General features: G+C 64.7%; 41 protein-coding genes. 17 read left to right on the forward strand and 24 right to left on the reverse strand.

Going from position 1 to position 45288, the window contains the following annotated elements; all coding sequences use genetic code 11:
- The 10 genes from ACH2AT_RS04310 to ACH2AT_RS04355 form a co-directional block, all read right to left on the reverse strand.
- Positions 1–671, reverse strand: a 671-nt coding sequence (locus ACH2AT_RS04310; protein WP_394963958.1) for an ABC transporter ATP-binding protein, incomplete at its 3' end; no start/stop codon positions are given.
- A gap of 19 nt (positions 672–690) precedes the next feature.
- The gene (locus tag ACH2AT_RS04315) at positions 691–1563 is read right to left on the reverse strand and encodes an ABC transporter permease (RefSeq protein WP_394963959.1); all 873 of its coding nucleotides are present in this window, start codon (positions 1561–1563) and stop codon (positions 691–693) included.
- A 98-nt stretch (positions 1564–1661) separates the two neighbouring features.
- On the reverse strand, positions 1662–2720 hold the full coding sequence (locus ACH2AT_RS04320; RefSeq protein WP_394963961.1) for a glycosyltransferase: 1059 nt from the start codon (positions 2718–2720) through the stop codon (positions 1662–1664).
- Between the two features lie 66 nt (positions 2721–2786).
- Positions 2787–3851, reverse strand: coding sequence for a glycosyltransferase family 2 protein (locus ACH2AT_RS04325; protein ID WP_394963963.1), 1065 nt, complete (start codon positions 3849–3851; stop codon positions 2787–2789).
- A gap of 18 nt (positions 3852–3869) precedes the next feature.
- Positions 3870–6080: a glycosyltransferase gene (locus ACH2AT_RS04330; RefSeq protein WP_394963965.1), complete on the reverse strand. Its 2211-nt coding sequence runs from the start codon at positions 6078–6080 to the stop codon at positions 3870–3872.
- On the reverse strand, positions 6077–7090 hold the full coding sequence (locus ACH2AT_RS04335) for a glycosyltransferase family 2 protein (RefSeq protein ID WP_394963967.1): 1014 nt from the start codon (positions 7088–7090) through the stop codon (positions 6077–6079). The genes ACH2AT_RS04330 and ACH2AT_RS04335 overlap by 4 nt, the downstream gene beginning before the upstream one ends.
- A gap of 21 nt (positions 7091–7111) precedes the next feature.
- Positions 7112–8107, reverse strand: coding sequence for a glycosyltransferase family 2 protein (locus ACH2AT_RS04340; protein WP_394963969.1), 996 nt, complete (start codon positions 8105–8107; stop codon positions 7112–7114).
- Positions 8108–8131: 24 nt separating this feature from the next.
- Complete coding sequence (locus ACH2AT_RS04345) at positions 8132–9133, reverse strand: glycosyltransferase family 2 protein (RefSeq protein ID WP_394963971.1); 1002 nt, start codon at positions 9131–9133, stop codon at positions 8132–8134.
- Entirely contained in the window at positions 9130–10083 is a 954-nt protein-coding gene (locus ACH2AT_RS04350; RefSeq protein WP_394963972.1) for a glycosyltransferase family 2 protein, read from the reverse strand. Before ACH2AT_RS04350 ends, ACH2AT_RS04345 begins: the two co-directional genes overlap by 4 nt.
- A gap of 24 nt (positions 10084–10107) precedes the next feature.
- The gene (locus ACH2AT_RS04355; RefSeq protein WP_394963974.1) at positions 10108–11355 is read right to left on the reverse strand and encodes a glycosyltransferase family 4 protein; all 1248 of its coding nucleotides are present in this window, start codon (positions 11353–11355) and stop codon (positions 10108–10110) included.
- A 188-nt stretch (positions 11356–11543) separates the two neighbouring features.
- Here ACH2AT_RS04355 and ACH2AT_RS04360 point away from each other — a divergent pair, with 188 nt between their 5' ends.
- The 4 genes from ACH2AT_RS04360 (at position 11544) to ACH2AT_RS04375 (ending at position 15900) form a co-directional block, all read left to right on the forward strand.
- Positions 11544–12368, forward strand: a complete 825-nt coding sequence (locus ACH2AT_RS04360; protein WP_394963976.1) for a DUF4422 domain-containing protein — start codon at positions 11544–11546, stop codon at positions 12366–12368.
- Between the two features lie 108 nt (positions 12369–12476).
- Positions 12477–12956: a MarR family winged helix-turn-helix transcriptional regulator gene (locus tag ACH2AT_RS04365; RefSeq protein WP_394963978.1), complete on the forward strand. Its 480-nt coding sequence runs from the start codon at positions 12477–12479 to the stop codon at positions 12954–12956.
- Between the two features lie 355 nt (positions 12957–13311).
- Positions 13312–14643: an APC family permease gene (locus ACH2AT_RS04370; protein ID WP_394963980.1), complete on the forward strand. Its 1332-nt coding sequence runs from the start codon at positions 13312–13314 to the stop codon at positions 14641–14643.
- Positions 14644–14706: 63 nt separating this feature from the next.
- Positions 14707–15900 carry a MalY/PatB family protein gene (locus ACH2AT_RS04375; protein WP_394963982.1) on the forward strand — a complete coding sequence of 398 codons (1194 nt, stop codon included), beginning with the start codon at positions 14707–14709 and terminating at the stop codon, positions 15898–15900.
- A gap of 55 nt (positions 15901–15955) precedes the next feature.
- On the opposite strand, the gene ACH2AT_RS04380 is transcribed toward ACH2AT_RS04375, so the two are convergent.
- From ACH2AT_RS04380 to ACH2AT_RS04405, 6 genes are all read right to left on the reverse strand, one after another.
- Entirely contained in the window at positions 15956–16888 is a 933-nt protein-coding gene (locus ACH2AT_RS04380) for a DUF3658 domain-containing protein (RefSeq protein ID WP_394963983.1), read from the reverse strand.
- 12 nt (positions 16889–16900) lie between these two features.
- Positions 16901–17629: a hypothetical protein gene (locus ACH2AT_RS04385; protein WP_394963985.1), complete on the reverse strand. Its 729-nt coding sequence runs from the start codon at positions 17627–17629 to the stop codon at positions 16901–16903.
- Between the two features lie 7 nt (positions 17630–17636).
- Positions 17637–18290, reverse strand: coding sequence for a hypothetical protein (locus ACH2AT_RS04390; RefSeq protein ID WP_394963986.1), 654 nt, complete (start codon positions 18288–18290; stop codon positions 17637–17639).
- A gap of 13 nt (positions 18291–18303) precedes the next feature.
- The gene (locus ACH2AT_RS04395; protein WP_394963987.1) at positions 18304–19197 is read right to left on the reverse strand and encodes an ABC transporter ATP-binding protein; all 894 of its coding nucleotides are present in this window, start codon (positions 19195–19197) and stop codon (positions 18304–18306) included.
- Positions 19194–19580 (reverse strand): GntR family transcriptional regulator, encoded by a 387-nt coding sequence (locus tag ACH2AT_RS04400; protein ID WP_394963988.1) that lies wholly within the window; start codon positions 19578–19580, stop codon positions 19194–19196. The genes ACH2AT_RS04395 and ACH2AT_RS04400 overlap by 4 nt, the downstream gene beginning before the upstream one ends.
- A gap of 175 nt (positions 19581–19755) precedes the next feature.
- Positions 19756–20958, reverse strand: coding sequence for an acetate/propionate family kinase (locus ACH2AT_RS04405; RefSeq protein WP_394963989.1), 1203 nt, complete (start codon positions 20956–20958; stop codon positions 19756–19758).
- 115 nt (positions 20959–21073) lie between these two features.
- Here ACH2AT_RS04405 and ACH2AT_RS04410 point away from each other — a divergent pair, with 115 nt between their 5' ends.
- The 4 genes from ACH2AT_RS04410 to ACH2AT_RS04425 all read left to right on the forward strand — a co-directional run bounded on the left by ACH2AT_RS04410 (position 21074) and on the right by ACH2AT_RS04425 (position 25750).
- Positions 21074–22255 carry a nucleotidyltransferase family protein gene (locus ACH2AT_RS04410; RefSeq protein ID WP_394963990.1) on the forward strand — a complete coding sequence of 394 codons (1182 nt, stop codon included), beginning with the start codon at positions 21074–21076 and terminating at the stop codon, positions 22253–22255.
- A 203-nt stretch (positions 22256–22458) separates the two neighbouring features.
- Entirely contained in the window at positions 22459–24237 is a 1779-nt protein-coding gene (locus ACH2AT_RS04415; protein ID WP_394963991.1) for a phosphoenolpyruvate carboxykinase (GTP), read from the forward strand.
- Between the two features lie 89 nt (positions 24238–24326).
- The gene (locus ACH2AT_RS04420; RefSeq protein ID WP_394963992.1) at positions 24327–25013 is read left to right on the forward strand and encodes a YoaK family protein; all 687 of its coding nucleotides are present in this window, start codon (positions 24327–24329) and stop codon (positions 25011–25013) included.
- Positions 25014–25123: 110 nt separating this feature from the next.
- Entirely contained in the window at positions 25124–25750 is a 627-nt protein-coding gene (locus tag ACH2AT_RS04425) for a DedA family protein (protein WP_394963993.1), read from the forward strand.
- Positions 25751–25771: 21 nt separating this feature from the next.
- On the opposite strand, the gene ACH2AT_RS04430 is transcribed toward ACH2AT_RS04425, so the two are convergent.
- The gene (locus tag ACH2AT_RS04430; protein ID WP_394963994.1) at positions 25772–27559 is read right to left on the reverse strand and encodes an aminopeptidase P family N-terminal domain-containing protein; all 1788 of its coding nucleotides are present in this window, start codon (positions 27557–27559) and stop codon (positions 25772–25774) included.
- A 221-nt stretch (positions 27560–27780) separates the two neighbouring features.
- Here ACH2AT_RS04430 and ACH2AT_RS04435 point away from each other — a divergent pair, with 221 nt between their 5' ends.
- The 4 genes from ACH2AT_RS04435 to ACH2AT_RS04450 all read left to right on the forward strand — a co-directional run bounded on the left by ACH2AT_RS04435 (position 27781) and on the right by ACH2AT_RS04450 (position 31020).
- Entirely contained in the window at positions 27781–28902 is a 1122-nt protein-coding gene (locus ACH2AT_RS04435; protein ID WP_394963995.1) for a CobW family GTP-binding protein, read from the forward strand.
- Positions 28903–28915: 13 nt separating this feature from the next.
- Positions 28916–29875 carry an outer membrane insertion C- signal gene (locus ACH2AT_RS04440; RefSeq protein ID WP_394963996.1) on the forward strand — a complete coding sequence of 320 codons (960 nt, stop codon included), beginning with the start codon at positions 28916–28918 and terminating at the stop codon, positions 29873–29875.
- 302 nt (positions 29876–30177) lie between these two features.
- Entirely contained in the window at positions 30178–30540 is a 363-nt protein-coding gene (locus ACH2AT_RS04445) for a BlaI/MecI/CopY family transcriptional regulator (RefSeq protein ID WP_394963997.1), read from the forward strand.
- A 153-nt stretch (positions 30541–30693) separates the two neighbouring features.
- Positions 30694–31020 (forward strand): hypothetical protein, encoded by a 327-nt coding sequence (locus tag ACH2AT_RS04450; protein WP_394963998.1) that lies wholly within the window; start codon positions 30694–30696, stop codon positions 31018–31020.
- A 51-nt stretch (positions 31021–31071) separates the two neighbouring features.
- On the opposite strand, the gene ACH2AT_RS04455 is transcribed toward ACH2AT_RS04450, so the two are convergent.
- Entirely contained in the window at positions 31072–31710 is a 639-nt protein-coding gene (locus ACH2AT_RS04455) for an orotate phosphoribosyltransferase (protein ID WP_394963999.1), read from the reverse strand.
- 168 nt (positions 31711–31878) lie between these two features.
- Positions 31879–33432, reverse strand: coding sequence for a ribonuclease Y (gene rny / locus ACH2AT_RS04460; protein ID WP_394964000.1), 1554 nt, complete (start codon positions 33430–33432; stop codon positions 31879–31881).
- Between the two features lie 577 nt (positions 33433–34009).
- Between rny and thrS the strand changes: the two genes are divergently transcribed.
- Together thrS and ACH2AT_RS04470 are read left to right on the forward strand one after the other, a co-directional pair.
- On the forward strand, positions 34010–35911 hold the full coding sequence (gene thrS, locus ACH2AT_RS04465; RefSeq protein ID WP_394964001.1) for a threonine--tRNA ligase: 1902 nt from the start codon (positions 34010–34012) through the stop codon (positions 35909–35911).
- Positions 35912–36040: 129 nt separating this feature from the next.
- Positions 36041–37645, forward strand: coding sequence for an MBL fold metallo-hydrolase RNA specificity domain-containing protein (locus ACH2AT_RS04470; protein WP_394964002.1), 1605 nt, complete (start codon positions 36041–36043; stop codon positions 37643–37645).
- 73 nt (positions 37646–37718) lie between these two features.
- On the opposite strand, the gene hemW is transcribed toward ACH2AT_RS04470, so the two are convergent.
- Positions 37719–38792 carry a radical SAM family heme chaperone HemW gene (hemW, locus tag ACH2AT_RS04475; RefSeq protein ID WP_394964003.1) on the reverse strand — a complete coding sequence of 358 codons (1074 nt, stop codon included), beginning with the start codon at positions 38790–38792 and terminating at the stop codon, positions 37719–37721.
- Between the two features lie 112 nt (positions 38793–38904).
- On the opposite strand from hemW, the gene ACH2AT_RS04480 reads away from it, so the two are divergent.
- The gene (locus tag ACH2AT_RS04480) at positions 38905–39654 is read left to right on the forward strand and encodes a Bax inhibitor-1/YccA family protein (protein ID WP_394964004.1); all 750 of its coding nucleotides are present in this window, start codon (positions 38905–38907) and stop codon (positions 39652–39654) included.
- 53 nt (positions 39655–39707) lie between these two features.
- Here the strand turns inward: ACH2AT_RS04480 and lepA are convergent, their stop codons facing one another.
- From lepA to ACH2AT_RS04500, 4 genes are read right to left on the reverse strand one after another with little or no spacing between them, the layout of a single operon-like run.
- The gene (lepA, locus tag ACH2AT_RS04485; RefSeq protein WP_394964005.1) at positions 39708–41513 is read right to left on the reverse strand and encodes a translation elongation factor 4; all 1806 of its coding nucleotides are present in this window, start codon (positions 41511–41513) and stop codon (positions 39708–39710) included.
- A 54-nt stretch (positions 41514–41567) separates the two neighbouring features.
- Entirely contained in the window at positions 41568–42107 is a 540-nt protein-coding gene (locus ACH2AT_RS04490; RefSeq protein WP_394964006.1) for a cysteine hydrolase family protein, read from the reverse strand.
- Between the two features lie 19 nt (positions 42108–42126).
- Complete coding sequence (alr, locus tag ACH2AT_RS04495; protein ID WP_394964007.1) at positions 42127–43311, reverse strand: alanine racemase; 1185 nt, start codon at positions 43309–43311, stop codon at positions 42127–42129.
- 46 nt (positions 43312–43357) lie between these two features.
- Positions 43358–44107, reverse strand: a complete 750-nt coding sequence (locus ACH2AT_RS04500; RefSeq protein WP_394964008.1) for a tRNA 2-thiocytidine biosynthesis TtcA family protein — start codon at positions 44105–44107, stop codon at positions 43358–43360.
- 326 nt (positions 44108–44433) lie between these two features.
- Between ACH2AT_RS04500 and rplM the strand changes: the two genes are divergently transcribed.
- Both rplM and rpsI read left to right on the forward strand, forming a co-directional pair.
- The gene (rplM, locus tag ACH2AT_RS04505) at positions 44434–44862 is read left to right on the forward strand and encodes a 50S ribosomal protein L13 (protein ID WP_177521983.1); all 429 of its coding nucleotides are present in this window, start codon (positions 44434–44436) and stop codon (positions 44860–44862) included.
- Positions 44863–44878: 16 nt separating this feature from the next.
- A complete protein-coding gene (rpsI, locus tag ACH2AT_RS04510) occupies positions 44879–45277 on the forward strand; it encodes a 30S ribosomal protein S9 (RefSeq protein WP_177521982.1) in 399 nt (132 codons plus the stop codon).
- Positions 45278–45288 lie beyond the last annotated feature (11 nt).

Below are 45288 nucleotides of genomic sequence, written 5' to 3' on the forward strand. Positions count from 1 at the left end.
GTGCGGCCCTCCTGGCCGGCCACGTCGCTCATCTTGCCCAGGCACTTCTGCTGGAACTTCATGTCGCCCACCGCCAGCACCTCGTCCATCACCATGATCTCCGAATCCAGATGGGCGGCCACCGCGAAGGCCAGCTTGACGAACATGCCGCTGGAATAGCGCTTCCCCGCGGCGTCGATGAACTCGCCGCACTCGGAGAATGCGATGCTCTGGTCCAGCTTCGCGTCCACCTCGGCCTTGGTCATGCCCAGGATGGAGCCGTTCATGTAGATGTTTTCCCGGCCGGTCATCTCGCCGTTGAAGCCGGTGCCCACCTCCAGCATGCTGGCCACCCGGCCCTTGATCTTCATCTCGCCCGCCGAGGGGGCGGTGATGCGGCTGAGCAGCTTTAACAGGGTGGATTTGCCCGCGCCGTTGCGGCCGATGATGCCCAGGGCCTCGCCCTTGAATACCGTCAGGTCCACCCCGTTCAGCGCCATGAAGGTCTGGCCGAACAGGCGGGTGTCGGTGCCGATGGGCAGATTGGGGTCCTCTTTGCCCCGCACCCGGGCCCACCAGCTTTGCAGGTCGGCGGTGAGGGTGCCGCCGCCGATCTGGCCCAGGCGGTACTGTTTTTTCAGCCCGGTGATCTCGATCACCGGCTCGCGGGCGGTTTGTGTCTGCATCGTCATTGTCTCGTTTCCTCCCGCGTCACACCGTGTCCATAAAGGTTTTTTCCACCCGGCTGAACAGCACCACGCCGGCCACCAGGGTCACCAGGGCCACCGCGGCGCTGTACAAAAGCCAGGCGGGGCTGACCTCGCCGCAGCCCAGCAGGGCGTAGCGGAACACCTGCACCGGCTCGGTCATGGGGTTCAGGCGCATCAGCACCAGCAGCCGGGGGCTGTTCCCGGCGATCTCGCTCATGGAATAGACCACCGGCGTGGCGTACATCCAAAGCTGCACGCCGAAGCTCACCACGATGGCCAGGTCCCGGTATTTGGTGGTCAGGCTGGACACGATGATGCCCACGCCCAGGCCCATCACCATCACCAGCAGCAGCACCGCCGGCAGCGCCAGCACCCACAGGTTCATCTGCACGGCGCCGTAGGCCTGGCCGAAGAAGTAGAACCACACCCAGAAAACGAAGAACATCACCATCTGAATGACCAGGTTCACCAGCGAGATGAGCACCTGGGAGATGGGCATGGTCAGCCGGGGGAAGTACACCTTGCCGAACAGCCCCGCGTTGGTCACAAAGGTGTTGGCCGTGCCGGTGATGCAGGAAGCAAAAAAGGACCAGATGGCGTTGCCCGCCATGTAGAACAGAAAGCTGGGCACGCCCGACTCGGCCAGGCCCGCGATGCCGCCGAACACCACCGTGAAGATGACGGTGGTGAGCAGCGGGTTGATGAGGATCCAGGCGGGGCCGAGGATGGTCTGTTTGTAAAGGGTGGCAAAGCTGCGCTTGACGAACATGACCACCAGGTCCCGATACTGCCACAGCTCCTTCAGGTCAATGTCGAACCAGCCGGTGCGGGGCTTGATGATGGTGGTCCACTGCTGCTGGGATGTGTTATCCATGGAAAAACTCCTTTGCGCTGCGGCGAAGGGCCGCACAGTGTTAACATCTTATTATACCATGAAACGGCCCTTGAGGGATAGAAAAGACGAAAATTCTGTCAGAAAACCTCCCGCCAGCTTTTTCCCAAAAGCGGGCGGCCCAGGCGGTAGGCCCGCCAAAACCAGCGCCGGTCCCCCTCAAAAGAGCGGGCGATAAAGGCCACCAGCCAAAGCTGCCCCCAGCGGAAAGGCAGGTAGTAGGGGGAGTAGACCCGCTCTTCGCCCATGTGGCGCAGAATGGCCGCAAAGCGCCTGTCCTGCAAAAGCCCGGCTTTCAGCGCGACGCGCTTTTCGGGCGGAGTGGACAGAACGCCATAGGCCAGAGTGTGCAGGCACTGATACCACAAAAAGCCCATCTCGGCGGGGGGCACATGATAGCGGCAGAGAAAATCCTCCGACAGGTCGCTAAACATGGCCAAATGGCTGGGCAGAAAAGGCTGGGGCCGGTTGCTCACGCTGGCGTCGTTGTGCATTTCGTAATAGTAAAGGGGCTGGGGAATATAGCGGATGCCCGCCGCCGGATGAGCGGCAAACCACGCCCGCCAGAAGGCCAACACAAAGGGCAGGTCGTCGGTGCCGTCCCGAATGGCCTCGTCAAAACGCAGGCCGTTTTCGCGCAGAAAGTCCACCGGGAAGGCCTTGGTCCACACATAGTGCACCGTGCCGGTGCAGTAAAGCTTGCCGAACCGGGGCTGGGTATAGCGGGTGGGCAGGGCCTTGGCTGCGTCGGCGCACATCTCCTCCCACACGTCGTGGTGCCGCCAGCTCACCAGGTCGTCGCCGGCGTCTTTCAGCGCCGCGGCGATGGCAGCCAGGGCGCAGGGACCCAGGCGGTCATCCTGGTCGAGAAACAGCAGATACCGCCCTTTCGCGGCGGCGATCCCCGCGTTGCGCGCGCCGGTGACGCCGGCATTTTTCTGGTGCAGCACCCGGATGCGCCCGTCCGCTTCCGCCAGCCGGTCGCAGACTTCGCCGCTCTCGTCGGGGCTGCCGTCATCGATGAGCAGGTGCTCATAGTCGGCAAAGCCCTGGGCCCGCACGCTGGCGGCGCAGCCGGGCACAAAGTCTGCCCCCTTGTACACTGGGGTCAGGATGGTGAAAAAGGGCCGCTGGGCCATGGGCGGCACGCTCCTTTCGAAAACTTGATCATGGCACGCCCGGCGGGCGGTGCGAAACCCGGCGGATCAGCCGGTGGGGATGAGGGGCTTCCAGCCCCGGCACAGGGTGTAAAGCCCCAGCCAGTGGAATTTCCAATAAAGGGCCATGGGCGGAACAAGGCGGCTTTGGTCCAGCGCCACCGCCAGGGCCGTTGCATGAAAGCGCAGGGGCAGATACCGCGCTTCGTAAAGGCGGTTCTGTTTAAAAAAATCCATCAGGCGGCGGTACTCGCCGCTTTTGTAAAAGCGGGCCATGGCCCGCCGCCGCTCCTTTGCCGGGGTGCACCACGCGCCGTAGAGCAGGGTGTTGAGGTACTCCATCACGATCTTAGCCAGGTCTTGGGGCGGCGTGTGGTACTGCTGCAAACAGTCGGCGAGCAGCCGGTCAAAGGCTTCGTAATGGCTGGGGGCAAGGCGGCTACGGTCGCTTTTGCTCAGGCTGGCGGCGTTGCCGTTTTCATAATAGTAAAGGGGTCGGTTGATAAACAGGCACTCCGCCTTTGAATCCCGCTCAAAAAAGGCCCGCAGGTAGTCGGTGACGAAGGGCCGGTCTTCATAGCAGCGCATGGCCACGTCAAAGCGCAAGGCCGCCTTTTCCACCAGCGCGGCGCTGAACAGCTTGCCCCAGGGCGCTGCCAGGGGCGTGTCGGCATACATGCGCCCAAAGTCCTGAGCACGGTAGCGCACCTCGGGAGGCTGGCGCTGTTCTTTGCCCAGGCAGTCCCATTCCTCGGTGAAGGCGAACACCATAAAAACACCCGGTTCGGCAAGCTGCCGGGCCAGCAGGGTCTCCACCGCGTCGGGGGCCAGGGCGTCGTCCGCGTCGGCAAAAAGCAGCCAGGGGGCCCGGGCGGCCTCGATGCCGGCGTTGCGGGCGGCGGAGGCGCCGCCGTTCTTCTGGTGGATCACCTGGAAACGCCCGTCCTTTGCGGCCCACTCGTCGCAGATGACCGGCGAGCCGTCGGTGGAGCCATCGTCCACCAGGATGCACTCAAAGTCCGCAAAGGTCTGGCCGGCGATGCTGCCGAGGCAGCGGCGGAGATATTTTTCGGCGTTGTACACCGGCACGATGATGCTGACCAATGGTTCCATGGCGGAATGCTCCTTTGCTTATTCCCGGCGGCCCCAGCTTTGCAGCGCCGCCAGCAGGGTGCGGTAGTAGGTTTCGGGCGCGTAGCGCCCGGCGGCCTTCCGCCCGGCTTTTGCCATGGCGGCGGCGCGGGCAGGGTCGGCCTTCAGCGCCAGAATGGCCTCGGCGATGGTGTTTTCCAGCGGCGGCACGCCCGCCACGCCGCGCAGCTGCCCGTCCTCCCACACCTCGCTCTGGGGCAGGATGACCGCCCCGCTGCCCTCGAGATATTCCGGCAGGCCGCCGGAGGCGGTGGCGATGACCGGGCAGCCGCAGGCCATGGCCTCGATGGCGGTGATGCCCGCCGGCTCCTGCCAGAGGGCGGGGAAGCAGGCCGCGCTTGCCATGCGGTAATAGGCGGGCAGTTCGGGGTTCGGCACAAAACCGGCAAACTTCACCCGGCCGCCCAGCGCCTCGGCTCGGCTTTGCAGCCCGTCGGCGTAGCCCGAGCGGGCTTTGGCCCCGAAGAAGGGGCTGCCCACTACCAGCAGCTTCACCTGCTCATCGGGGATGTTCGCCATGGCTGCCAGCAGCTGGTGCACGCCCTTTTCCGGGCTGGTGCGCCCGCAGAAGAGCACCACAAAATCCCCTTTGCCAAAGCCCAGCTTCTCCCGCAGGGCCGTGGCCTCGCCCGCTTTTGCCTTGGGGCAGAAAAGGTCAAGATCGGCGCAGTTGGGCACAAGGGCGGCGCTTTCGGGCCCTTCGCCGCTGCCCGCAAGCCAGGCCCTGCGCACGAACTGGCTGATGCAGAGGGCGCGGGGGCATATCTCGTCCAGCGCCGCGCTGCCCGGCGTCTCGCCGTGGAGATGTGCTACGAAGCGCCCCCGTCCCAGCGCGCGGCTGGCCTGCCGCCAGCCGGTAAGGTCGCCCCCCTCGGCCAGATACCAGTCGGCGTCCAGCCGCTTCAAAAAGGGGAGGGGCTTCGCGTACCAGCGGTTCCAGTGGATGGGTTTGCCCACAAGGGCCGAAAGGCGCACCGCCAGCCGGTGGCCGAGGTCTTGAGCCGGGGGCATTTGATAATAAAACAATGTGTCCGCGAAGCGGGCGGATTCGCCGGCGGCTTCTTCGTCCCACTGGCACAGCACTGCCAGCTCCATCTCTTTGAACCGGGCATTCTGGCGGGCCAGATGCTCCGCCAGGGTCTCCACCGCGCCGCCCTTCACGGCGGGCACCGGCAGGCCGGGAGGCAGCAGCAGCGCCACCCGCATCTTGTCCGTTTTCGGGGGCAGGGGCAGCGCCCGCTTTGCCCACCGGCGGCAGCTGAGTTTTTCCCGGGCGGAAAGGCCGGGGCAGTTTTTCAGAAGGGGCAGCAGGGTGGCCATCTGGGCCTGGGCCTCCTGCCAGCGGGCGGCCAGCGGCCAGGTGAGGGCGTTCTCCCCGCACTGCGCGCAGAGGGCAAGATACCGCCGCCATGCCCCCGGCAGGGCCAGCGCCGCCAGGTCGGGACGGGAATGGGCGGTGAAAAAGCGGCAGCGGGCCGCCGCCGCGTCCACTCCGTCGAAGGCGGAGGGGCGCAGCCCGGTGCGGCAGATGCTGCCCTGGCGCAGCCGGTAGAAATAGAGCACGTCGGCAAGGCAGACGACCTTCTTCGCCTGCCAGAAGAGCAGATGGGCCACCGCGTCGTCCTCGTGGATGCGCCCGGCGGGGTAGCGCAGGTCTTGCCACAATCTGCGGCGGTAGAGCTTGTTCCAGGCCACGGTGTAGTAGGTGGAGGCGGGGCCGAAGAACTCCGCCAGCAGGTCTTTGCCGCCGAACACGCCCGCGGCGGCGGGCAGGGTGAGCGCCCGCTCGCCCAGCGGAGCCAGCCCCTCGTCCACGTCCTCCACGGCGCACAGAGCCATGTCCGCCCCGGCTTCTTCCAGGGCGGCGTGCAGCTTTTCCAGATAGTCCGCCGCCACCACGTCGTCGGAATCCACAAAGGCGATGGCCTCGCCTTTGGCGATGTCCAGCCCGGCGTTGCGGGCGGCGGAAAGGCCGCCGTTTTGCTGGTGGATGACCTTCACCCGGCCGTCCTTCGCGGCGTATCCGTCGCAGAGGGCCCCGCAGCCGTCGGGGCTGCCATCGTCCACAAAAATCAGCTCAAAATCGGTGAAGGTCTGGCCCAGCAGGCTCTCGGCGCAGGCGGGCAGGCAGTCCTCCACCTTGTACACCGGCACGATGACGCTGATGGCCGGGCGTTTTTCTTCGCTCATGCGCCCGCCTCCTTCCCCCTGCGCAGGCTGCCCCGGGCCGCCGCCAGACGGTAGCAGCCTTCCGGGCTCAGCACGAACAGCGCCGCCCGCAGCTTTTCGGCGGCGGGCACATAGGGGCAGCGCAGAATGGCGGAAAGCAGCCCGTTCAGTTTTTTCTTGTGCTTTGCAAAGCCGGCTTTCAGCGCGGGCGAGAGGGGCCCGGCCTCGCGGGCGTGGACATAAAAGAGATAGAACACCTGCCAGTAGCGGGCCACCGCACGGCGGTATAGGTCCGCCCGGCCGGGCTTTTGGGCGAAGAAGTCCACCCAGCCGCCGTAAAGGCGCAGGTCGTCCAGCTTTTTTGCCGAGAAGGCGGCGCTGGTCATGTTGCCGGTGCGCACCCGGTAGAGATAGAGGGGCTTATTGGTGGCAACAATGCGCCGGCCGTCGTAAATTTTGTCCATGATATTCGCGTCGTCGCCGAAGAACATGGTCTCGTCGTGGCGCACGCCCTCAAAAAGCCGCGCGTCGTAGAGCTTGTTCCAGGTGACCATGCAGTACATGCCGCCGTCCCGCAGAACGTCGTAGAACTGGTTCAGTGCGTCGCCCTCGCCCAGCAGGTCCTCGGCGATGGTCACGCCCTGGCCCAGGCGGCTTCCTTCCTCGTCGATGCACTCGGCGCCGCAGGCCGCCAGGGGGCAGCGGCTTTCCTGCACCATGTTGTAGAGGGTTTCCAGAAAGTCCGGCTCCAGCAGATCGTCGGAATCCACATAGCTGATGTAGCGGCCCTTCGCCGCGTCCAGCCCCGCGTTGGCGGCGCTGGCGGGGCCGCCGTTGGGCTTGTGCACCACCCGGATGCGCCCGTCGGTTTTTGCCAGTTCGTCGCACACCTCGCCGCAGCCGTTGGGGCTGCCGTCCTCCACCAGGATGAGCTCGAAATCGGTGAAGGTCTGGGCCAGGATGCTTTTCACGGTGAGGGGAAGATAGTCCTTCGCGTCGTAGACGCTGGTGATGATGCTGATGGTGGGCATGAACGCGCCTCCTGAAAGGGGTTATTTTGCGCCCCGCAGCCGCAGGGGCAGGCAGGCGAGGGCGGGGCTTTTGCGGCGGGCGGCAAGACGGAGATACTTGCCGTAAAGGCCGGGGATGCTTTCCAGCCCTTCCAGCAGGGCGGGGTACCAGACCGGGCTTTCAAACAGGGCCGCCAGCGCCGCCTGACGCTTTTCCAGCGGGTAGGATTTGGTGCGGTCCAAAAGCAGGGTGTAAAAACTCAGCGCGTCGTGGGGGCGCTGGCTCTTGATGAGGGGGGCGGCCAGTTCCGGGTGGCCGGCGGCGGCAACGAAGGCCTCCATCTGGTCCAGCACCCGCTGGCTGGTGACGAGGTTGTCCAGCGTGGCGGCGTGGGTCAGGGTGGCAGGATGCACCCAGTATTCGTAGAAACTCTCTCCCAGATGCGCCATCTGGCCGATATGAGGCCAGAAGGCGAAATTGAAGGCGACGTCCTCCCCGGTGCGAAGGGCAGTGTCGAAAGAAAGGCCCGCCTGACGCACCGTTTCCAGCCTGTAGGCCTTGTTGCACAAAGAGAAGAACTGGTTTGCCTGATAGTAGCCCACGAAATGCTCCCAGAAGCCCTCGAGGCCGCACTGGAAAGCGGGGTAGACCGCCGGGGTGCTTTTTTCGCCCTCCCGCCACTCAAAACCGTAGCTGATGAGGTCGGGGGAGGAGGCGGCGGCCCGGGCGATGGCGGCAAAAGCGCCGGGCTTCAGGATGTCGTCCGCGTCCACAAAGGTGAGGTAGCGCCCGGCGGCGGCGGCAAAGCCGGCATTGCGGGCGGCGGCGGCCCCGCCGTTGGGGCGGCTGAGCAGCTTCACCCGGTCGTCCTTGCGGGAGAATCCGCCGCAGATCGCGGGGGAGGAATCGGTGGAGCCGTCGTCCACCAAAATCAGTTCGAAATAGGGGTAATCCTGGCTGAGGATGCTCTCCACCGCCGCCTCAAGATATTGTCCGGCGTTGTAGACGGGCATCACGCAGCTGATGACAGCGGGCATGAAAAAAGCCTCCTCAGAAAAGTTTCAGCTTCCGGCGCGCAGAGAACGCACAAAGGCCAGCGCCCCGGCAAGGCGCAGCCGCACGCACGCCCCGTAGACAAGGCGGGCGGGGCCGGTGTAGCAGCGCTGCACCCAGGAAGCCACCGCGCCGCGGCAGTGGGCGGGCGCCAGCAGCCGGGCAAACAGGCGGCGGCATTCCCCGAAGGGCAGCGCCCCCCTGCGCCCCAGCAGCATGGCGCACTGGGCGGCGGCAACGCCCCCCTGGCGCTTCAGGAGCACCTGCCGGGTCTCATCCTCCGACGCGCCGAAATGGGCCAGAAAGGCCGCCAGGGCCGGGCGGGTGTACTCCTCCGCGTCCAGCAGGTCGGTGCGCAGCCGGCGGGAGAGGCTGCCCTCCGCCCGGTTGTCACAGACGTAATAGGCCGCGGGGATAAAATAGGCCGGGCCGCAGTGCTCCAGCGCCGAAAGGCAGAAGAGAAGGTCCTCGTTGACCTTCAGCGCCTCGTCAAAGCGCACGCCGGAAAGGGCGGCGCGGCGGAAAATTTTGTTGTAGAGCGCGGCGAACAGGCCGGTGTCCACGAGATAATAGCTGAAATTCCCGGCAAGGCACGCCAGTGATTCCATCCGCCCGGCGGGCAGGGCCTCGTTCACCTCGCCCCAAAGGGTGTCCACCCCGAAAAAGCAGACGTCCGCCCCTTCTTCCAAGAGGGGCAGAACCGCGTCGTACAGGCCGGGGTTCAGCCAGTCGTCCGCGTCCACGAACTGAAGATATTTTCCGGACGCGGCATCGAGCCCGGCGTTGCGGGCGGCGCTGGGGCCGCCGTTTTTCTGGTGGATGACCCGCACGCGGGCATCTTCTGCCGCCAGCCGGTCACACAGGGCGGGGGAATCGTCAGAAGAGCCGTCGTCCACCAAAATCAGCTCGGCGGCTGCCGGGGCCTGGTCAAGGACGCTGGCCGCGCACTTTTCCAGCGTGGCGGCGGCGTTGTACACCGGCACGATGACGCTCAGCAGCACTTCGCTCATCCCTTGGCCTCCTTATTGCAAAAGAGCTTGTTCCAAACAAGGCCAAAGCAGCGCCCCGTAAAGTAAACGGGCAGGGCGAGCTTTGCCCCGGCGGGCAGACGGCCCATTTCTTTCAGGAAGGGGCCCAGGCCGCCGTATTTGATGCGGTCGATGAGGGGGAAGAAGGTGCCCGCCAAAAGGCACCGGGTGAAGGAATAGCGGCGGCCGAAATAGCTGCGGCTCGCCAGCACCACGTCCAGAAAATCGGCGTATTTTTTCACGGCGCCGGCCCGGGTGTTGTAGTTCTTGTGCTCGGCGCCAGGCCCGCCCACCCGGTAGGCGCTCATGGCCTCGTCCATCACGAACACCCGCCCGCCGTCCAGATACAGCATGCACAAGGCAAAATCCGCGATGCTGCGGTTGGCGGTGACATAGGCCTCCCGGGCCGGGTCGGGCGTGCGGAAGATGTTGCGCACCATGCAGGCGGTGCAGGAATAGGTGATCCCCCGCAAAAACAGGGGCATGGTGGCGTCGGCGTTCAGGATGCGCTTATCCTTCGGCAGGGTGCCGTAGGTGCGCCCGGCGTCGTCGGTGAGCAGCAGGGTGTGGCTCACCGCGAGATACTCCGGGTGGCTTCGCAGAAAATCCGCCTGCTTTTGCAGCTTGCGCTCGTCCCGCCACCAGTCGTCCCCTTCCAGGGTGCAGACGAACTCGCCCTTTGCGGCGCAAAGCCCCTCGTACCAGTTGCGGCTGATGCCCACGTTTTCCCCGCGCAGGTTCAGCCGGATGCGCTGGGGGTACTTCGCGGCGTATTCTTCCAGAATGGCCCGGGTGCCGTCGGAGCCGCAGTCTTCGGTGATGTAAATTTCAAAATCGAAATCCGTCTTTTGGGCCAGCACGCTGTCGATGGCCTTGCGGATGTAGTGCTCCTGGTTGTAGGTGGTGATGACGACCGTCACCAAAGGGGCCATGGGGTCCGCCTCCTTTTCTTGGGATCAGCCGCCGGGGCAAAGGCGGCGGTAAAGGTCCAGCAGGGCGGCGGCCACGGCCTTCGGGTCGTGAACGGCCAGGGCGCGCGCCCGGGCGGCGGCGGCTTTTTCCTCCGCCATGGCCGGGTCGGCCCAGAGGGCGGCCACCGCCTTTGCCATTTCGCCGGGGGCGGCGGGGTCGAACAGCTCGCCCTCCGCTTCGCTCAGCATGCTGGGCACGCCCCCCACCGCCGCGGCGGCGCAGGGCACCCCGGTGAGCATGGCCTCGCCCAGGGAGTTGGGGCTGTTCTCGATGCTGGAACAAAGCAGGTAGGTCTCCGCCAGCAAGAACTGCTGGCGCATGCCCTCGGCGTTCAGAACGCCGGTGTAGTGGATGCGCCCCTCGACGCCGAGCCGGCGGGCAAGGCTGGCCAGATAGCCGGGGTATTCCGCCAGCCAGTGCACCAGGGGCCGCAGCAGGGGGCCTTTGTCCGGCGGGGGCCAGCCCGCCACGAAAAGCTGGGCGTCCGGCCATTGCTTTGCCAGCTGGGCCAGCGCCTCGATGGCCCGGTGCAGCCCTTTCAGGGGGATGTTGCCCTGGCTGACGAACAGCCGGTGGGGCTGGGCGGCCTGCCGCTGCCAGCCGCCGGGATAGAACACCGGGCGCATGATCTCCGGCAGGTGGTGGTACTCCGCGCGGGGGGCGATGGCGGCGCAGTAGGCCCTGTCCCAGCCGGTGCGGCCCAGGATGTGCCGCGCCTTTGCCAGCACCGCCCGCTCCCGTTCGCCCCGGGCCAGCAGGCGCTCCTTCTGGGCCAGAACGGTCAGCCCGCCGGTGCGCTTTGCCAGCGCCTCTTTTAGCGGCTGGCGGCGCAGAAAGCGGGGCGGCAGGCCGTCGGCCATGTGTTCGCCGCAGGGCCCGGCCAGGCCCTGGATATACACCAGCACCTTTTCCGGGTCAAAGCATTCCAGCACCCAGGCGGCGTGGTCGTTCTCGGTGCCGAACAGCTGGATGAGGCCGGGCGCTTCCTCCGCCAGCGCCCTTTCCAGCGCCGGGCGGTCCCCGGCGGGCAGGCCGAGATAGGAAACGCCGTCGATCTTTTCCCGGCGGGGGGCGGAAAGCTGGGGCGAAAAGCTGCACAGGATCAGGTCCAGCCCTTCTTTGGGCAGGGCGGCCAGCAGGCTCACCGCCCAGCTGCCGCTGGCCTGGGGGGCAAGGCCCAGCCGGCGGGAAAAGGCGGGCGGCAGAAAATCCAGGACCCACATCACCTTCATCGCATTTCCCTCCGCTGTTTTTGTTTGGCCGCGCGGCCCACACTTATACAGACTAAAGTATAACAAAAAACGGGGCTTCTTGCAACAAAGGGGGGCGGGCGCTTTGCCGTTGCAAAGCCCCGGCGCGCTGTGGTACAATAAGCGGGAGACCAACCGCCCGCATGCCGGGCTGCAAAGGAGGACGCACCATGGGCGAAACGGCGATCCTGATCGCGGCCCACAAGCCCTTTGACCCGCCCGCGCTGGAGGGCTACCTGCCGGTGCAGGTGGGCGCGGCGCTGGCCCAGAAGGACCTGGGCTTTCAGCGGGACGACGAAGGGGAGAACATCTCGGTGAAAAACCCCCAGTACTGCGAGCTCACCGCCCAGTATTGGGCCTGGAAAAACCTGACCGGGCCCCGGGTGATGGGCCTTGTGCACTACCGGCGGTATTTTGTGAAGGACATGTACGCCCCCGACGTGATGAGCCAGATCCTCACCGCCGCCGAGGCCGCCGCCCTTTTGGAGAAATACGCCGTCATCCTGCCAAAACCCGTTTACAAACTGGTCTGCAACGGCACGCTCTATCACAATAAGCCCCGGGAAGGGCAGGACAAGCCCCTGCTGCTGCTGGAGGACATCGTTGCCCGCCGCTGCCCGGAATACATGCCCTCCTTTGAAAAATTCGTCTACGGCCGCCGGGCCAGCTTCGGCAATATGCTCGTTGCAAAGCGGGAAACCTTCTGCGCCTACAGCGCCTGGATGTTCCCTTTGCTGGAGGAGTTCGAGCGCCTGGGCGAAGCGCAGGGCATCCTGGACCCGCGCATGTGCGGCTTTGTCTCGGAGTATCTGCTCTGCATCTGGGCCGACCACAACTTTGCGCCGGAGAAAATTTATTTCATGGACGTGGCCAACACCGAGGCGGACCGGCGGGCGCTGGGCTACCGGGCGCGCAAAGCCCTGGTGAAAACAGGGCTGTTCGAGCCGGTGAGCCGCGCGGCCTTCGCGGTGTATTACAGAATCAAAGGCAGCTGAAAAAGGTCCGTCCCGCAAAGCACTTGCGCAGGATGAAAAAAGAGCGTAAGATTAAAAACCGCGCGATGTGAAATCAGCGCAGAACTGCCAGAAAAGCGAGGAAACGGAATGGAGCGCGTGGAACTGATCCGGGCCCTGATGGAGGAAAAGCGCCGCGGCATGGAGGCCTATGAGCGGTATCTGAACGAAAAGCACCTTTATGCCCCCGGCATGATGCTCTACATGCGGGAGGCGCACTTTCTCACTGCGGTCGGCCCCGGCGGCGAGCCCACCGTTTCGGAGCTGGCCGCCCGTCTGGGCGTGACCCATGGGGCGGTGTCGCAGCTGGCCGGCCGCCTTGAAAAAAAGGGGCTGGTGCAGCGCACCGCGAACCCCAAAGACCGTCGCCAGTCCATCGTGCGGCTCACCGACGCCGGCAAGGAATTGTGCCGCCGCCACCAGGCTGCCGACCAGCGCAACTACGGTTACATCAGCCAGTGGCTGGACGGCTTTTCCGACGAAGAAGTCAGCCTTGTGCTGCGCTACGAAGCCCGCATGCGCGATTTGTTCGAGACGGTGAACAAGGACATTGGCGAGCGATTGTTGTGAAAATACACAAATACTCTTGCAAAAGACCTCTGTTTTGCCAAATTGACAAAGCAGAGGTCTTCTTTTTATAATTTATGTTAGCAGCTAACAAGTTTTCCGACATGGCAAACCTGCCTTTTTCCATCGCCGGAAGGCCCGGCGGTTTCTTTTTGGGCAAATAGGTTAGCAGCTAACAAAAAGGGCCCCTGCCGACGGGAGCGCCGGCTTTTTGAAACACATTTGCGTTAGCATGTAACGAATTGAAAGGAAGGTGCAGGCCAAAATCGCCCCGGGCAGGGCACAGGGCCCGGCGGGGCGGCGGGGAAACGATCGCATCTCAACGCTGCAACGACCTGAATCAAGGAGGAATCAAACCATGTCTCAAACTGAAACCGGCGCCCAGAACAAAAAACTCACGCGCACCGACCTGTTCTCCATGGCCATCGGCCAGATCATCGGCGTGGGCATCATGACCATGACCGGCATCGCCATCGGCTTCACCGGCCGGTCGGTGAATCTGGCTTATCTGCTGGCGGGCGTGCTGACCATCGTGTCCGCCATTCCCCAGATCTACATCGGCGGCACCGCCAATTTCCCCGGCGGCCAGTATTCCCAGATCGCCGTGCTGGCGGGCCAGAAGCTGGCCGGCATCTACACCTTCGTGAACCTGGCCATGTCGCTGGCCATCTCCATGTACACCCTGTCCTTCGCCGACTACTTCCTGGCCCTGGTGCCCGGCGTGAACGTGAAGCTGCTGAGCTTCATCGTGCTCACCGCCCTGTTCGGCATGCACCTGTTCGGCATCAAGCAGGCGGCGCGCCTGCAGAACATCCTGTGCGTGGTGCTGGCGGTGGCCATCGGCGCCTATGTGGCGTTCGGCATCGGCCACATCCAGCCGGACTACATGGCTCCTGACCAGTTCATGACCGGCGGGATCACCGGCTTTCTGCTGGCCTCCGTGTATCTGAACTTCGCCTGCGGCGGCGCGACCTATGTGGTGAATTACAGCTCCCAAGCCAAGAACCCCACCAAGGACATTCCCTTCGTCATCATCGTTTCCACCGGCGCCATCGTGGTGCTGTATGCTGTGATGAGCACCATCGCCGCCGGCGTGCTGCCGGTGAGCGAGGTGGCGAACCAGCCCCTGAGCGTGTCCGCCGCTGTGTTCATGCCCGGCCCGGTCCACACCTTCTTCGTGGTGGGCGGCGCCATCTTCGCGCTGCTGACCACCCTGAACTTCTCCATCGGCATGATGACCTATCCCGCCCTGCGCGCCTGCAAGGACGGCTGGCTGCCCAAGGGCCTGGCCACCTGCAACAAGAAGTTCGGCACCCCCCACTGGATCCTGCTGGCCTTCTACCTCATCGGCCTGGTGCCCATCCTCGTGGGCCTGGACCTGACCACCGTGGCCAACAGCACCGTGATCCTGACCACCGCGATCCGCGGCGTCATCGCCTACTCGGCGCTGCGCCTGCCCAAGATCATGCCGGAACTGTGGGGCCAGTCCAAGTTCCATGTGAGCGGCACGGTGCTGAAGGTGGTCTGCGGCCTGACCCTGGTCATCACCGTCATCTCCATCGTGCTGCTGCTGGTGAGCACCGCGCCGGTGCAGATCCTGGGCAACTGCTGCATCCTGGCTTTGGCCGTGGTGCTGGCCTTCGCCCGTAACCGCCATGTCAAGCTGGAGGCAAACTACACCGCGAAATAAGCCTGCCGGCGGCTGTGCCGGCAGGCCCCCGCCGCCGGCGGGGGAACGAAGGAGGAAAGACCCATGACATACGATTTTGACCGTAAAGTGGACCGCAAGAGCACCAACGACATGAAATGGCACGCCAAGGCGGTGAGCATGTATCTGCACCGGGAGATCCCCGAGACCATGATCCCCATGTGGCTGGCGGACACCGAGTTCGCCTGCCCGCCCTGCATCGTGAAAGCGGTCGAGGCGCGGGCCGCCAAGGAGATCTTTGGCTACTGCGCCCCCATGGAGAGCTACTACGCCGCCGTGTGCGGCTGGCAGAAGCGCCGCCACAACTGGGATGTGTCCCCCGCGTGGGTGACCCAGCTGCCCTCGGTGGTGGCGGGCATCAACATCGCCATCCGCGCCTTCAGCCAGCCGGGCGACGGCGTCATCATCCAGCAGCCGGTGTACGACCCCTTTGCCACCATCGTGCAGCAGGCGGGCCGCACCGTGGTGAACAACGCGCTGGTGGAGACCGAGCACGGCTTTGAGATGAACTTCGACGAGCTGGCCCGGCTTGCGGCGAAGCCTGAGAACAAGATCATGGTGCTGTGCAGCCCCCACAACCCGGTGGGCCGGGTGTGGAAGGAGGAGGAGCTGCGCCGCGTGGCGGACATCTGCGCCGCCAACGACGTGCTGCTGGTGTGCGACGAGATCCACAGCGACATCGTCTACACCGGCCACCGGCACATCCCCATCCTGGCGCTGGACGAAAAGTACAGCCAGAAGTGCATCCTGCTCAACGCCCCCGGCAAGACCTTCAACGTGGCGGGCCTCAAGTCCAGCTACTCCATCATCCCCAGCGAGGAGCTGCGCAAGGCCTTCAACGCCATGCAGGTGGCCATGTCGCTGGATGTGAAAAACACCTTCGGCCTGGAGGGCACCATCGCGGCCTACACCGGTGAGGGCGAGGAGTGGATGGAGCAGGAGCTGGCCTATCTGGAGCAGAACATGGCCTTTGCATCGGAATTTGTGGAAAAGAACATGCCCGGCGCAAAGCTGCCCAAGCCGGAAGGCACCTTCCTGGGCTGGCTGGACCTGCGGGGCCTGGGCCTTTCGGACGAGGAACTGTTCCGGCGCATCGTGCTGGAGGCGGCGGTCATCTGCGTGCCCGGCGGCTGGTTCGGCCCCGGCGGAGAGGGCCACATCCGCCTGAACGCGGGCTGCCCCCGCGCCATGCTGCAGGAGGCGCTGGAGCGCATCCGCGACGTGCTTTACAAGAAATAAGAAAACGAAGGGGAGCCCCCATGCCTTTTGCATGGGGGCTCCTTTTTTGCGTATTTCAAAGGCCGGCCTTGCGCAGCACCCGGTCGTAGACCGGGCGGCCGGGGCGCGGGCCCTCGATTTCTTCCAAAAGACCTTTCTGCACCAGCGCCTCGATGCGTCTGGCGGCAAAGCCATCGCTCACGCCGGGGCGCAATGTGCACAGCAGCCGCCCGATGGCCTCGGCCTCCCGGAACTCTTGCGGCTGGGCGCGCAGGACCTCCAGCACGAAGCAGTCGTAAAAATCCTCCGGAACGCTCACAAGGCGGCCGTTCACCACCACCCGCAGGGGGGCGTTCTGCGCCGCCAGCAGCGCCCACTCCTGGGCCAGGGCGTTCAGCGCCGGGGCGGGCAGGGGAGTGGGGTCGGCCAGCGCGGCCCAGTGCCAGGGCTCCACTTCGCCCCAGCCGTCGTACCGCACCGCGGTGCCGTCCGGCCGTGCTTCAAACTCCGGCAGCCGCACCCGTTCCACTCGCAGCTTGTCAAAGCCCAGAGGCCGCAGCCAGGCCGCCAGAGAACGGATGCCGCAGGCAGCGTCCGCACCGGGGCTCTGCCACACCCGCACCACTTCGCCGCAGGCGGCCCGGCGGCGCAGGGTTTCCAGCGCCCCGCGGGCTTCGGCCAGCATCTTTTCGGCCACCTCCGCGTTCTCGGCGCTGTCCATGGCCCAAAGACCCGCCAGCTCCGCCTTGCGTTTTTCGCCCGGTTCCGCCTCGGAAATATCCCCCACGCTCAAAGCCAGGGGCAGGCAGACCACGTCGGCGGGCCTGCCCTCCATAGGCAGGGCTCCGGCGGCCCGCTGCCTTTGGCGGGCGGACTCCCGCTTTGCGGCAAGGCGGCCCAGAGGCCCGCCCGCGCCGCCGATGACGGCCACCGCCGCCGCGCCCCCCGGGCCGGAGAGCGCCACCCGCAGGCTGCCTTTTTCCGAGGTGGAAAAGACCACATGCACCATGCTTTTGCCTCCTTACCAGCGCACCACCGCGTGAAGCAGCGACCACACCGCCCACACAAGGCCCGCGGCCGCCAGCACCGCCGCGCCCGCGACCAGGCCGAAGCTCCATTGGCCGACGAGATAGGCGTTTTTGCCCAGCAGCTGCGGCCCGAAGCACGCGGCCATCCACAGGCCCCACAGCGCCCAGGCGCCTTTGGGGCCAAAACGCTGGACCAGCGCCCCGCAGAAAAGGCCCGCCGCCAGCGCCGCCGCCCACAGCAGCGGGTACCACCACCAGGCCAGCACGAAGTCCTCGATCTGAAGCAGGGCGGCCTGGGCGGGCCCGCTGCCCTCAGGCAGCGGCATGCCCAGACCCAGCTTCCAGCCTTCAAAGCCCGCCAGTTTCGCCCAGAGGCCGGGCAGCAGAAAGCGTTCCGCCAGCGCCAGAAGGGCGGCCAGGCTCATGGCGAAGGCGCCTTCCAGGGCCAGCAGCGCCACCACCAGCCCCAGGCTCTGCCGCCGGGTGCGGCCAAAGCGCAGAGCGGTGTCGAACATCACCGACGAGTTGGTGAAACTCATGATGAACAGGGAGAAGGCCCCCACGATGGGCAGCACGATACCCGCCAGAAAGATGCCGGTGTCCGGCTTCATAAAGGCCATCACGCAGAGGATGACCACCTCGCCCAGCAAAAACAGCCCGCCGGTGACCGCGGCGTAAAGGGAGAAATCCTCGGCGTTCATCTTCAGAAATTTTTTAAACATGGCCCTGTCACCTCACCACATAGCCTTTGAGATAGCGATACAAGAATGCGTCCGCCACTGCGGCGGCCAGGCCCAGCGCCAGGGGCAGCAGCCAGGGCAGGCTGCCCCACCCTTCGCCGGAGAAGGCGCCGCCGGTGATGACCAGCCAGAAAGTGCCCGCCAGCAAGAGCAGCACCGCCAGAACGATGAGCAGGCCCCCGAGAAGGCGGCTGCGGATCATCATCACGCCGCTGAGCACCCCCAGCACCGCAGCGGCGGCCCCTGCCGCCAGAAAGGCAGGGCTGGTGTTGAGCATCAGCGCCGTGGCCGCCCCCTCCCTGGGCCAGCCGCACCACACAGGCAGGGCGGAAAACAGGGCCGAGATGGCCCAGCCGCCCACGGCATAGACCGCCAGCATCCCCTGGATCGCAGCGAACAGGGCGTTGCGGGTAGCCCCGAAGTTGAGGGCCAGGGTGAGGATGCCGGTCATGGAAAAGGCCATCATGAACAGGATGAACAGCGCCAGGGCGGGGAAGCTGTCGAAGTAGGTGGAAAAAAGGTTTGAGTTCCCCGCCGGCACGCCGGTGACGAAGGCCCCGGCCACGATGACCGCCGCGGCGGCGGCGAAAATGGCGAGATTCATAAGGGAAAAACGAAGCAGGAACCGAAAACAGCGCGCCATGCCGCCACCCCCCTCATTCCACCGGCTCGTGGCCGCACAGCGCCACGAACACGTTCTGCAGGTTCATGGGAGAAACGTCCACGTCGCCTGCGCCTTCCAGATCGGCGGCCCGGCGGCCGGCGGTGTCCCGCACGGCGGCGGTCTTGCGGCGGCCCATGGCGCGCTGGTGCACCACCGTCATCCCTTCGCACACCCGGTCCACCTCCTCGGCCGCGCCGGACACATAGCGGAACTGGTCCACCAGTTCTTCCGTCTCCGCGTTTTCGATGATGCTCCCGCCGTCCAGAATGAGCACCCGCTCGAACACCGACGCGGCCTCCTCAATGATGTGGGTGGAGATGATGAAGGTGCGGCCGGTGCGGGCGTAGTCCTCCAGCAGCAGCTGATAAAACCGCTCCCGGGCCACCACGTCCAGGCCCGCCACCGGCTCGTCAAGAATGGTGATGGGCGCGTTGCTGGCCAGGGCGATGAGGATGGTCACCATCGAAAGCTGCCCCTTGGAGAGCTGGCTCACCCGCTTTTTCTCCTCCACACCGAATTCTTTCAGCAGCCGCCGGGCGTATTCCTCATCCCAACGGGGATAGAAGGTGGCCCCGGCCTGCAGGTAGTGGCGGACTTTCAGATTGTTCTGACCGTAGAACAAAGTGGTCTGGAGCTCCCGGGAAAAGCACAGGTCCTCCAGGGCCCTGGGGTTTTCCCACACCGGCTCGCCGTTATAGGTCACTTCGCCCGAATCGTGGGTGTTCTGGGCGGTGAGGATGCCCAGAAGGGTGGTCTTGCCCGCGCCGTTGCGCCCGATGAGCCCGTAGATTTTGCCCGGCTCGATGGTGATGTCCAGATTTTTCAGCACCTGTTTGTCCTTGTAGGATTTGCACAGGCCCTTCGCCTGCAAAATTCCGCTCGTCATGCCTTCTCTCCTCCTTCATGTTCGATGGCCTCTTTCACCATCGCCAAAAGTTCTTCCTTGCCAAGGCCCAGGGACCTGGCCTCCCGCAGAAGGGGCAGCACATACTCCTCGCCCAGGGCCTTGCGGCGCTTTTCCTTCACCGCGGCGGTGGCGCCGGGGGAAACGAACATGCCGATGCCCCGCCGCTTGTAGAGCACGCCCTCCGCCACCAGCAGGTTGATGCCCTTGGCCGCCGTGGCCGGGTTGATGTTATATTCCCTGGCCAGCTCGTTGGTGGAGGGCACCTGCTCCTCCTCCCGGTAAACGCCCCGGAGGATGTCGTCCTCCAGCATCTGCGCGATCTGCAGATAGATCAGCGACTGGTCGTTCAAACTTCCATGCACGCAGTTCACCTCCGCCCACTGTTCGTTTGTTAATTACTTGTGTAACTAACCATAGCACCTTCGGGCCGCTTTGTCAAGAGCCGGGATGGAAAAATGTGCGCCGGCAGGGCAAAAACGCAAAAAAAGGGCCGCCCCGGCACCATGCCGGGGCGGCCCTTGAAAAACCGGGAATGATTTACTTCGCGGTCACCAGCGCCAGCGTGTCGCGGGCGATCATCAGCTCCTCGTTGGTGCAGACCATCAGCACCTTCACGCGGCTGCCGGCGGCGGACAGGTCGATGATGTCGGCGCCGCGCTGCTTGTTCTTCTCCTCGTCCAGCTTGATGCCCAAAAACTCCATGTTCTTGCACACCTGCTCGCGCACATAGCCGTCGTTCTCGCCGATGCCGCCGGTGAACACGACGCAGTCCAGCCCGCCCATCGCGGCGGCGTAGGCGCCCACGTACTTCTTGATCTGGTAGTTCAGCATATCGCTGGCCAGCTTGGCCCGCTCGTTGCCCGCGGCGGCGGCGGCCTCCACGTCCCGCTTGTCGCTGGACACGCCGGACACGCCCAGCAGGCCGCACTTCTTGTTCAGGTAGTCGGCCATCTCCTGGCCGTGGATGCCCAGCTTCTGCTCCATGTAGGTCACCACGCTGGGGTCAACGTCGCCGCAGCGGGTGCCCATCAGCACGCCGGCCAGCGGGGTCAGGCCCATGCTGGTGTCCACGCACTTGCCGCCGTCCACGGCGGTGATGCTGCTGCCGTTGCCCAGGTGGCAGGTGACCATCTTCAGCTCGGCGGGGTCCTTGCCCAGGAACTTGGCGGCGGCCATGCTCACATAGCGGTGGCTGGTGCCGTGGGCGCCGTAGCGGCGGATGGCGTACTTCTCGTACATCTCGTAGGGCACGCCGTACATATAAGCCTTGGGAGGCATGGTCTGGTGGAAGGTGGTGTCGAAAACCACCACGTTGGGCACATCGGCGCCGAACACCTTCTTGGCGCTGCGCAGGCCCTGCACGTGGGCCAGGTTATGCACCGGGGCCAGGGGGGCGATCTCCTCGATCTTGTCAATGATGGCGTCGGTGACGATCTCGCTTTTGGTGAAGAACTCGGCGCCCTGCACGATGCGGTGGCCGATGGCCCCGATCTCGCTCTTGTCCGCCACCACGGCGCCCTCGCCGGTGGTCATCATCTCCACCACTTTCATAAAGGCCTCGGTGTGGGTGGGGAAGGGCACCTCCTCGCTCCACTTGCCGCCGTGGGCCTGATGGGTGATCTTGCTGCCCTCGATGCCGATGCGCTCGCAAAGGCCCTTGCAGAGCACGCTCTCGTCGGCCATGTCGATGAGCTGATACTTCAGCGAGGACGAACCGCAGTTGATAACCAGGATTTTCATTGATGCTTCCTCCCAAAACTGTTTCTGGCGGCTCCTGCCGCCCGGATTTACATTGTCCATTCACTATTATATAATGGGAAAAACCGCTTTTCAAGGCAAAAAGGGGGCCAAACCCATGAAAAACGCCGGCATCATCGCCGAATATGACCCGTTCCACGCCGGCCACGCCTGGCAGATCGCCGAGGCGCGCCGCCGGGGCGCCGAAGCGGTGGCCGTCTGCATGAGCGGCGACGTCACCCAGCGGGGCGGCGCGGCGCTGCTGCCGCCCTCGGTGCGGGCCGCAGCGGCCCTTGGCTGCGGGGCCGACCTGGTGCTGTGCCTGCCGAACCCCTATGCCTGCCTTTCCGCCGAGGGCTTTGCCGCCGCCGGGGCGGCTGTTTTGAGCGCGCTGCCCGCGGTGGACACCCTGGTGTTCGGGGCGGAAACGCCGGACACGGCGGCCCTCGAGCGCACTGCCGGGGCCCTGCGCTCGAAAGGCTTTTCCGCCGCCCTGGCCCGCAGCCTTGCGGGGGGCGCGCCCTTTGCCGCCGCCCGGGCCGCCGCCGCCGAAGAAGAATGCCCCGGGGCGGGGGCGGTGCTGGCGGGCCCCAACAACAACCTGGGCGTGGAGTACTGCAAGGCCCTGGCCGCCCAGGGCAGCCATATTTCGCCCCTGGCCCTGCCCCGCAAGGGCGCGGCCCACGGCGAGGCGGAGCCCGGCGCCGGGGGCTTTGCCAGCGCCTCCAGCCTGCGAGGCCTCTGGGCGAAAGGGGGCGCGGCGGCGCTGGAGGGCTATGTGCCCGCGGCGGCGCTGGCCCTTTATAAAGAGGCCGAAGCCGCCGGGCAAGACCTGGACGAACGGGCTTGGGGCCTGGCTCTGCTCTCCCGCCTGCGGGGGATGGACGCCGCCGCCTTTGCCCGCACCCGGGGCACCGCCGAAGGGCTGGAGCATCTTCTGGAAAACGCCGTGCGCGCCGCCGCAGACCTGCCGGGCCTTTACGACGCCATGAAGTCCAAGCGCTATGCCCACGCCCGGCTGCGCCGCTATGTGCTGGCGGCGGCCCTGGGCTACACCGGCGAACTGCCCGCCCTGCCGCCCTATGTCCACGTGCTGGCGGCAAACCGGCGGGGCCTGGCCCTTCTGCGGGGGGCAAAAAAGCCCGCCGGGGCCTCCCTGGCCCGCCTTTCGCGGGAAAACGAGGCCTGCCGTGCGGCGGCCGCCGCTCACGCCGCCGCCGCGGACCTTGCGGCCCTCTGCCGCCGCGCCCCCGGCCCCATGGGCGGCTGTTACACCGAAAAACCGCTGCTGGTTGGTTGAAAGGAGCAGAAATCGTCAAAAATTAGACAAAGTTTTGAGCGAAACAGAAAACTTTTGCACTTTCGGTTTTTTAACAAAAATTCCATTGCCGTTTTTTGGGCGCGGAAGTATAATGGCTACAATGGGTGCAACTGGCAAACTTTTTTCAGCGCCCCTGGCGCGGGGTTTGCCCCCGAACATGAAGAGAGGATTGGTGAAAGCGTATGACAACGAACAAACACGTTCTGACCTGGCTGGACGAGATGGTCGCCCTGGTGAAGCCCGACAAGGTCGTGTGGATCGACGGCAGCGAGGAGCAGCTCACCGCCCTGCGGGAAGAGAGCTTCAGGACCGGCGAAATGGTGCCCCTGAATGAGGAACTGCTGCCCGGCTGTGTGCTGCATCACACCGCGGTGAACGACGTTGCCCGCGTGGAAGGCCGCACCTACATCTGCACCAAGAAGCGTGAGGACGCCGCCCCCATCAACAACTGGATGGAGACCAGCGAGATGAAGGCCAAGCTGATCCCCATGTACGACGGCTGCATGAAGGGCCGCACCATGTACGTCCTGCCCTACTGCATGGGCCCCATCGGCAGCCCCTTCAGCAAGGTGGGCATCGAGCTGACCGACTCCATCTATGTGGTCATGAACATGGACATCATGACCCGCATGGGCAAGCAGGCGCTGGACCAGCTGGGCGACTCCAACGACTTCGTGCGCGGCTTGCACTCCAAGGCCAAGATGGAAGAGGAGAACCGCTACATCGTGCAGTTCCCCGAAGAGAACACCATCTGGTCCATCAACTCCGGCTACGGCGGCAACGTGCTGCTGGGCAAGAAGTGCTTTGCGCTGCGCATCGCCAGCTACCAGGGCCTGAAGGAAGGCTGGATGGCCGAGCACATGCTCATCCTGGGCATCGAGGACCCCGCCGGCCATGTGGAATACATCACCGCCGCCTTCCCCTCCGCCTGCGGCAAGACCAACCTGGCCATGCTGATCCCGCCCGAAGTTTACGCCAAGCAGGGCTACAAGGTGTGGACCGTGGGCGACGACATCGCCTGGATGCACATCGGCGAGGACGGCCGCCTCTACGCTATCAACCCCGAGAACGGCTTCTTCGGCGTGGCCCCCGGCACCAACGAGAAATCCAACCCCAACGCCCTGCACACCACCATGAAGAACACCATCTTCACCAACGTTGCCCATAACCTGGACAACAACACCGTCTGGTGGGAAGGCCTGGACAAGAACCCCCCTGAGAACGCCGAGGAGTGGACCGGCAAGAAGGTCAACGGCAAGGAGTGGGTGGCCGCCGGCAACAAGCTGGCCCATCCCAACAGCCGCTTCACCGCCCCCGCGGTGAACTGCCCCTGCCTGAGCAAGGAGTTCAATAACCCGAATGGCGTGCCCGTCACCGCCATGGTGTTCGGCGGCCGCCGCGCCAAGACCGCTCCGCTGGTGTTCCAGAGCTTTGACTGGAACCACGGCGTGTATGTGGGCAGCGCCATGGCCTCCGAGACCACCGCTGCCGCCGCCGGCGCCGTGGGCGTCGTGCGCCGCGACCCCATGGCCATGCGCCCCTTCACCGGCTACAACATGGGCGACTACTTCGGCCACTGGATCGAGATGGGCAAGAAGCTGGGCGGCAAGGCCCCCAAGATCTTCCACGTCAACTGGTTCCGCACCGACGACGAAGGCCATTTCATCTGGCCCGGCTTCGGCGACAACATGCGCGTGCTGATGTGGATGCTCAAGCGCTGCAAGGGCGAAGTGGAGGCCGTGGAGACCCCCATCGGCTACCTGCCCAAGGCCGAAGACATCGACATCACCGGCCTGGAGGATGTCACTCTGGACACCGTCAAGGGCCTGCTGAGCGTGGATAAGGGCCTGTGGCTGGAGGACTGCGACGGCGTCGAGGCCCTCTACGACGAGATCGGCGAGCGCGTTCCCGCTGAGCTGCGCGCCCAGCTGGCCGCCCTGCGCGAGCGCCTTTCCAAGTGAATTTTCCCCAGCCGAGCAAGCTGTGGCCCCCGGGAGACCGGGGGCCATTTTTGAGCCGGTAAAGCGGGGACAAAGAGGGGAGAAAGTCAATGAACGAACAGCGTGTGCAGACCAGCGAAGCGCTGCGGGTGGGCCTTGTGCTGGCGCTGGCGGGCGGCTATCTGGACGCCTACACCTACCTTTGCCGCGGCGGGGTGTTCGCCAACGCCGAGACCGGCAACATGGTGCTGCTGGGCGTGAAGCTGGCGGCGGGCGACTGGGCCGGGGCGGCAAAATACCTGCCGCCCATCTTCGCCTTTTTTCTGGGCGTGCTGGCGGCGGAGGCCATCCGCCGCAGGGGCAAGGCGGCCCCGGCGGCAAAGCTGCACTGGCGCCAGTGGGTGCTGGCGCTGGAGATCGGTGTGCTGGCCGCCGCGGCTTTTGCGCCGCTGGGCGGCGCGTGGGACATGGCGGTGAACTGGGCGGTGAGCTTCGTGTGCGCCTTACAGGTGGAGAGCTTCCGCCGGGTGCACGGCAAGGCCTACGCCACCACCATGTGCACCGGCAACCTGCGCAGCGGCACCGAGCTGCTCTATCAGTACTTCCAGACCCGGGACCGGGGCATTTTGCGCTCCAGCCTGCGCTATTACCAGGTCATCGCGGCTTTTATCGCCGGCGCGGCGGGCAGCGCGGTGCTGGCCGGGCCTCTTGGCCAGTGGTCGGTGCTGGCAGCCTGCGTTCTGCTGGCGGCGGTGCTGCTGGCCTTGAGCCGGGCCGAAGTGACCAGCCGGGAATAAAACGCACAGAGCGGCCGCTCCGGGTCTTGCGGGGCGGCCGCTCTTTTACTTTCCGCCCCGGCATATCTCCACCCGCCGCGAATAAAATGATACAAAAGGGGGCGGCGGGCATGGAGCAGTGGATCACGGGCGTGATGGAGGACTTCGGCTATCCGGGCATGGCCCTGCTCATCGCGGTGGAAAACCTTTTCCCGCCCATCCCCTCGGAGGTCATCCTCACCTTCGGGGGCTTTCTCACCACCCGCACCGCGCTGGATGTGTGGTGGGTGGTGGCCTGGGCCACCCTGGGCGCGGTGGCGGGGGCGCTGGCCCTCTACGGCGTGGGCCGGGCGCTGGGCGGTGAGCGGATGAGCGCGCTGCTGGCGGGGCCCTGGGGCAAGCGGCTGGGCTTTGACGCCGAGGCCGCCGCCCGGGCCGCCGCCCGGTTCGAGCAAAAGGGCGCGAAAGCGGTGCTGGTTTGCCGCTGCGTGCCCATCCTGCGCAGCCTCATCTCCATCCCGGCGGGCATGGCCCGGATGAATCTGGCGCGCTTCCTGCTTTACACCACGGCGGGCAGCCTTGTGTGGAACGCCGCCCTGGTGCATCTGGGCGCGGCGGCGGGGGAGGGCTGGGCGCTGCTGGCCCGCCGCTTTGCGGACGCCTCCGGCGCGGTGCGCTGGCTGCTGATGGCAGCGGCGTCGCTGGCCATCCTTTGGCGGCTGGCCCGGAAAAAAGACAAAAAAAGTGCCGCCCGGTGAGGGGCGGCACTTTTTCTCTGCTTACGCCAGCGGCTGGGTCTTTTCCGCCAGCCAGGCCGCCTCGGCGGCGTTCAGATGGGGAGTCAGCTTCTCCCGCACCATCCGGTGGAAGGCGTTCAGCCATTCCTTCTCGTCCGCGTCCAGCAGCTCGGGCCGCACGGGGGTCAGGTCGATGGGGCAGCAGGTGATGGGCTCAAAGCCCAGGAACTGGCCGTACTGGTTTTTCACCCGCTCGCAGCACAGCAGCTCGTTCTCGATGCGGATGCCCACCTCGCCCTCTTCGTAGATGCCGGGCTCGTCGGTGACGATCATGCCGGGCTTGAACACCGTGTGGTTGGTGATGCGCAGGTTCTGGGGGCCTTCGTGCACGCCGCCCACAAAGCCCACGCCGTGGCCGGTGCCGCAGCGGTAGTCGATGCCGTGGGCCCACACCGGGGCGCGGGCGATCACATCCAGGTTGCCGCCGGTGCAGGTGTTCAAAAACTGGAGCTTCGCCATGTCGATGTGGCTCTTGAGCACATAGGTGTAGTAGGTGCGCTCGTTGTCGGTCAATTCACCCAGGGCGTAGGTGCGGGTGATGTCGGTGGTGCCGTCCAGATACTGGCCGCCGCAGTCCACCAGCAAAAAGCCCCTGGGGGCCAGGGTGGCGCAGTTGCCGGGGGTGGCGTGGTAGTGCATCATGGCGGCGTTGGCGCCCCAGGCGGCGATGGTGTCGAAGCTCACGCCGATGTTCAGCGCCTGCTCGCCCCGCAGGGCCGCCAGCTTTTCATCCACGTCCACCTCGGTCACGGCCTCGCCCGCGGCCATCTTCTCTTCCAGCCACATCTGGAACTTCACCATGGCCACGCCGTCCTTCACGTGGGCTTTTTTCAGGTTCTCGATCTCCACGGGGTTCTTCACGGCCTTCAGCGCCTGGATGGGGTCCTCGCCCGCCTTCAGGGTGAACGCGGGGTTTTCTTTGAGGGCGGAGTACACCGCCCAGTTGGTGCCCGCTTCGTCCACCAGCACCGTCTGGTCGTGGTGGTAGCCGGTGAGCGCGCCCAGCAGATGGCCGTATTCGGTGACCCGCACGCCCTGGCGGCCCAGGGCCTCCACGGCCCCGGCGGGCAGGCGGGCGGTGTTGATGAAGAGGATGGCGTCATCCGGGGTGACGAAGCAGTAGGCCAGGGCGAAGGGGGTGTTGTCCAGGTCGTTGGCCCGCAGGTTCAAAAGCCAGGCCACGCTGTCCAGCCGGCAGACCACCATGGCGCCCGCCTCCTGCTTTGCCAGCTCGGCCCGCAGGTCGGCCAGCTTGTCGGCGGCGCTGCGCCCGGCGTATGCTTCGTCCAGCAGGAACGCCTCGCTGGCGGGCACGGCGGGCCGGTCAGGCCAGTTGCCCTCCACCAGGTCCACGCTTTTGACGGTGGCGCCCTTCTTGGCCAGGGCCGTCTGCAGTTCCTTCATGGTGGAGGCGGCGGTGACCATGCCGTCCACCGCCAGCACCTGGCCCTCGCCCAAGGCGGCGGCGAGGTACTCCAGCAGGGTGGGCACGCCTTCCACGCCCATCTTCTGCAGTTCGATCTCGCTGCCCTCCAGCTGGCGGGCGGCCTGCACAAAATAGCGGCCGTCCACCCACAGGGCGCTGGCGGCCTCGGTGACCACCAGGTTGCCCACGCTGCCGGTGAAGCCGGAGAAATAGCGCCGGGCGGACCAGTGGGCGGGCAGATACTCGCTGATGTGGGGGTCGGAGGAGGGGATGAGGCAGGCATTGGCGCCGGCGGCCTTCATGGCGGCGCGCAGCAGCGCGATCTTTTCATTGGTGGAGAGCATAAACGCAAAACCTCGATTCTCAAAAAAATGCATGGGCAAACGCCCTTCGAGCCAAAATGACTGTTCCTATTGTAGCACGTCGAAGGCCGCTTGTTAAGCCCCGCCTGCGATTCGGGTGTTGACAAAACGGGTATAATAAAAGGTAGAGCGCAAGCGCCCGCAGCGCCTTTTCCGCGGCGCCGCGGGCCTTTTCCCCGATGGATAAAGAGAGAGGTAACACCATGACCAAAATTGATATTTTTTCCGGCTTTCTGGGCGCCGGCAAGACCACCCTGATCAAAAAACTCATCCGCGAGGCTTACGCCGGCCAGAAGCTGGTGCTCATTGAAAACGAGTTCGGCGAGATCGGCATCGACGGCGGCTTTTTGAAGGACGCCGGCATCCAGATCACCGAGATGAACTCCGGCTGCATCTGCTGCAGCCTGGTGGGCGATTTCCGCGAGGCGCTGAAAAAGGTCATCGACCAGTTCGCCCCCGACCGCATCCTCATCGAGCCCTCCGGCGTGGGCAAGCTCAGCGACGTGACCCGCGCCGTGGCCGCTGTGGCAAGCGAGCGGGAGGTGAAACTGAACTGCTTTGCCACCGTGGCGGATGTGAACAAGGTCAAGATGTATATGAAGAACTTCGGCGAGTTCTACAACGACCAGGTCTCCCACGCCAACGCCGTCATCCTCAGCCGCACCGGCTCTGCCGGCGAGCAGAAGGTGGCCGATGCGGTGGCGCTGCTGCGCACCGTCAACCCCGACGCGGTCATCATCACCACCGACTGGGCCCAGCTGTCCGGTGCGCAGATTTTGGCCGCCATCGAGGAAGGGCAGGACTTTGTGGCAAAGCTGCTGGCCCAGACCCTGGCCGAGCACGAGCATGAACACGAGCACGAGCATGAGCATGAGCATCATCACGGCCATGACCATGATGACCATTGCGAGTGCGGCCACGACCACGACCATCACGGCCATGACCACGACCACGAGCATGACGGGCATTGCGAGTGCGGCCACGACCACGAGCACCATCACGACCATGAGCATGACGAACATTGCTCCTGCGGCCATGACCATCATCACGCCGACGAGGTGTTTACGAGCTTTGGCCGCGAGACCGCCCGCACCTTCACCGCCGACGAGGTGAAGGCCGCCCTGGCCGCCCTGGACACCGGCAAATACGGCACCATCCTGCGTGCCAAGGGCATCCTGCCCGGCGAGGGCGGGTGGATCCACTTCGATTATGTGCCCGGCGAGGCGGACGTGCGCACCGGCGCCGCCGACGTGACCGGCCGTCTGTGCGTCATCGGCGCAAAGCTGAACGAGCCGGCGCTGGAGCTCATCTTCCATCTGGCGTAAAGGAGAGGACACAATGGCAGCGACTGAGATCCCGGTCTATCTGTTCCTGGGCCAGCTGGAAAGCGGCAAGACCACCTTCATCCAGGAGACCATGAACGACCCCAGGTTCGACAGCGGCGACAAGACCCTGCTGCTGGTCTGCGAGGAAGGCGAGGTGGAGTACCGCCCCGAGGAATTCGCCTTCGGCGGCGTCACGGTGGATGCCATCGACTTTCAGGCGGAGCTTACCCCCGGCCTTCTGGAAGAGAAAGCAAAAAAGAGCGGCGCGGGCCGGGTGCTCATCGAGTACAACGGCATGTGGCCCCTTTCGGCGCTGATGGAGGCGCTTCCGCCTCACTGGCTCATCTACCAGACCATCTGCACCGCCGACGGCGCCACCTTCCGCACCTATTTTGAGAACATGCGCCAGCTGATGCTGGAAAAATTCGCCGCCAGCGAGCTGCTGGTGGTCAACCGGGCCGAGGCGGTCAGCTCCTCCGACGACCGGGACTACATCCACAAGGCGGTGCGCCAGGCCAGCCGCCGGTGCGACATCGCCTATGAGTATTCCGACGGCAGCGTGGAGTACGACGACCTGCCCGACGAACTGCCCTTCGACATCGAGGCGGACGTCATCGACATCGGCGACGAGGACTTCGGCATCTGGTATCTGGACGCCTCCGAGGACCCGGACAAGTACAACGGAAAGACCGTGCGCTTCACCGCCCAGGTCTGCCAGACCCCCCGGGTGGGCCAGGGCCAGTTCGTGCCCGGGCGCTTCGCCATGACCTGCTGCGTGCAGGACATCCAGTTCGTGGGCTTCCCCTGCAAATACGACGAGGCCAAAAAGCTGGCCCAGCGCAGCTGGATCCGCCTCACCGCCAAGGTGCGGGCGCAGTTCCACCCGCTGTTCGGCGGCAAGGGCCCGGTTCTCACCGCCCTGGAGGTGGAGCCGGCCAGGCCCCTGGAACAGGATTACGTCACCTTCAGCTGAGCTTTGAGCGCTGATCGTGCAAATGAAGTGTTTTCGCCCCGCGGGCAATTTTGCCTGCGGGGCGCTTTATTTTTGTGCATTTCTTATAAAAATATGCGGGTATATACTACATAAATCGTCTACTATTGTCATAGAGACTTGCAAAAAGCGGGCGCATTAAGTGCAAAGTTACAAAAAAATCCCGACGGGGAAGTTTTATGCTGAAAAAGGGCGGGGGGTATGATATAGTAAAGTAAACAAGGGGATACTGCCCCCTTCTGCCAAAAAATAGCCTGTGGCAGGGCGGAAAGGACGGATCAACAGTGGAAACAGTAAAGCTGTTCGACGCAGAATGGAACCTGATGGAGATCGTGTGGGAGACAGCCCCCACCACGGCGAGCCGCATTGCCGGCATCGCCGGCCAGCGGTTCGGCTGGGCGAAAAACACCACCTACACGGTGCTCAAGCGGCTGATCGGCAAGGGCGTTCTGGAGCGCAGCGGGACCGACTTTACGGTGACGCCGCTGGTGACCCGCCGTCAGATGCAGCTTGTAGAGCTGAACAACCTGGTCGAAAAGCGGTTTGGCGGCAGCGAGGCGGAGATGCTGGAGGTGCTGTGCCGCGACGGCTGCCCTGACCCCGCGCACCGCCAGGCGCTGGTGCAGGTGCTGGAAAAACTGCGCTGAGCAAGGCGCATCGCGAAGGGAAGGGGCCGGCCTTTCGGGGCCGGCCCCTTCCCTTCGCCCGGTTTCGGTTGAAAGGGACGGCGGGCCGTGGTATACTAACACCATAGCGCTTTTTGGCGGCCCCCGCGCGGGGGCATGCAGAGGGAGGAAAATATGGGATTCATTCGCCGCTTTTTGTCCATCGGCTTAGGGCTTGCCGCGGGGGCCTTTGCCGTGAAGCTGCTGCGGGATTACAACAACGACGGCCACATCGAGGGCGAGTATGTGGAGGTGCCCCTGAGCGAGGGCGATGACGCCGCCCCCGCCGAAGAGGAAGAGCCACGCCGTGCGCCCCAAACGCCGGACCGGGGCCCGAACCCCAACCCGGTGGACCTGGGCGCGGCCGAAAAGCCCCTCACCGCCGACGGCAGGCTGGACGCCACCCGCATCGCCTGCGCCGAGGATTTCGGCGACTGGGATGACCTGGGCTGCCAGGGATGAACACTGAAAAAGGGCCCGCCGGGCTTGCCCCGGCGGGTCCTTTGCGTTTTGTTACAGTTTGGAATAGCCGAAGCTGTTCACCAGCGCGTCCAGCTTGACGCCCTGCTTGCAGTAGGGGCAGTCCTTGAACTCGTAGCTGGCGTAGCCGGGCAGGTCGGCGGGGGAGAAGATGGACTGGATGTCCAGCCCGTCGATGGACTTCATGGTGCTGTACACCGCGGCCACGCCCTGCACGATGCCGCCGTAGTACTGCACGCATTCCACGCTCTTGTTGATGGTCTTGCCGGTGGCCACCGAGGCCATCAGGATGAGAACGTGCTTGCCCTTCAGCATGGGCTGGAGGTTGTCGCGGAAAAGCAGCTGGCTGTTGGAGTTGTATTCCGGGCGGATGACATAGATGGACTGGTGGGCGTTGATGGAGGCAAGGCCGCTTTCGGTCAGTTCCCGGGCAAGGCAGGCGCCGATGACCTGGGTGCCGTCCAGGCAGACGATGGTGTCGATGACGGTGCTGGTGACGTATTTCTGGGCCAGCTCCCGCGCCACCGCCTCGGCGTCGCGCAGGCGGGTCTTGAGGGTGGTGATGTCGATGTAATAGTTGATGTGGCTGTGGTTGGTGGCAAAGTGCCCCTGGGCCACCTTCAGCGCCACCGCGCCGCTGCGGGAATAGACCTTCTGCATACGCTGTTCCATAAAGCATCCTCCATGCTCAAAGGCGTCTTGCCCTGCCCGGACAAAACGCCTTTTTTTTAGAATACTATATTTCCGGCCTGAAAACAAGACGAAATGTTAAAAAATTATTGTGCAGAATTCCTGTGGAAGGCAAAAACAGAGGCCCCGAAGGGCCCCTGCTTTCAAAACTCATTTCGCGTATTCCACCGCGCGGCTCTCCCGGATGACGTTCACCTTGATCTGACCGGGGTAGTCCAGTTCTTCCTCGATCTTCTTGGTGATGGCCCGGGCCAGGAGCACCAGATGGTCGTCGTCCACCGCGTCGGGCTTCACCATGATGCGCACCTCGCGGCCCGCCTGCACGGCGAAGGCGGTCTCCACGCCCTCGAAGCTGCAGCTCAGCTCTTCCAGGTTTTCCAGCCGCTTGATGTAGCTTTCCAGGTTCTCGCGGCGGGCGCCCGGGCGGGCGGCGCTGATGGCGTCGGCGGCCATCACGATGAAGGCCAGCGGGGTCTTGGGCTCCACGTCGCCGTGGTGGGCCTCAATGGCATGGATGATGGCCGGGTTCTCTTTGTACTTGCGGGCGATCTCCACGCCGATCTGGATGTGGCTGCCTTCGATCTCGTGGTCCAGGGCCTTGCCGATGTCGTGCAAAAGGCCCGCGCGCCGGGCCTGGGTCACGTTCACGCCCATCTCGGCGGCCAGCAGGCCGGAGAGGTAGGCCACTTCCAGCGAGTGGTTCAGCACGTTCTGGCCAAAGCTGGTGCGGAACTTCAGCCGGCCCAGCAGCTTCACGATGTCGGGGTGGATGCCATGCAGGCCCACCTCCATCACCGCGCGCTCGCCCTCCCGCTTCATGCTCAGTTCCAGCTCGCGGCGGCACTTCTCCACCGTCTCCTCGATGCGGGCGGGGTGGATGCGGCCGTCGGTGATGAGGCGCTCCAGCGTCATGCGGGCCACCTCGCGGCGGGCCTGGTCGAAGCTGGACAGGGTGATGGCCTCGGGGGTGTCGTCGATGATGAGGTCCACGCCGGTGGCGGTCTCCAGGGCGCGGATGTTGCGGCCCTCGCGGCCGATGATGCGGCCCTTCATGTCGTCGTTGGGCAGCGGCACAACGCTCACGGTGGCCTCGCTGGAATGGTCGGCGGCGCAGCGGGCGATGGCCTGGCCGATGAGCTCCCGGGCCATGGCGTCGCACTGGTCTTTCAGGTTTGCCTCGTAGGCGGCCACGCGCATGGCCTTCTCGTGGGTCAGATCCTGGTCCAGACGGTTCAAAAGCAGCTGCTTTGCGTCCTCCTGGGTCAGGCCGGCGATGGTCTCCAGCTTTTCCAGCTGGCGGAGCTTGAGCTGCTCCAGCTCGTCCAGCTTGGCCTCCACCAGTTCCGAGCGCTGGCGCTGTTCCTCTTCCTTCTGCTCAAAGGCGGCCACGCGCTTGTCCAGGGCCTCTTCCTTCTGGTCGAGCCGCCGCTCCTGGCGGGACAGCTCGCTGCGGCGCTCCTTGATCTCCTTGTCGGCCTCGGTCTTCATGCGAAGGGCTTCGTCCTTGGCCTCGATCACGGTCTCCTTGCGTTTCTGTTCGGCGGCCTTGATGGCGTCGTTCACGATGCGCTTGGCTTCCTCTTCAGCACTGCCAAGCTTTGCCTCTGCGGTCTTGCGGCGGTAGGCCGAACCCGCAAAAAAACAGACAAACCCGCAAACGACAGCTGCAACGACCGCCACCGCGAAAGTGATGATGGGTGGCAATTGTTTCAACTCCTCAAGATAAAATGGGTATCTGAGATAACCGCCGTTCTGGGCTTGCCTGTTTGTTTCAAAAGGGCAAAACAAGGCCTTTATTTATAATTGACAATGAGCATACCAAAAAGACCCTTGGAGGGGCCCTGTCATATAAATCGCACAGCGCCGGCCCTGCATGGCTTTGGGCCCAGCGGCAGATCATCAAATATACTACTACATTATTTTAATGAACAGTTTACAAATTGTCAAGAAATATTGACAGCCGCCCAAAAGAAGTATATCATTAGGGCACAGTCTTATCCCGCAAAGCGCCGAAGCGGACACGGGCGGGCCAAGACGCACACCAGAGAGGGCCGCCGCCCGGTTTCGGGGCGCGCTGCAAGCGGCTTTGTGCGGCATGCCTGACCTACCACCGCCGAGCGCGGGGGCGAACCCCCGCCGGGCCGGGCCCGTTACAGCCCAAAACGAGCGGCGTTTTTTCTGAGAAAGCGCAATTCGGGTGGAACCGTGGAGCAGGATGCTTCATCCCGTGTGTTTTTGCAACGGGGTGGGGCGTTTTTTCGTTTACAGGAGGTTTGAGAAGATGATCAATGTGGAACTGAAAGGGGACGTGCGCCAGTTCGAGGCGGGCGTGTCCGCGGCCGACGTGGCCAGGAGCATCGGCATGGGCCTCTACAAGAGCGCCTGCGCCGCCAGGGTGAACGGCGAGGTGTGCGATCTGCGCACCGTTTTGAACGAGGACTGCACCCTCGAGATCCTCACCTTTGAGGACGAGGGCGGCAAGCACGCCTTCTGGCACACCGCGGCCCATGTGATGGCCCAGGCGGTGCAGCATCTGTTCCCCGGCGCCCATTTCGGCATCGGCCCGGCGCTGGAAAACGGCTGGTACTACGACATCAAGGCAAGCCGGCCCCTGACCACCGGCGACTTTGAGGCCATCGAGGCCGAGATGAAGAAGATCGTCAAAGAAGACCTGCCCCTGGAAAAGCGGGTCATCACCGTGGAGGAGGGCCGCGAGATCTTCGCCGGCCAGACCTACAAGCTGGAGCTGCTGGAAGAGTACGCCGCCAAGGGCTGGGAGCTCACCGTTTACCAGCAGGGCGACTTCACCGACCTGTGCGCCGGCCCCCATCTGATGAGCACCGGCGCCATCAAGGCCGTCAAGCTGACCAAGGTGGCCGCCGCCTACTGGCGCGGCGACGCCGCCCGCGACAGCCTGGACCGGCTTTACGGCATCGCCTTCCCCAAGGCCAGCGGCCTGGAGGAGTATCTGAAGCTGATGGAAGAGGCCGCGAGGCGCGACCACCGGCGCCTGGGCAAGGAGCTGGAACTGTTCACCCTGCTGGAAGAGGGCCCCGGCTTCCCCTTCTTCCTGCCCAAGGGCATGGTGCTGAAGAACACCCTCATCGACTTCTGGCGGCAGATCCACCGCGAGGCCGGCTACCAGGAGATCAGCACCCCCATGATGCTCAACCGCAGCCTGTGGGAGCGCAGCGGCCACTGGGACCACTACAAGAACAACATGTACACCACCGTCATTGACGACACCGATTTTGCCATCAAGCCGATGAACTGCCCTGGCGGCATGCTGGTGTACCAGACCCAGCCCCGCAGCTACCGCGACCTGCCCCTGCGCATGGGCGAGCTGGGCCTTGTGCACCGGCACGAGCTGTCCGGCGCGCTGCACGGCCTGATGCGGGTGCGCTGCTTCACCCAGGACGACGCCCATATCTTCATGACCCCCGGCCAGATCAAGGATGAGATCAAGGGCGTCGTGCAGCTGATCGACAAGGTCTACAGCCTGTTCGGCTTTGAGTATCACATCGAGCTGTCCACCATGCCGGAAGACCACATGGGCAGCGAGGAGGACTGGGCCCGCGCCACCGACGGCCTGCGCAGCGCCATTGAGGAGCTGGGCCGCGAATACACCGTGAACGAGGGCGACGGCGCCTTCTACGGCCCGAAGCTCGATTTCCATCTGGTGGACGCCATCGGGCGCACCTGGCAGTGCGGCACCATCCAGCTGGACATGCAGCTGCCCGAGCGCTTTGAGCTGGAGTACACCGGCGAGGACGGCCAGAAGCACCGCCCGGTGATGATCCACCGCGTGGTGTTCGGCAGCATCGAGCGCTTCATCGGCATCCTCATCGAGCACTTCGCCGGCGCCTTCCCCACCTGGCTGGCCCCGGTGCAGGCGATGATCATCCCCATCACCGACCGCCAGCACGCCTACGCCAAGGAGCTGGAAGCCAGGCTGAACGCTGCCGGCATCCGCGTGGAGAGCGATATGCGCAGCGAGAAGATGGGCTACAAGATCCGCGAAGCCCAACTGAAGAAGATCCCCTACATGCTGGTGGTGGGCGACAAGGAGATGGAGGACGGCACCGTGGCCGTCCGCGCCCGCAAGGAGGAGAAGGGCGGCGCCATGACCGTGGACGCCTTCCTGGAGGCCATCCGCGCCGAGATCGACAGCAAGGAGCGGTGATTTTTCACTGAACAAAGCGCACCGTTTCCCCAAAAGGGAGGCGGTGCGTTTTTCTGCCTTGCCCCCGCAGGGCGGGCGGGGTATAATAAAGAAAATACGACCGCCCGCAAAGGAAGGGGGAGCAAGCAAATGAAACTTTCGTTTTTGGGCGCCGCCCATGAGGTGACCGGCAGCTGTTACCTGCTGCAGGCCGGCGGCTTCAACCTGATGGTGGACTGCGGCATGGAGCAGGGCCGCGACATCTACGAGAACCAGCCCCTGCCCCTGGCCCCCGGCCAGGTGGACTGCCTGCTGCTGACCCACGCCCACATCGACCACTCCGGGCGCATCCCCCTGATGGTGAAGAACGGCTACAAAGGCCCGGTCTTCACCACCGGGGCCACCGCCGAATTGTGCGGCATCATGCTGCGCGACTCCGCCCACATTCAGGAGTTCGAGGCCGAGTGGCGCAACCGCAAGGCCAAGCGCTCCGGAGGCGAGGAGTACCAGCCCCTCTACACCATGCAGGACGCCGAGGCCGCCCTGGCCCTGTTCCATGAAGTGGATTACGGCGAGACGGTGGAGGTGGGGCCGAACATCCGCGCCCGCTTCACCGACGTGGGCCACCTTTTGGGCTCCGCGTCCATCGAAGTGTGGGTCACCGAAGGGGCCGAGACCCGCAAGGTCGTCTTTTCCGGCGACATCGGCAACACCCGCCAGCCCCTTCTGCGGGACCCCCAGCCCATCCACGAGGCGGACTATGTGGTGATGGAATCCACCTACGGCGACCGCAGCCACGGCCCCCGGCCGGACTATGTGCCCGCCCTGGCCGCCGTCCTGCAGGATACCTTCGACCGGGGCGGCAATCTGGTCATCCCCAGCTTCGCCGTGGGCCGCACCCAGGAGATGCTCTATTTCCTGCGCCAGATCAAAGAACAGAACCTGGTAAAGGGCCACGGAAACTTCACCGTGTATGTGGACAGCCCCATGGCCGTGGAGGCCACCCAGGTGTTCAAGACCAGCTGGGCCGAGTGCTACGACGAGGAGGCCCGCACCCTGGTGATGCAGGGGGTGAACCCCATCAATTTCCGGGGGCTCAGGCTCTCTTTGAGCAGCGACGACTCCAAGGCCATCAACTTTGACCCCGAGCCCAAGGTCATCCTGTCCGCCAGCGGCATGTGCGAAGCCGGGCGCATCCGCCACCATCTCAAGCACAACCTCTGGCGGCCGGAGAGCACGGTGCTCTTCGTGGGCTACCAGTCGCCGGGCACCCTGGGCCGTGCGCTGGTGGAGGGCGCGAAGGAGGTCAAACTCTTCGGCGAGACCATCGAGGTGCGCTGCAAGGTGCAGGTGCTGGCGGGCGTGTCCGGCCACGCGGACAACGAGGGCCTTGTGAACTGGGTGAAGAATTTTGAGACGAAGCCCCGCACTGTTTTCGTCACCCACGGCGAGGACGAGGTGTGCGACATCTTCGCGAACCGCCTGCGCTCGGAACTGGGTCTGGCCGCCGCCGCGCCCTACAACGGCGCGGAGTATGACCTGGTCACCGGCAGCTGCCTTGCGGTGGGCAATACCCAGCGCATTGCCAAGGCCGAGACCGGCGGCAGGAAGCGGGAAAACCCGGTGTTCCGCCGCCTGCTGGACGCCGGCCACCGCCTGCTGAACATCATCAAAGCCAAGGAAGGCCACGCCAACAAGGAGCTGGCCCGCTTCGCCAGCCAGGTGGAAGCCCTCTGCGACAAGTGGCAGGATTGAAATTTTCCGAGGGACGCCAAACTCGGAAGGCCGCGGGGGTGCCCCACGGCCTTTCCTTTAAACGGTTTTCGCCTCATGGCAAAAGCTCCGTGAGGATGCTGTTCTGCACCAACATGCCTTCTGGCGTAAGGGCCAGGCGGTCGCCGTCGAACACGGCGTAGCCCGCCGCCGCGCACCGGCGGATGAAGGCAAGGCGGCTTTCGTCAAAGGCAAGGCCGTACCGCTCTTTTAAAAGGGAGAGGCGCAGCCCCTCGGCAAGCCGCAGCCGCAGCATGACATAGTCCGCCCCGGTGCATTCGCCTTCCGGCGTGGGGGCCGCCCCGGCCAGGAAATCCGCTGTGCTGCGGCCGAAGGAAAAACGCCTGCCCCCCATGCAGCTGGCCGCCGCAGGGCCGAGGCCCAGATAATCCCGGCAGTCCCAATAGAGAAGGTTGTGCCTGCCCTCAAAGCCGGGCCGGGCGAAGTTGCTGATCTCGTACTGGGCATAGCCCGCCTTCGCCAGCTCGTCCACCGCGTAAAGATAAAGATCCGCCGCTTCGTCCTCGCCGGGCAGCCCCGCTGGGACATCGCGCCCGAAGGGGGTGCCCGGCTCGATTTTCAAAAGATAGGCCGAGATGTGGGCCGCGCCCCCTTCCGCCAGCAGGGCGAGGGTGCGGTCGAATTCCTCCCGCGTATAATGGGGCAGGGCCAGCATGATGTCGCCGGTGATGTTCTCAAAGCCGGCGGCCTTCGCCGCGGCCAGCGCCGCTTTGCTCTGGGCGGCGGTGTGGGGGCGGCCCAGCCGGGCGAGGCTGGCGTCGTCCGCTGTCTGCACCCCCAGGCTCAGCCGGCCCACCCCTGCGGCGCGAAAGCCCGCCAGCTTTTTTTCGTCCACCGTTTCGGGGTTTGCCTCCAGCGTTATTTCCGCGCCGGGCAGCGGGCCGGCGGCTTTGAGCAGACGGCACACCTGGGCGGGGGAGAGCAGGCTGGGGGTGCCGCCGCCGAAGTACACCGTCTCGGGCCGGCCGGGGCACATCGCCGCCATCCGGGCGATGAGGGCGTCCACATATTCGTCGGGCACGCCGCGGCTGGCCCCGGCGGAATAAAAATCGCAGTAGCGGCACTTGGCCAGGCAGTAGGGGATGTGCAGATACAGCCCGAAGCCCATGGCGCGGCCTCCCTTCCTCAAAGGTTTCACAGGCTATTATAAATTATTTTGATTTTGTTTACAATTCCGGCAATATTCTGCGGTATAATAAGGCAAAAGGAGGAGGATCCCCATGAATGAACCATACGGACAGGGCTTTGAGCCCGAAAACAATACCTTTTATGCAAATCAGGGCCCGGACGGGGTGTTCAGCACCAACGCCCGCTATGAGACGCTGGCGGAGTACACCGCCAAGACCTTCGGCTGGATGTTCGCCGGCCTGACGGTCACCTTCCTGGTGGCGCTGGCAGGCTATGCCAGCGGCATCGGCATCCTGCTGCTGGCCAATCCCCTGCTGTTCTGGGGCCTTGCCATCGCCGAGATCGTGGTGGTGATGGTGATGAGCGCCCGCATCCACAAGATCGGCGTGGGCGCCGCCCGGGGCATGTTCTTCCTCTACGCCGCCCTCAACGGCCTGGTGTTCAGCTGCTACTTCTACCTCTATCAGATGTTCGACCTGGTGCTGGCCTTCGGCGCCACCGCCCTGTATTTTGGCATCATGGCCGCCTACGGCTACCTCACCAAGCAGGACCTGTCCGGCTGGGCGAAACCTCTGATGTTCGGCCTCATCGCCATGCTCATCGTCAGCGTGTTCGGCATCTTCTTCGGCGGGGTGAACATCCTGCTGTGCTGCGTGGGCATCGTGCTCTTCGCCTGCTACACCGCCTACGACACCCAGAAGATCAAAGCCGCCTACTTCGCCTACGCCGGCAACCCGGAACTGGCGAAAAAGGCCTCGGTGTTCTCGGCGCTGGAGCTGTATCTGGACTTCATCAACCTGTTCCTCTACATCCTGCGCATCTTCTCCCGCAGCCGCGACTAAACAGCAGCGAAAAAGAGGGCCGCCCCACCGGGGCGGCCCTCTTTTTGCGTGTTTCAGTTCTCGTCCAGCTTGAGCACGGCGGTGAAAGCCTCGCTGGGCAGTTCCACGCTGCCCAGCCGGCGCATCTTCTTTTTGCCTTCCTTCTGCTTTTCCAGCAGCTTTTTCTTTCGGGTGATGTCGCCGCCGTAACACTTGGCCAGCACGTCCTTGCGCATGGCCTTCACCGTCTCGCGGGCGATGACCTTGCCGCCGATGGCCGCCTGGATGGGGATCTCAAACATCTGGCGGGGAATGTTCTCCTTCAGCCGCTCGGCCAGGCGGCGGCCCTTGGCGTAGGCCTTGTCCGCATGCACCACCATGCTCAGCGCGTCCACCATGTCGCCGTTGAGCAGCATGTCCAGCTTGACCAGCTTGCTCTCCTTGAAGCCCTTCATCTCGTAGTCGTAGCTGGCGTAGCCCCGGCTGCGGCTCTTGATGGCGTCGAAGAAGTCGTAGACGATCTCGCCCAGGGGCAGCTCATAGTGCAGGTCCACCCGGTCGGCGTCCAGATACTTCATGTCGATCATGACGCCCCGCCGGTCCTGGCAGAGGTCCATCAGGCTGCCCACATACTCGGCGGGGGTGTAGATGTGGGCGTCCACATAGGGCTCTTCCTGCTTGGCGATGCGGCCCGGGTCGGGGTAGTCCGACGGGTTCTCGATGGTGAGAACGCTGCCGTCGGTGAGGGTGAAGCGGTATTCCACGCTGGGGGCGGTGGTGATGAGGTCCAGATCGAACTCCCGCTCCAGCCGCTGGGTGATGATGTCCAGATGCAAAAGGCCCAAAAAGCCGCAGCGGAAGCCAAAACCCAGCGCCGCACTGGTCTCCGGCTCAAAGCTCAAAGCCGCGTCGTTCAGCTGCAATTTTTCCAGCGCGTCCTTCAGATCGGGATACTTCGCGCCGTCCACCGTGTAGATGCCGCAGAACACCATCGGCGTCACCTTGCGGTAGCCGGGCAGCGGCTCGGGGGTGGGGTTCGCCACCAGGGTCACGGTGTCGCCCACGCGGGTCTCCCGCACGTTCTTGATGCTGGCGGTGAGGTAGCCCACTTCGCCCGCCTCCAGATGGTCACAGGGCATCAGGCTGGTGGCGCCCATGCGGCCCACCTCCACCAGGGTGAACTGGGCGCCGGTGGCCATCATCCGCACCGTGTCGCCGGGCTTCACCGTGCCCTCGAATACCCGGATGTAGACGATGACGCCCTTGTAGCTGTCGTAGACGCTGTCGAAGATGAGGGCTTTGAGGGGGGCGGTCTCGTCCCCCTTGGGGGCGGGGATGTCAGTGATGACCCTTTCCAGCACGTCCTCGATGCCGACGCCCATCTTGGCGCTCACCCGGGGCGCGTCCATGCAGGGCAGGCCGATCACGTCCTCCACCTCTTTGGCCACCCGGTCCGGCTCGGCGCTGGGCAGGTCGATCTTGTTCAGGATGGGCACCAGCTCCAGGTCGTGCTCCAGCGCCAGGTAGGTGTTGGCCAGCGTCTGAGCCTCCACGCCCTGGGTGGAGTCCACCACCAGCACCGCGCCCTCGCAGGCGGCAAGGCTGCGGCTCACCTCGTAGCCGAAGTCCACATGGCCCGGGGTGTCGATGAGGTTGAACTCGTAGTGCCCGCCGTCGCGGGCGGTGTAGTCCAGCGTCACCGCCCGGGCCTTGATGGTGATGCCCCGCTCCCGCTCCAGCTCCATGTTGTCCAGCAGCTGGTCCTCCATCTGGCGCTCATCCACGCTGTGGGTCTTTTCCAGGATGCGGTCCGCCAGGGTGCTCTTGCCGTGGTCGATGTGGGCGATGATGCAGAAATTGCGGATGTTCTTTTTCGACAAACAGGTCCCCTCCAAAAAAACAGGTGTGAAGCCGGGAAGCCCCGGCGCTCGAGTTCAGATCACGTTGTAGCCCATGCCAGCCAGCAGGTCCAGGGCCTTCTGGCCCATGGCCTCGTCGCCGGTGCCGCACAGGTCCTTCAGCACGGTGATGGTGCTGGAAAGAAAGGCGGAGTGCAGCACCACCGCGTTGCTCACCACGCAGATGTTGGTGACCACGCCGCACAGGGCGATCTCTTCCGGCTCGCCGCCGCAGAGGGCGCGGGCCGCTTCGGGCAGTTCCATGCTGCCGAAGGTGGGCTTGTCCACAAAGGCGATGCTTTCGTTTTCCGCCGCCTCGAATCCGGCCAGCTTGCCGTAAAGGCGCCAGCCCTCGCTGCCTTCGATGCAGTGGGGCACCGGCAGGAAACGGCCCTCCCGGGTATCAAGATAATCGGGGGCGTGGGTGTCCCGGGTGAAGAGCACCTTCCAGCCCGCCGCCAGCGCCGAGCGCACCCTGTCGTACAGGGGGCCTTCCAGCTTTTCCGCCCCGGCATAGCCCAGCGCGCCGTCCACAAAGTCTTTCTGATAGTCCACTACCACAAGCAGCTTGCTCATTTTTCCGTCCTCCGATGCGTCAGAATGAAGTCTGGTTCAGATAGTCCGCCAGCCCCACGGCCTTGCCGCCCCTGAGGTAGACCCGGGGCACCCGCAGCGCCAGCGCGCACATGATCTCGTAGGGAATGGTGCCCGCCTTGCGGGCCACATCTTCGATGGTGTCGCAGCCGGGCGCGCCGAAGATGCAGGCTTCGTCGCCCGCGTCCACACCGTCGAGGTTTGTCACGTCCACCATCAGCTGGTCCATGCACACCCGGCCGATGACCGGGGCGCTCTGGCCGTGGATGCTGCACACCCCCTGATTGGTCAGGCTGCGGGGGTAGCCGTCGGCGTAGCCCACGCAGAGGGTGGCCACCCGGCGGGGGGCGGGGGCGGTGTAGAGCAGGCCGTAGCTCAAAGACTGGCCCGCCTCGATGGTCTTGACCTGGCTCACCCGGGCCTTCAGACGAAGCACCGGGCGAAGGCCCTCAAAGTGCACCTCGTCGCTGGCATCGCACCCGTAGAGGATGATGCCCGGCCGCACCAGGTCCATGCCCCATTCCGGGTGCTCGGTGAGGGCGGCGGAGTTGCAGCAGTGAACGGTCTCGAGGGAAACGCCCCGGATCTTCAGCGCCTCGGCCACCTTCACGAAGCGGTCGTGCTGGCCGGCGGTGTAGGCGATGTCGGCGGGGGCGTGGCTGTCCGCCACGGCGAAGTGCTGGAACAGGCCGGTGACATTGAGGCCCGGCAGGCCGCAGCAGCCCGCCAGGGCGGACACGCAGGCCTCGATGTGCCCTTCGCTGCGGGCGTCAAAGCCCAGCCGGCCCATGCCGGTGTCCACCTTCAGATGAGCCTTCACCCGCCCGCCGGCGGCCCGGGCGTTCTCGCTCAGCGCCTGGGCGTAGGCCCCGCTGAACACCGCCTGGGTCAGGTCGTGGCGGATGAGGTCGGCGGCGTAGGCCGGGTCGGTGTGGCCCAGGATGAGGATGTGCCCCGTTACCCCGCCGGCGCGCAGGTGCAGCGCCTCGGCAAGGCAGCTCACCGCGAACCACTGGGCCCCGGCGGCCTGCAAAGTCTGGCACACCATGCCGTCGGCGTGGCCGTAGGCCCCCGCCTTCACCACCGCGCACACCTTGGCAGGGGCGGCGTGGGCCGCGATGCGCTTAAAATTATGGGCGAGGGCGTCCAGGTCCACTTCGGCCCAGCAGTGCTTTTCAAACTCCAATGGTAACACCTCGCTTGCCGCCATCAGGCGGCGGAATGGCCCGCGCTCACCGGCGGGCCCTGCGGCCCCCGGCGCCGGGCCCGGGCGCCCAGCCGTCCAGGCCGGCACCCTGCAGGGCCCCCAGCATCTTCTGGCGGAAGGCCGGGTCCTTTTTGGCCATGGCCGCCACATAACGTTTCATCTCCTGGCGGCGGGTGGCCCCGTCCGCGGGGCAGGCGCTCTTCACCACCGGCAGGCCCAGCTCCCGCACCGCCCGGCGCACTTCGGCCTCGGTGGCCAGCACCATAGGCCGGATGAGATACAGCTCCTTGCGGGAAAGCCAGGTCACCGGCGAAAAGCAGCCCAGCCGCCCCTCGCCCCAGAGGTTCATGTAAAAGGTCTCCACCGCGTCGTCCAGGTGATGGCCCAGGGCCACCCGGTTGCAGCCCAGCTCCTTGGCGGTGTTGTGCAACAGGCCCCGGCGCATCTTGGCGCAGAGGGCGCAGGGGTTCTTCTCCCTGCGCAGGTCGAACACCACGTGGCCGATCTCGCTGCGGCGGATGTGGTATTCCACGTTATACTCCGCGAACAGCTGTTCCAGCGGCGAATAATCTGTGGGCGTGTTCCCAAACTGGGGGTCCAGGCTCACCGCCACCACCTCAAAGGGGATGCCCAGATATTCCCGCAGGCGGGCAAGGCCCACCGTGAGGGCCACGCTGTCTTTTCCGCCGGAAACGCCCACGCACACCCGGTCGCCGGGCGCGATCATGCCGTATTCCTGAATGGCTTTGCGCATCAGCCCTTCCAGACGCTGCATGGGGCAGCCCCCTTCCATATAATGTATTATAAAGACGGGCGCTCCATGCCGCAAGGGGCAAAGAGGCACTTTTCCCGGTCATTATACCACACACGGGGCAATCTGCACAAACATCACGAAAATTTTTGAAAAAATAGAAAACGAGCAAACGGTAGAATGAGAGAGTATGAGAGAGAATGAGCGAGTGAGCCGGGAATAAATCAAAATAATCGAAAAAAGTGCTTGACGCGGCTTTGACTTTCGGTTATAATCAACCTTGCGCCGATGTGCGCCAAACCGCATTCACGCGCCTTTTGGCACGAAAAGAAAATCAGGAGGAACAGCAAATGAGCACTACTCTCGCCAAACCCGCCCAGACCGAGCGTAAGTGGTATGTGATCGACGCCGCGGGCAAGCCCCTCGGCCGCGTTGCCGCCAAAGCCGCCGTGCTGCTGCGCGGCAAGAACAAGGTCACCTTCACCCCCAATGTGGACTGCGGCGACCATGTCATCATCATCAACTGCGACCAGGCGGTCCTGACCGGCAAGAAGCTGGAGAAGAAGTACTACCGCACCCATTCCGGCTGGATCGGCGGCCTGAAAGAGACCCAGTACAAGACCCTGATGGCTGAGAACAGCGACAAGGCCATGTACGTTGCGGTGAAGGGCATGATCCCCGCCAACACCCTGGGCGCCAAGGCCATGACCCGCCTGCGCTGCTACAAGGGCGCTGAGCACCTGAACGCCGCCCAGAAGCCCGAAGTCTACGAGTTTTAATAGGAGGCAATAGAATATGTACGAGACGAAACCTTATTTCTACGGCACCGGTCGTCGTAAGAATTCCGTTGCCCGCGTTCGCGTCTACACCGGCACCGGCAAGATCACCATCAACGATCGTGACATCGACGATTACTTTGGCCTGGAGACCCTGAAGCTGATCGTTCGTCAGCCCCTGGCTGTGGCCGAGGTCGAAGGCAAGTTCGACATCGTGGTCCGCGTGAACGGCGGCGGCGTTTCCGGCCAGGCCGGCGCCATCCGTCACGGCCTGTCCCGCGCCCTGCTGCAGTACGACGAGAACCTGCGTCCCGCTCTGAAGAAGGCTGGCTTCCTGACCCGCGATCCTCGTATGAAGGAGCGCAAGAAGTACGGCCTCAAGGCTGCCCGTCGCGCTCCGCAGTTCAGCAAGCGCTAAACTTTATCAAA

Origin of the sequence: Candidatus Allofournierella excrementigallinarum, from assembly GCF_944388085.1 — a bacterium.
In the GTDB taxonomy this organism is placed as follows: Bacteria; Bacillota; Clostridia; order Oscillospirales; family Ruminococcaceae; genus Allofournierella_A; species Allofournierella_A excrementigallinarum.

Excerpts from the sequence above, each read along its gene's own strand:
- ACH2AT_RS04480 (WP_394964004.1), top strand. The coding sequence starts at position 38,905 with ATGAATGAACCATACGGACAGGGCTTTGAGCCCGAAAACAATACCTTT.
- ACH2AT_RS04405 (WP_394963989.1), bottom strand. The coding sequence starts at position 20,958 with ATGAAAATCCTGGTTATCAACTGCGGTTCGTCCTCGCTGAAGTATCAG.
- ACH2AT_RS04330 (WP_394963965.1), bottom strand. The coding sequence starts at position 6,080 with ATGAGCGAAGAAAAACGCCCGGCCATCAGCGTCATCGTGCCGGTGTAC.
- ACH2AT_RS04320 (WP_394963961.1), bottom strand. The coding sequence starts at position 2,720 with ATGGCCCAGCGGCCCTTTTTCACCATCCTGACCCCAGTGTACAAGGGG.
- ACH2AT_RS04430 (WP_394963994.1), bottom strand. The coding sequence starts at position 27,559 with ATGCTCTCCACCAATGAAAAGATCGCGCTGCTGCGCGCCGCCATGAAG.
- ACH2AT_RS04380 (WP_394963983.1), bottom strand. The coding sequence starts at position 16,888 with ATGGTGCATGTGGTCTTTTCCACCTCGGAAAAAGGCAGCCTGCGGGTG.
- ACH2AT_RS04350 (WP_394963972.1), bottom strand. The coding sequence starts at position 10,083 with ATGGCCCCTTTGGTGACGGTCGTCATCACCACCTACAACCAGGAGCAC.
- ACH2AT_RS04360 (WP_394963976.1), top strand. The coding sequence starts at position 11,544 with ATGGGCGAAACGGCGATCCTGATCGCGGCCCACAAGCCCTTTGACCCG.
- ACH2AT_RS04420 (WP_394963992.1), top strand. The coding sequence starts at position 24,327 with ATGAACGAACAGCGTGTGCAGACCAGCGAAGCGCTGCGGGTGGGCCTT.
- ACH2AT_RS04390 (WP_394963986.1), bottom strand. The coding sequence starts at position 18,290 with ATGGCGCGCTGTTTTCGGTTCCTGCTTCGTTTTTCCCTTATGAATCTC.
- ACH2AT_RS04425 (WP_394963993.1), top strand. The coding sequence starts at position 25,124 with ATGGAGCAGTGGATCACGGGCGTGATGGAGGACTTCGGCTATCCGGGC.
- ACH2AT_RS04450 (WP_394963998.1), top strand. The coding sequence starts at position 30,694 with ATGGGATTCATTCGCCGCTTTTTGTCCATCGGCTTAGGGCTTGCCGCG.
- ACH2AT_RS04375 (WP_394963982.1), top strand. The coding sequence starts at position 14,707 with ATGACATACGATTTTGACCGTAAAGTGGACCGCAAGAGCACCAACGAC.
- ACH2AT_RS04410 (WP_394963990.1), top strand. The coding sequence starts at position 21,074 with ATGAAAAACGCCGGCATCATCGCCGAATATGACCCGTTCCACGCCGGC.
- thrS (WP_394964001.1), top strand. The coding sequence starts at position 34,010 with ATGATCAATGTGGAACTGAAAGGGGACGTGCGCCAGTTCGAGGCGGGC.
- ACH2AT_RS04370 (WP_394963980.1), top strand. The coding sequence starts at position 13,312 with ATGTCTCAAACTGAAACCGGCGCCCAGAACAAAAAACTCACGCGCACC.
- ACH2AT_RS04395 (WP_394963987.1), bottom strand. The coding sequence starts at position 19,197 with ATGACGAGCGGAATTTTGCAGGCGAAGGGCCTGTGCAAATCCTACAAG.
- ACH2AT_RS04470 (WP_394964002.1), top strand. The coding sequence starts at position 36,041 with ATGAAACTTTCGTTTTTGGGCGCCGCCCATGAGGTGACCGGCAGCTGT.
- ACH2AT_RS04325 (WP_394963963.1), bottom strand. The coding sequence starts at position 3,851 with ATGGAACCATTGGTCAGCATCATCGTGCCGGTGTACAACGCCGAAAAA.
- ACH2AT_RS04385 (WP_394963985.1), bottom strand. The coding sequence starts at position 17,629 with ATGTTTAAAAAATTTCTGAAGATGAACGCCGAGGATTTCTCCCTTTAC.
- ACH2AT_RS04440 (WP_394963996.1), top strand. The coding sequence starts at position 28,916 with ATGGCAGCGACTGAGATCCCGGTCTATCTGTTCCTGGGCCAGCTGGAA.
- ACH2AT_RS04345 (WP_394963971.1), bottom strand. The coding sequence starts at position 9,133 with ATGAGCGAAGTGCTGCTGAGCGTCATCGTGCCGGTGTACAACGCCGCC.
- hemW (WP_394964003.1), bottom strand. The coding sequence starts at position 38,792 with ATGGGCTTCGGGCTGTATCTGCACATCCCCTACTGCCTGGCCAAGTGC.
- ACH2AT_RS04355 (WP_394963974.1), bottom strand. The coding sequence starts at position 11,355 with ATGAAGGTGATGTGGGTCCTGGATTTTCTGCCGCCCGCCTTTTCCCGC.
- ACH2AT_RS04340 (WP_394963969.1), bottom strand. The coding sequence starts at position 8,107 with ATGCCCGCTGTCATCAGCTGCGTGATGCCCGTCTACAACGCCGGACAA.
- rpsI (WP_177521982.1), top strand. The coding sequence starts at position 44,879 with ATGTACGAGACGAAACCTTATTTCTACGGCACCGGTCGTCGTAAGAAT.
- rplM (WP_177521983.1), top strand. The coding sequence starts at position 44,434 with ATGAGCACTACTCTCGCCAAACCCGCCCAGACCGAGCGTAAGTGGTAT.
- ACH2AT_RS04335 (WP_394963967.1), bottom strand. The coding sequence starts at position 7,090 with ATGCCCACCATCAGCATCATCACCAGCGTCTACGACGCGAAGGACTAT.
- ACH2AT_RS04365 (WP_394963978.1), top strand. The coding sequence starts at position 12,477 with ATGGAGCGCGTGGAACTGATCCGGGCCCTGATGGAGGAAAAGCGCCGC.
- ACH2AT_RS04435 (WP_394963995.1), top strand. The coding sequence starts at position 27,781 with ATGACCAAAATTGATATTTTTTCCGGCTTTCTGGGCGCCGGCAAGACC.
- ACH2AT_RS04455 (WP_394963999.1), bottom strand. The coding sequence starts at position 31,710 with ATGGAACAGCGTATGCAGAAGGTCTATTCCCGCAGCGGCGCGGTGGCG.
- ACH2AT_RS04500 (WP_394964008.1), bottom strand. The coding sequence starts at position 44,107 with ATGCAGCGTCTGGAAGGGCTGATGCGCAAAGCCATTCAGGAATACGGC.
- ACH2AT_RS04315 (WP_394963959.1), bottom strand. The coding sequence starts at position 1,563 with ATGGATAACACATCCCAGCAGCAGTGGACCACCATCATCAAGCCCCGC.
- ACH2AT_RS04415 (WP_394963991.1), top strand. The coding sequence starts at position 22,459 with ATGACAACGAACAAACACGTTCTGACCTGGCTGGACGAGATGGTCGCC.
- ACH2AT_RS04490 (WP_394964006.1), bottom strand. The coding sequence starts at position 42,107 with ATGAGCAAGCTGCTTGTGGTAGTGGACTATCAGAAAGACTTTGTGGAC.